The 56,080-nt window shown below is 74.0% G+C and carries 53 protein-coding genes (2 of these 53 only partly in view); 17 read left to right on the forward strand and 36 right to left on the reverse strand.

Features of this window, described 5'->3' with window-relative positions; genetic code table 11:
* Positions 1-743 carry the 3' portion of a septum formation family protein gene (locus ACYVKX_RS21915; protein WP_460835819.1) on the forward strand. Its footprint begins 37 nt before the window's first position, so only the last 743 of its 780 coding nucleotides appear in the window; its start codon lies beyond the left edge, outside the window; the stop codon is at positions 741-743.
* A complete protein-coding gene (locus ACYVKX_RS21920; RefSeq protein ID WP_460835820.1) occupies positions 740-1,558 on the forward strand; it encodes a septum formation family protein in 819 nt (272 codons plus the stop codon). The genes ACYVKX_RS21915 and ACYVKX_RS21920 overlap by 4 nt, the downstream gene beginning before the upstream one ends.
* 21 nt (positions 1,559-1,579) lie before the next feature.
* Here the strand turns inward: ACYVKX_RS21920 and ACYVKX_RS21925 are convergent, their stop codons facing one another.
* From ACYVKX_RS21925 to ACYVKX_RS21970, 10 genes are all read right to left on the reverse strand, one after another.
* A complete protein-coding gene (locus ACYVKX_RS21925) occupies positions 1,580-1,963 on the reverse strand; it encodes a nuclear transport factor 2 family protein (RefSeq protein WP_460835821.1) in 384 nt (127 codons plus the stop codon).
* A complete protein-coding gene (gene era, locus ACYVKX_RS21930) occupies positions 1,963-2,880 on the reverse strand; it encodes a GTPase Era (RefSeq protein ID WP_460835822.1) in 918 nt (305 codons plus the stop codon). Before era ends, ACYVKX_RS21925 begins: the two co-directional genes overlap by 1 nt.
* The gene (locus ACYVKX_RS21935) at positions 2,873-3,655 is read right to left on the reverse strand and encodes a siderophore-interacting protein (protein ID WP_460835823.1); all 783 of its coding nucleotides are present in this window, start codon (positions 3,653-3,655) and stop codon (positions 2,873-2,875) included. The genes era and ACYVKX_RS21935 overlap by 8 nt, the downstream gene beginning before the upstream one ends.
* A 19-nt stretch (positions 3,656-3,674) precedes the next feature.
* Positions 3,675-4,946, reverse strand: coding sequence for a class I SAM-dependent methyltransferase (locus ACYVKX_RS21940; protein ID WP_460835824.1), 1,272 nt, complete (start codon positions 4,944-4,946; stop codon positions 3,675-3,677).
* Complete coding sequence (locus ACYVKX_RS21945) at positions 4,943-6,325, reverse strand: FAD-binding oxidoreductase (protein WP_460835825.1); 1,383 nt, start codon at positions 6,323-6,325, stop codon at positions 4,943-4,945. The genes ACYVKX_RS21940 and ACYVKX_RS21945 overlap by 4 nt, the downstream gene beginning before the upstream one ends.
* 28 nt (positions 6,326-6,353) lie before the next feature.
* Positions 6,354-6,707: a cytidine deaminase gene (locus ACYVKX_RS21950; RefSeq protein WP_460835826.1), complete on the reverse strand. Its 354-nt coding sequence runs from the start codon at positions 6,705-6,707 to the stop codon at positions 6,354-6,356.
* A complete protein-coding gene (locus tag ACYVKX_RS21955) occupies positions 6,700-7,992 on the reverse strand; it encodes a hemolysin family protein (protein WP_460835827.1) in 1,293 nt (430 codons plus the stop codon). Before ACYVKX_RS21955 ends, ACYVKX_RS21950 begins: the two co-directional genes overlap by 8 nt.
* Positions 7,989-8,450 (reverse strand): rRNA maturation RNase YbeY, encoded by a 462-nt coding sequence (gene ybeY / locus ACYVKX_RS21960; RefSeq protein ID WP_460835828.1) that lies wholly within the window; start codon positions 8,448-8,450, stop codon positions 7,989-7,991. The genes ACYVKX_RS21955 and ybeY overlap by 4 nt, the downstream gene beginning before the upstream one ends.
* A complete protein-coding gene (locus ACYVKX_RS21965) occupies positions 8,447-9,460 on the reverse strand; it encodes a PhoH family protein (RefSeq protein WP_460835829.1) in 1,014 nt (337 codons plus the stop codon). The genes ybeY and ACYVKX_RS21965 overlap by 4 nt, the downstream gene beginning before the upstream one ends.
* Positions 9,461-9,682: 222 nt before the next feature.
* A complete protein-coding gene (locus tag ACYVKX_RS21970; RefSeq protein WP_460835830.1) occupies positions 9,683-10,021 on the reverse strand; it encodes an HIT domain-containing protein in 339 nt (112 codons plus the stop codon).
* 65 nt (positions 10,022-10,086) lie between these two features.
* Between ACYVKX_RS21970 and ACYVKX_RS21975 the strand changes: the two genes are divergently transcribed.
* The 3 genes from ACYVKX_RS21975 to ACYVKX_RS21985 are packed head-to-tail and all read left to right on the forward strand — an operon-like array spanning position 10,087 to position 12,400.
* Positions 10,087-10,590, forward strand: coding sequence for a SigE family RNA polymerase sigma factor (locus tag ACYVKX_RS21975; RefSeq protein ID WP_460835831.1), 504 nt, complete (start codon positions 10,087-10,089; stop codon positions 10,588-10,590).
* On the forward strand, positions 10,587-11,495 hold the full coding sequence (locus ACYVKX_RS21980) for a Gmad2 immunoglobulin-like domain-containing protein (protein WP_460835832.1): 909 nt from the start codon (positions 10,587-10,589) through the stop codon (positions 11,493-11,495). The genes ACYVKX_RS21975 and ACYVKX_RS21980 overlap by 4 nt, the downstream gene beginning before the upstream one ends.
* A 26-nt stretch (positions 11,496-11,521) precedes the next feature.
* Entirely contained in the window at positions 11,522-12,400 is an 879-nt protein-coding gene (locus ACYVKX_RS21985) for a Gmad2 immunoglobulin-like domain-containing protein (protein ID WP_460835833.1), read from the forward strand.
* Positions 12,401-12,402: 2 nt separating this feature from the next.
* On the opposite strand, the gene ACYVKX_RS21990 is transcribed toward ACYVKX_RS21985, so the two are convergent.
* The 3 genes from ACYVKX_RS21990 to hrcA are packed head-to-tail and all read right to left on the reverse strand — an operon-like array spanning position 12,403 to position 15,385.
* Positions 12,403-13,146, reverse strand: coding sequence for a 16S rRNA (uracil(1498)-N(3))-methyltransferase (locus tag ACYVKX_RS21990; RefSeq protein ID WP_460835834.1), 744 nt, complete (start codon positions 13,144-13,146; stop codon positions 12,403-12,405).
* Entirely contained in the window at positions 13,146-14,321 is a 1,176-nt protein-coding gene (gene dnaJ, locus ACYVKX_RS21995) for a molecular chaperone DnaJ (RefSeq protein ID WP_460835835.1), read from the reverse strand. The genes ACYVKX_RS21990 and dnaJ overlap by 1 nt, the downstream gene beginning before the upstream one ends.
* Before the next feature lie 47 nt (positions 14,322-14,368).
* Complete coding sequence (hrcA, locus tag ACYVKX_RS22000) at positions 14,369-15,385, reverse strand: heat-inducible transcriptional repressor HrcA (RefSeq protein WP_460835836.1); 1,017 nt, start codon at positions 15,383-15,385, stop codon at positions 14,369-14,371.
* Between the two features lie 167 nt (positions 15,386-15,552).
* Here hrcA and ACYVKX_RS22005 point away from each other — a divergent pair, with 167 nt between their 5' ends.
* From ACYVKX_RS22005 to ACYVKX_RS22020, 4 genes are read left to right on the forward strand one after another with little or no spacing between them, the layout of a single operon-like run.
* The gene (locus ACYVKX_RS22005; RefSeq protein ID WP_460835837.1) at positions 15,553-16,239 is read left to right on the forward strand and encodes a hypothetical protein; all 687 of its coding nucleotides are present in this window, start codon (positions 15,553-15,555) and stop codon (positions 16,237-16,239) included.
* 44 nt (positions 16,240-16,283) lie between these two features.
* Complete coding sequence (locus ACYVKX_RS22010; RefSeq protein WP_460835838.1) at positions 16,284-17,132, forward strand: MBL fold metallo-hydrolase; 849 nt, start codon at positions 16,284-16,286, stop codon at positions 17,130-17,132.
* Between the two features lie 17 nt (positions 17,133-17,149).
* Complete coding sequence (locus tag ACYVKX_RS22015; RefSeq protein ID WP_460835839.1) at positions 17,150-17,305, forward strand: hypothetical protein; 156 nt, start codon at positions 17,150-17,152, stop codon at positions 17,303-17,305.
* Between the two features lie 48 nt (positions 17,306-17,353).
* Positions 17,354-18,202: a DUF3097 domain-containing protein gene (locus ACYVKX_RS22020; protein WP_460835840.1), complete on the forward strand. Its 849-nt coding sequence runs from the start codon at positions 17,354-17,356 to the stop codon at positions 18,200-18,202.
* Between the two features lie 3 nt (positions 18,203-18,205).
* Here ACYVKX_RS22020 and ACYVKX_RS22025 read toward each other — a convergent pair whose 3' ends face one another.
* Entirely contained in the window at positions 18,206-18,568 is a 363-nt protein-coding gene (locus ACYVKX_RS22025; protein ID WP_460835841.1) for a TM2 domain-containing protein, read from the reverse strand.
* Between the two features lie 28 nt (positions 18,569-18,596).
* Complete coding sequence (gene hemW, locus ACYVKX_RS22030) at positions 18,597-19,808, reverse strand: radical SAM family heme chaperone HemW (RefSeq protein WP_460835842.1); 1,212 nt, start codon at positions 19,806-19,808, stop codon at positions 18,597-18,599.
* A 131-nt stretch (positions 19,809-19,939) separates the two neighbouring features.
* On the opposite strand from hemW, the gene ACYVKX_RS22035 reads away from it, so the two are divergent.
* Positions 19,940-20,860, forward strand: a complete 921-nt coding sequence (locus ACYVKX_RS22035; RefSeq protein WP_460835843.1) for a hypothetical protein — start codon at positions 19,940-19,942, stop codon at positions 20,858-20,860.
* Positions 20,861-20,898: 38 nt separating this feature from the next.
* Here ACYVKX_RS22035 and ACYVKX_RS22040 read toward each other — a convergent pair whose 3' ends face one another.
* The 4 genes from ACYVKX_RS22040 to ACYVKX_RS22055 all read right to left on the reverse strand — a co-directional run bounded on the left by ACYVKX_RS22040 (position 20,899) and on the right by ACYVKX_RS22055 (position 28,554).
* Positions 20,899-24,324: an error-prone DNA polymerase gene (locus ACYVKX_RS22040; RefSeq protein ID WP_460835874.1), complete on the reverse strand. Its 3,426-nt coding sequence runs from the start codon at positions 24,322-24,324 to the stop codon at positions 20,899-20,901.
* The gene (locus ACYVKX_RS22045; protein ID WP_460835844.1) at positions 24,324-25,883 is read right to left on the reverse strand and encodes a DNA polymerase Y family protein; all 1,560 of its coding nucleotides are present in this window, start codon (positions 25,881-25,883) and stop codon (positions 24,324-24,326) included. The genes ACYVKX_RS22040 and ACYVKX_RS22045 overlap by 1 nt, the downstream gene beginning before the upstream one ends.
* 10 nt (positions 25,884-25,893) lie before the next feature.
* Complete coding sequence (locus ACYVKX_RS22050) at positions 25,894-26,568, reverse strand: hypothetical protein (protein ID WP_460835845.1); 675 nt, start codon at positions 26,566-26,568, stop codon at positions 25,894-25,896.
* A gap of 168 nt (positions 26,569-26,736) precedes the next feature.
* A complete protein-coding gene (locus tag ACYVKX_RS22055; protein WP_460835846.1) occupies positions 26,737-28,554 on the reverse strand; it encodes an AMP-dependent synthetase/ligase in 1,818 nt (605 codons plus the stop codon).
* A gap of 37 nt (positions 28,555-28,591) precedes the next feature.
* Between ACYVKX_RS22055 and ACYVKX_RS22060 the strand changes: the two genes are divergently transcribed.
* On the forward strand, positions 28,592-30,193 hold the full coding sequence (locus ACYVKX_RS22060; RefSeq protein ID WP_460835847.1) for a sugar transferase: 1,602 nt from the start codon (positions 28,592-28,594) through the stop codon (positions 30,191-30,193).
* Here the strand turns inward: ACYVKX_RS22060 and ACYVKX_RS22065 are convergent.
* From ACYVKX_RS22065 to ACYVKX_RS22095, 7 genes are all read right to left on the reverse strand, one after another.
* Positions 30,126-31,178 (reverse strand): glycosyltransferase, encoded by a 1,053-nt coding sequence (locus tag ACYVKX_RS22065; protein WP_460835848.1) that lies wholly within the window; start codon positions 31,176-31,178, stop codon positions 30,126-30,128. The genes ACYVKX_RS22060 and ACYVKX_RS22065 overlap by 68 nt on opposite strands.
* Positions 31,179-31,219: 41 nt before the next feature.
* A complete protein-coding gene (locus tag ACYVKX_RS22070) occupies positions 31,220-32,470 on the reverse strand; it encodes a hypothetical protein (RefSeq protein WP_460835849.1) in 1,251 nt (416 codons plus the stop codon).
* 125 nt (positions 32,471-32,595) lie between these two features.
* Positions 32,596-33,660, reverse strand: coding sequence for a glycosyltransferase (locus ACYVKX_RS22075; RefSeq protein ID WP_460835850.1), 1,065 nt, complete (start codon positions 33,658-33,660; stop codon positions 32,596-32,598).
* The gene (locus ACYVKX_RS22080; protein ID WP_460835851.1) at positions 33,648-34,751 is read right to left on the reverse strand and encodes a glycosyltransferase family 4 protein; all 1,104 of its coding nucleotides are present in this window, start codon (positions 34,749-34,751) and stop codon (positions 33,648-33,650) included. Before ACYVKX_RS22080 ends, ACYVKX_RS22075 begins: the two co-directional genes overlap by 13 nt.
* The gene (locus ACYVKX_RS22085) at positions 34,748-36,067 is read right to left on the reverse strand and encodes an O-antigen ligase family protein (protein ID WP_460835852.1); all 1,320 of its coding nucleotides are present in this window, start codon (positions 36,065-36,067) and stop codon (positions 34,748-34,750) included. The genes ACYVKX_RS22080 and ACYVKX_RS22085 overlap by 4 nt, the downstream gene beginning before the upstream one ends.
* On the reverse strand, positions 36,064-36,882 hold the full coding sequence (locus ACYVKX_RS22090; RefSeq protein ID WP_460835853.1) for a polysaccharide deacetylase family protein: 819 nt from the start codon (positions 36,880-36,882) through the stop codon (positions 36,064-36,066). The genes ACYVKX_RS22085 and ACYVKX_RS22090 overlap by 4 nt, the downstream gene beginning before the upstream one ends.
* Positions 36,879-38,378 carry an oligosaccharide flippase family protein gene (locus ACYVKX_RS22095; RefSeq protein WP_460835854.1) on the reverse strand — a complete coding sequence of 500 codons (1,500 nt, stop codon included), beginning with the start codon at positions 38,376-38,378 and terminating at the stop codon, positions 36,879-36,881. The genes ACYVKX_RS22090 and ACYVKX_RS22095 overlap by 4 nt, the downstream gene beginning before the upstream one ends.
* Positions 38,379-38,608: 230 nt before the next feature.
* On the opposite strand from ACYVKX_RS22095, the gene ACYVKX_RS22100 reads away from it, so the two are divergent.
* On the forward strand, positions 38,609-39,376 hold the full coding sequence (locus ACYVKX_RS22100; protein ID WP_460835855.1) for a hypothetical protein: 768 nt from the start codon (positions 38,609-38,611) through the stop codon (positions 39,374-39,376).
* 6 nt (positions 39,377-39,382) lie between these two features.
* Here ACYVKX_RS22100 and ACYVKX_RS22105 read toward each other — a convergent pair whose 3' ends face one another.
* Positions 39,383-40,048 carry a hypothetical protein gene (locus tag ACYVKX_RS22105; protein WP_460835856.1) on the reverse strand — a complete coding sequence of 222 codons (666 nt, stop codon included), beginning with the start codon at positions 40,046-40,048 and terminating at the stop codon, positions 39,383-39,385.
* Between the two features lie 181 nt (positions 40,049-40,229).
* Between ACYVKX_RS22105 and ACYVKX_RS22110 the strand changes: the two genes are divergently transcribed.
* Positions 40,230-41,219: a GNAT family N-acetyltransferase gene (locus ACYVKX_RS22110; RefSeq protein WP_460835857.1), complete on the forward strand. Its 990-nt coding sequence runs from the start codon at positions 40,230-40,232 to the stop codon at positions 41,217-41,219.
* Here the strand turns inward: ACYVKX_RS22110 and ACYVKX_RS22115 are convergent.
* From ACYVKX_RS22115 to lepA, 4 genes are all read right to left on the reverse strand, one after another.
* Entirely contained in the window at positions 41,179-42,042 is an 864-nt protein-coding gene (locus ACYVKX_RS22115; protein ID WP_460835858.1) for a JmjC domain-containing protein, read from the reverse strand. The two genes, ACYVKX_RS22110 and ACYVKX_RS22115, sit on opposite strands and share 41 nt — an antisense overlap.
* A 104-nt stretch (positions 42,043-42,146) precedes the next feature.
* Positions 42,147-42,584 carry a TA system VapC family ribonuclease toxin gene (locus ACYVKX_RS22120; RefSeq protein ID WP_460835859.1) on the reverse strand — a complete coding sequence of 146 codons (438 nt, stop codon included), beginning with the start codon at positions 42,582-42,584 and terminating at the stop codon, positions 42,147-42,149.
* Positions 42,581-42,835 carry a ribbon-helix-helix protein, CopG family gene (locus tag ACYVKX_RS22125; protein WP_460835860.1) on the reverse strand — a complete coding sequence of 85 codons (255 nt, stop codon included), beginning with the start codon at positions 42,833-42,835 and terminating at the stop codon, positions 42,581-42,583. Before ACYVKX_RS22125 ends, ACYVKX_RS22120 begins: the two co-directional genes overlap by 4 nt.
* A 55-nt stretch (positions 42,836-42,890) precedes the next feature.
* On the reverse strand, positions 42,891-44,765 hold the full coding sequence (gene lepA, locus ACYVKX_RS22130) for a translation elongation factor 4 (protein ID WP_460835861.1): 1,875 nt from the start codon (positions 44,763-44,765) through the stop codon (positions 42,891-42,893).
* A gap of 82 nt (positions 44,766-44,847) precedes the next feature.
* Here lepA and ACYVKX_RS22135 point away from each other — a divergent pair, with 82 nt between their 5' ends.
* Both ACYVKX_RS22135 and rpsT read left to right on the forward strand, forming a co-directional pair.
* Positions 44,848-45,837 (forward strand): phosphotransferase family protein, encoded by a 990-nt coding sequence (locus ACYVKX_RS22135; protein WP_460835862.1) that lies wholly within the window; start codon positions 44,848-44,850, stop codon positions 45,835-45,837.
* Between the two features lie 102 nt (positions 45,838-45,939).
* Positions 45,940-46,200 (forward strand): 30S ribosomal protein S20, encoded by a 261-nt coding sequence (rpsT, locus tag ACYVKX_RS22140; RefSeq protein WP_460835863.1) that lies wholly within the window; start codon positions 45,940-45,942, stop codon positions 46,198-46,200.
* A 183-nt stretch (positions 46,201-46,383) separates the two neighbouring features.
* On the opposite strand, the gene holA is transcribed toward rpsT, so the two are convergent.
* The 4 genes from holA to ACYVKX_RS22160 all read right to left on the reverse strand — a co-directional run bounded on the left by holA (position 46,384) and on the right by ACYVKX_RS22160 (position 51,262).
* Positions 46,384-47,370 carry a DNA polymerase III subunit delta gene (gene holA / locus ACYVKX_RS22145; protein ID WP_460835864.1) on the reverse strand — a complete coding sequence of 329 codons (987 nt, stop codon included), beginning with the start codon at positions 47,368-47,370 and terminating at the stop codon, positions 46,384-46,386.
* Between the two features lie 12 nt (positions 47,371-47,382).
* Complete coding sequence (locus ACYVKX_RS22150) at positions 47,383-49,557, reverse strand: ComEC/Rec2 family competence protein (RefSeq protein ID WP_460835865.1); 2,175 nt, start codon at positions 49,555-49,557, stop codon at positions 47,383-47,385.
* 3 nt (positions 49,558-49,560) lie between these two features.
* Positions 49,561-50,310: a helix-hairpin-helix domain-containing protein gene (locus tag ACYVKX_RS22155; RefSeq protein WP_460835866.1), complete on the reverse strand. Its 750-nt coding sequence runs from the start codon at positions 50,308-50,310 to the stop codon at positions 49,561-49,563.
* 97 nt (positions 50,311-50,407) lie between these two features.
* A complete protein-coding gene (locus ACYVKX_RS22160; RefSeq protein ID WP_460835867.1) occupies positions 50,408-51,262 on the reverse strand; it encodes a DegV family protein in 855 nt (284 codons plus the stop codon).
* Positions 51,263-51,322: 60 nt separating this feature from the next.
* Here ACYVKX_RS22160 and ACYVKX_RS22165 point away from each other — a divergent pair, with 60 nt between their 5' ends.
* Positions 51,323-52,780 (forward strand): AAA family ATPase, encoded by a 1,458-nt coding sequence (locus tag ACYVKX_RS22165; protein ID WP_460835868.1) that lies wholly within the window; start codon positions 51,323-51,325, stop codon positions 52,778-52,780.
* A gap of 13 nt (positions 52,781-52,793) precedes the next feature.
* Here ACYVKX_RS22165 and leuS read toward each other — a convergent pair whose 3' ends face one another.
* The gene (leuS, locus tag ACYVKX_RS22170; protein ID WP_460835869.1) at positions 52,794-55,268 is read right to left on the reverse strand and encodes a leucine--tRNA ligase; all 2,475 of its coding nucleotides are present in this window, start codon (positions 55,266-55,268) and stop codon (positions 52,794-52,796) included.
* 183 nt (positions 55,269-55,451) lie between these two features.
* Here leuS and ACYVKX_RS22175 point away from each other — a divergent pair, with 183 nt between their 5' ends.
* Positions 55,452-56,080, forward strand: partial view of an SDR family NAD(P)-dependent oxidoreductase gene (locus ACYVKX_RS22175; protein ID WP_460835870.1) — the 5' portion only. The gene runs 145 nt beyond the window's last position; the window shows 629 of its 774 coding nt (coding positions 1-629); the start codon lies at positions 55,452-55,454; the stop codon falls past the right edge of the window.

Here is a 56,080-nt window from a genome sequence, read left to right on the forward strand (position 1 = left end):
TCTCGCTCCCGCTTCTGGCCGGCTGCGGCGCGGAGGGCGCGCCGGCCGACAGAGAGCCGCCGGCGCTGGGCGCCTGCCGCGCGCTGACCCCCGAGGACGTCGCCGAGCCCGCGAACACCAGCGCGACCGTCGACTGCTCCGAGCCGCACACCGCCGAGACCTACGCCGTCGGCGACCTACCGGGCACCTTCGCGGACGCGGAGTACGACGACGCGAGGCTCGGCGCCTGGGCGTACTCCACCTGCTCGGAGGCGTTCATGGCGTTCCTCGGCGCCGACGAGAGCCTGGTGATGCGCACGATCGTGAGCTGGGCGTGGTTCCGGCCGACCGAGGACGCGTGGGACGAGGGCGCCCGCTGGTACCGCTGCGACGTGGTCGGCGGCGGCGAGCAGAGCAAGGAGTACGTCGACCTCCCGACCACCGCCAAGGGACTGCTGCAGGGCCGGCCCAGCGACCGCTGGATGGTCTGCGCCGACGGCCCGACCGTCGCCGGATCGGTCAAGGTCGCCTGCACCGAGCCGCACCAGTGGCGCGCGGTCACGACGATCTCGCTCGGGGATCCGGAGGACCCCTACCCCGGCGACCGCGCCGTCGAGGTCAAGACGCGCGACTTCTGCAAGACGTCGGTGGGCTACTGGCTGAACTCCCCCATCGACTACGACTTCGGCTACACCTGGTTCCACGAGGCCGAGTGGGAGGCCGGCAACCGTCGGTCGGTGTGCTGGGCGAAGACCGACCGATGAGGCTCCTGCTGCTCGCCCTCGTGCTGCCGCTGCTGGCGGCGTGCACGGGCTCCGGCGGGTCCTCGTCGTCGCCCTCGCCGGCGTCGCCGCCACCGGCCGCCACCGCGCCGCCGACCGCGTCCGCGCCGCCGGTCCCCCGCAACCGGGCCTGCTACGCGCTCTCCTACGACGACGCAATTGCGCCGACGGTGCCGGCCCCGCCGGTTCCCTGCGCGCGGGAGCACACCGCCATGACGTTCGCCGTCGGCCCGCTCGACACGCTCGCCGACGGGCACCTGCTCGCGGTCGACTCCGCCCGCGTGCTCCGGCAGGTGTCCACCGAGTGCCCGGCCCGGTTCGAGGCGTTCGTCGGCGGGTCGGTGTCGGATCGGCGGCTCTCGATGCTCCGGCCGGTCTGGTTCACGCCGTCGGTCGAGGAGTCCGACGCCGGCGCCTCGTGGTTCCGCTGCGACGTGGTCGCCCTCGCCACCGAGGAGGAGCTGGCGCCCCTCACGGGCCGGCTGGCCGGCGTACTCGACACGGAGCGGGGGCGCACCCGCTACGGCATGTGCGGCACCGCCCGGCCGGGCACCGCGGACTTCTCTCGCGTGGTCTGCTCCCGGAGGCACTCGTGGCGCGCGGTCGCTGTCGTGCCCTTCGACGCCGGTCCCTACCCCGGCGTCTCGAAGGTGCGCGCCGCCGGCGAGACGCCGTGCCAGGACGCCGGCGCGACCGCCGCGGGTGGCGCGCTCGACTACGAGTGGGGCTACGAGTGGCCGACCCGGGTCCAGTGGCGGTCCGGCCAGACCTTCGGGCGGTGCTGGGCGCCCGACTGAGCCGGGGGCGGTGAGCTGCCGTCAGCGCGCGAGCTCGGCCGCCATCAGCTCCATCAGCTTGGTGAGCCCCTTGAACGGCCGCACCATCACGGTGAAGTCGACCAGGTGGCCCGACGGGTCCCACGTGAGCATGTCGACGCCGTGGACCGTCAGTCCGTCCAGCGACGCGGTGAACTCGAGGACGGCGGAGTCCTCGGCGTACCACTCGCGGACGTAGGCGAGGGTCGGGCCGAGGACGGCGATGGCGGCAGTGAGGTACGCCGTGGTGGCGATCTTCCCGGACTGCGGCGTGTGGACGGCCGGCGAGCGGAAGACGCAGTCGTCGGCGAGCAGGCCGTCGAGCAGAGCAGTGTCGCGCGAGGCGGCGATGGCGTGCCAGGCGGCGACGGGAGCGGGGCTGGTCATCAGAAGCCCAGCTTCCGCAACTGCCTGGGGTCGCGCTGCCAGTCCTTGGCGACCTTGACGTGCAGGTCGAGGTAGACCGGCGTGCCGAGGAGCGCCTCGATCTGCTTGCGGGAGTTCGTGCCGATGGTGCGGAGGCGGGAGCCCTGGGGGCCGATGATGATGCCCTTCTGGGAGTCGCGCTCGACGTACACGTTGGCGTGGATGTCGAGCAGCGGCCTGTCCTCGGGACGGTTCTCGCGCAGGCTCATCTCCTCGACGATGACCGCGACCGAGTGCGGGAGCTCGTCGCGCAGGCCGTCGAGGGCGGCCTCGCGGACCAGCTCGGCGACCAGGATCTCCTCGGGGGCGTCGGTGAGATCGCCGTCGGGGTAGAGCTGCGGCCCCTCGGGCAGCAGCCCGACGAGCAGGTCCTGGAGCAGTCCGATCTGGTCTCCCGCGACCGCGGACACCGGCACGACCTCGGCCCAGTCGACGCCGATCTCGGTGCCGAGAGCGGCGATGTCGAGCAGGTGCCGGCCGATCTGGTCGGGGGTCGCGAGGTCGGTCTTCGTGGCGATCGCGACCTTCGTCGTACGCCTGACCTTCGCCATCTCGGTCGCGATGAAGCGGTCGCCGGGCCCGATCCTCTCGTTGGCGGGGAAGCACACCGCGACCACGTCCACCTCGGCCAGCGTGGTCGTCACCAGGTCGTTGAGCCGCTCGCCGAGCAGCGTGCGCGGCCGGTGCAGGCCGGGGGTGTCGACGAGGATCAGCTGCGCGTCCTCGCGGTGCACGATGCCGCGGACGACGGTCCGCGTGGTCTGCGGCTTGTCGGAGGTGATCACGACCTTCTGCCCGACCAGCGCGTTGGTCAGCGTGGACTTGCCGGCGTTCGGCCGGCCCACGAACGACACGAATCCGCTTCGGTGCTCAGCCATCCCGGGCCTCGTCGTACTCCGCCCAGATCTGCTCGTCGCTCCTACCCGCCGCCTTGCCGGCCCGCCAGATCGGGCCGGGGTCGACCGCGCGCGGCTGGCGTTGCCGGACGCCGCGCCAATAGCCCATCACGTCGTACGCCGAGGACGGCAGCCTGCGCTCGCGCATCAGGTGCTTGCGGATCGCGCGCATCTGCGCGGACTCGCCGGCCATCCAGAAGTACCCCTCGCCCGCCGGCCAGTCGATCGTCTCGACCACGGCCGCGAGCGCGCTCTCGCCCGGAGCCGGCGGCGCCAGCCAGGTGACCTCCGCCGAGGAGGGGAGGTACGCCGCCAGGTCGTCCGGCACCTCGGCCCAGATCCGCGTGGGCAGGTCCACGGACTCGGCGATCCGCGCCATCGCCGGCAGCGCCGTCAGGTCGCCGACCAGCAGCAGCCAGGCGGCACCTGGCACCGGCAGGAACGAGCCCTTCGGCTCGGTGATCGCGACGGTGTCCCCCACGCACGAGTCGGCACCGTCGCGCGCGGCCCACTCGGTCACCAGCCCGACCTCGTGCACGACCACGTCGAGGGTCAGCTCACCGGCCGACCACGACCGCACGGTGTAGTAGCGGCTCTGGAACTGGCCGGGCACGACCAGCCCGACCCACTCGTCCGGGATCCCGGTCGACGCGAACGACGCCAGCCCCGGGCCGCCGAGCACCAGCCGCACCAGGTGCGGCGAGAGCCGCACGCGGCGCAGCACCGTCGCGTCGTACTGCCGGGCCCGCGTGCTCACCCACCAACCGTATCGGCGCTCAGAACGTGTGCCGGAGCGGGTAGCCGCTGAGGCCGTCGGCGTCGGTCTTGGTCGCGAGGACGTGGTGCAGCTGGATCTCGTTGCGCTCGAAGCCGAGGCGCGACCCGGCCATGTAGAGCCCCCAGACGCGCGCGGTGCCCTCGCCGACCTCGGCGACGCAGGCGTCCCAGTTGTCGACCAGGTTGCGGCACCAGCCGGCGAGGGTCTTGGCGTAGTGGACCCGGAAGTTCTCCTCGTGCTGCACCTCGAGCCCGGCGTCCTGGACGTCGCGGATGATCGTGCCGGAGCCGATCAGCTCCCCGTCGGGGAAGACGTACCGGTCGATGAACGCACCGGTGTGCTGCGGCCGGTTGTGCTGGCGGGTGATGCAGTGGTTGAGCAGCCGGCCCTGCGGCCTGAGGTGGTCGCGGATCCAGGAGAAGTACGCCGGGTAGTTCCTCACGCCGATGTGCTCGGTGAGCCCGATCGAGCTGATCGCGTCGAACCCGGACTCCTCGACGTGCCGGTAGTCCATGAACCGAACCTCGGCGAGGTGGTCGAGCCTCTCCTCCTTGATCCGCCGCTGCGCCCACGACGCCTGCTCGCGCGACAGCGTCACGCCGATCGCGTGCACGCCGTACTCCCGCGCCGCGTGCCGGACCATCCCGCCCCAGCCGCAGCCGAGGTCGAGCAGCCGCTGGCCGGGCCGCAGGTCGAGCTTGCGGGCGACCAGGTCGTACTTGTGGGCCTGGGCCTCCTCGAGCGTCGCGTCCGCAGTCGGATAGACCGCGCAGGTGTAGGTCATCGAGGGCCCGAGGACGTGCTCGTAGAAGGCGTTCGAGACGTCGTAGTGGTGGTGGATCGCCTCGGCGTCGCGGCCCTCGGAGTGCCGCAGGCCCTCGACCATCCGCCGCCAGCGCGGGATCGTCTCCTGCGGGGGCGGCGGCGGGGGCTTGAGGTGCGAGAGGCCCAGGCTGCGCACGATCGCGAGCGCCTCGGACGGCGCCGGCCGGCGGAACTTGGTGTGGTTCATCAGCAGGCTGAACGCCTCGTAGGGGTCGCCCGGATGGACGCCGACCAGGTCCATGTCCCCGGCGACGTACGCCCGCGCGAGGCCGAGGTCCCCGGGCGCGGTCATCAGGTAGGACAGCCCCCGCTCGTTGCGCAGGTGCAGGCCGTACTCGGCGTCCTCGGGACCCGCGGAGCTGCCGTCGTACGCCGTGAAGCGCAGCGGCAGCCCGTCGCGCAACAGCGTCTCGACAGCCTCGCCGATGGTGTAGCTCTTGCTCACTGTCTCTTCACCGCCTTGTCGTAGAGGCTGGTCAGCCGGTCGTCGGGGTCGTAGCGCCCCTTCACGGCGGCGAGGTGCGCGCCGTCGTAGAGATCGTCGAAGGTCTCGCGGTCGTAGAACGCCTCGCTGTAGAGCGACTTGTGGCCGCCCAGCTCGTGCACCTTCGCCTCGATCGCGCGGTTGAGCGGGCCCTCCAGCGCGTCGGGTCCGCGGTGGACCGTGCCCCAGAAGCCGACGTTCACGTAGAGCCGGTCCGGCTCGAGCGGGTACGTCGGCCAGTCCCGGATCGCCCGGCACGGGCACAGCCACACCGGGCGCATGCCGACGGCCTCGTCGAACCACTCCAGGAACTCCGGCAGCCGCTCGACCGGCACCTCGATGTCCTGGATCACCCGCTCCCGCAGCGGCCGTCCCCTGCGCCGGTCGAGCCGGTCGACGAGGCCGAGCCGCCGGTCCAGCGCGACCAGCCGGTGGTAGACGTCCGAGCGCCGCCAGCGCTTGGGCCACAGCCGCCGCACCGTGGGGTTCTGCACGCCGAACGCGCCCGAGCACCAGAACCAGTCGGTGTCCCAGCGCCACAGATAGTCGTACGTCGTGAGCAGATCGGTCTGGCGCTGCTGGATGGACCGGTAGTAGATGTCCTGCCCGGTGTAGTCGCTGGGCCGCTGCCCGGTGGTCGGGCCCGTCGAGACCCAGCGCGCGAGCGTCAGGTAGTACTCACCCGGCCCGAACGCGACGCCGTCCAGGGCGTCGACCTGCGCGCCGTCGTACGACGCGGACTCGGCGATCTCCTGGATCGTCTTGGCCAGCAGCCCGGGGTCGTCGAAGCGCAGGTGGCGCAGGGCGACGTGCCCGGGCACCTCGATCAGCGAGATCCGCAGCCGGGTGGCGTAGCCGAGCGAGCCGTAGGAGTTGGGGAACGCGTCGAACAGGTCGCCGTTCTCCCCGTCCGGGCCGGGGCGGCAGGTGACGACCTCGCCGGCGCCGGTGAAGACGTCCATCTCCAGCACCGACTCGTGCGGGAAGCCGAGCCGGAAGCTGGTCGACTCGATGCCGAGCCCGGTGACCGCGCCGCCGAGCGTGATCGTGCGCAGCTGCGGCACGACGTGCGGGATCAGGCCGTAGGGCAGCGTCGCGTCGACGAGATCCTCGTAGGTGCACATGCCCTGCACGTCGGCGGTCCTCGCTGCGGGGTCGACCGCGATCACGCCGTTCAGCCCGGAGACGTCGAGGCCGGGTGCGCTCGTGGCCGCCCGGGGACGGAACAGGTTCGACGTCCTCTTCGCGAGCCGCACGGGTGCGCCGGACGGGACCGCGGCGTACGACGCCCGCAGCCGCCCCACGGCCTCCTCGTGTGCCTCCCAACCACGCAGACTCACGAGACGCCAACTTACTCCTGCCGGTCGGTCAGGTGGAGAGGGTCTCCGCGATCGCGCCGCTGACGTCGCCGCGGTGCACCACGACGCCGGCGCCCCCGAGGTCCCGCAGGGCTGCGAGGTCGGCGGCGGCGACGGCGTCCGCCGGGGTCAGGACGACCGCGGCCTCCAGGCCCCTCGATCCCGAGGCGACGGCCATCGCCACGCACACGCCCGCGGCGGAGACCCGCAGCGACGGCAGGTCGACGGTGGCGGCGGCGTAGGTGCGGCCGTCGGCGTCGCGGACGGCCGCGCCCTCGGCCGCGCCGGTGCGGGCCCGGGCCGCGCGCGCCAGCGTCACCAGCTTCCGGTCCTCCGCCGACAGCTGGGCGGCAAGGTCACTCATCGTCGTCCTCGATCTCCTCGTCGGGTACGGCGGCGCGCGCGATCCGCACGGTGCCGATCTTGTTGCGGCGCCCCTGCGCGGCCTCGGCCTCGAAGCGCAGCCCATGCGCCACCACGACCGAGCCGGGGATCGGGACCAGCCCGAGGTGCTTGGCCATCAGGCCGCCGACGGAGTCGACGTCCTCCTCCTCGACCTCCTCGCCGAAGAGCTCGTCGAGGTCGTCGATCGGGTAGCGCGAGGACACCCGCACCGTGCCGTCGTCGAGCCGCTCGACGTCGACGGTCTCCTCGTCGTACTCGTCGGTGATCTCGCCGACGATCTCCTCCAGCACGTCCTCGATCGTGACCAGGCCGGCGGTGCCGCCGTACTCGTCGACGACGACGGCGAGGTGCAGGCGCTTGGCCTGCATCTCCGCGAGGAGCGCGTCGACCGGCTTGGACTCGGGGACGAAGTACGCCGGGCGGCAGATCCCGTCGATGCGCTGGGTGAACTCGACGTCGGGTGCCTCGAAGTCGCGGCGCACGATGTCCTTGAGGTAGGCGATGCCGACGACGTCGTCGAGGTTCTCGCCGATCACCGGGATGCGGGAGTAGCCGCTGCGCAGGAACAGCGAGAGCGTCTGGCGCAGGTTCTTGTACTGCTCGATGTAGACGACGTCGGTGCGCGGCACCATCACCTCGCGGGTGGTGGTGTCGCCGAGCTCGAGGACGTCGTGGATCATCTTGCGCTCGCCGGACTCGATCACCGCGGACGCCTCGGCGAAGTCGACCAGCTCGCGCAGCTCGGTCTCCGTCGCGAACGGCCCCTCGCGGAAGCCCCTGCCCGGCGTCAGCGCGTTGCCGACCAGGATCAGCAGTCTCGGCAGCGGCCCGAGGACGGCGGTGATCATCGCGAGCGGCGCGGCGGAGAACAGCGCGACCGTCTCGGGGTGCTGCCGGCCGAGCGTGCGCGGGGCCACGCCGATGGCGACGAACGAGACGACCAGCATCACGCCGATCACGGTCAGCACCGTGGGCCACCACGACTCGCCGTACGCCTGGTAGACCTCCAGCGCGACCAGCACGATCGCCGCGATCTCGGACAGCAGCCGCAGGAACAGCGCGGTGTTGAGGTAGCGCGGCAGGTCGTCGAGCAGCGCCAGCAGCCGCCCGGCGCCGGCGCGTCCCTCGTCCTGCAGCTCCTCCGCGCGGGCGCGGGAGAACGACGCGAGCGCGGCGTCGGCCGCGGAGAAGAGCCCGGCGAGGACGACGAGGACGGCTGCCGCCACGAGCAGCCAGAGGCTCACTGCGCCGGCCCCGGAGCCCGCCAGGCCGCCAGCAGCTCGTCCTGGAGCCCGAACATCGCCCGGTGCTCCTCCGGCTCGGCGTGGTCGTAGCCGAGCAGGTGCAAGATGCCGTGCACGGTGAGCAGCTCGATCTCGGCCGCGGCACCGTGGCCGGCCGTCTCGCCCTGGCGGGCCGCGACGTCGGGGCAGAGCACCAGGTCGCCGAGCACGCCCTCCTCGGGCTCCTCGTTGACCAGCCCGGGCCGCAGCTCGTCCATCGGGAAGGCGAGCACGTCGGTCGGGCCCTCCTTCTCCATCCACTGCTGGTTGAGCCGGGCGATGGTCGCCTCGTCGACGGCCTTGATGCACAGCTCGGACATCGGGTGCACGCGCATCCGGTCCAGGACGAAGCGGCTCAACTGCGCCAGCCGCCTCTCGTCGAGCTCGCGCCCGGACTCGTTGAGGATCTCGACGCTCACTTCTTCGCTGCCTGCTTCAGGCCGCCGCGGGCGTCGAACTCGTCGTAGGCCGCCACGATCTTGCCGACCAGGCGGTGCCGGACGACGTCGTGGCTGGTGAGCCGGTTGAAGGAGAGGTCCTCGACGCCGTCCAGGATGCTCTCGACCACGCGCAGCCCGGACTTGGTGCCGCCGGGCAGGTCGACCTGGGTGACGTCGCCGGTGACCACGATCTTGGAGCCGAAGCCCAGGCGGGTCAGGAACATCTTCATCTGCTCCGGCGTGGTGTTCTGCGCCTCGTCGAGGATGATGAAGGAGTCGTTGAGCGTCCTCCCTCTCATGTACGCCAGCGGGGCGACCTCGATGGTGCCGGCGGCCAGCAGCTTGGGGATCGTGTCGGGGTCGATCATGTCGTGCAGCGCGTCGTAGAGCGGCCGCAGGTAGGGGTCGATCTTCTCGCTGAGCGTGCCGGGCAGGAACCCGAGCCGCTCCCCCGCCTCGACCGCCGGCCGGGTCAGGATGATCCGGTTGACGTTCTTGGACTGCAGCGCCTGCACGGCCTTGGCCATCGCCAGGTAGGTCTTGCCGGTGCCGGCCGGGCCGATGCCGAACGTGATCGTGTGCTTGTCGATCGAGTCGACGTACCGCTTCTGGTTGAGCGTCTTCGGGCGGATCGAGCGGCCGCGGTTGCTCAGGATGTTGAGGCTCAGCACGTCGGCCGGGCGCTCGGTGGTCTCGGCGCGCAGCATGGTGTGCACCCGCTCGACCGTCTCGGACGTGATGCCCTGGCCGGTGCGGATGATCGCGACCAGCTCGTCGAGGAGCCGCTCGGCCAGCGCGACCTCGCCGGGCTCGCCGCGCAGCGTGATCCGGTTGCCGCGGACGTGGATCTCGGCGTCGAAGGCGCCCTCGACGATCCCGAGGTACTCGTCGCCCGGGCCGAGGAGGCTGACCATGTTGATGCTGTTCGGGACCACCACGGTGTGGCGGGTGGCGTTCGCGGGAGTCCCCTGATGGTTGCTGTCAGTCATGGATGCCCGTGCGGGCTGCCCCTTCGGATCGGCGGATCGAGCCCCTCCATGCTACGGGAGCGTGGAGGGGCGGCCCAGCGAGTAACGCGGGCGGGATCCCCGGTCAGCCGGGGATCCCCGACGTTGTCGGCCGTTGCAACCCCTGACAACGTCAGGCAACGCCTGACAACCAGTGCCCGGAGGTTCCCACGGCGGGCCCGAAGCCTCCCGGCTCTGATCCGCTCAGCCCGGCGGCCAGGTCAGCGCGCGGCCGGCCAGCAGGTGCAGGTGGGCGTGGAACACGGTCTGCCCGGCGTCGGCACCGGTGTTGAAGACCAGCCGGTAGTCGTCGTACCCCTCGGCGGTGGCGACCGCGGCGGCGGTGGTCACCAGCTCGGTGGACGCGGCCGGGTCGCCCGCGGCCAGCGCGGCGGCGTTCGGGAAGTGCCGTCTCGGCACCACCAGGACGTGCAGCGGCGCCTGCGGGTTGAGATCGCGGAAGGCGACGGTCCGCTCGGTGGTGTGCACGATCTCGCCCGGGATCTCGCCCGCGACGATCTTGCAGAAGATGCAGTCGGCCACGGGCTCCAGTAAACACGGCCAGTAAACCCGAGGGCGCTCCCGCGCGTGCGACTAGCGTGACCCTGATGACCGAGCGGGCCGCGTGGACGGCGGACGAGGCGCTGGAGCAGCTGTACGCCGCGCACTGGCGCCGGCTGGTCCGGCTGTCCGTGCTGCTGGTGCGCGACCAGGGCACCGCCGAGGAGGTCGTCCAGGACGCGTTCGTCGCCGTGCACGGCCGCTGGTCGCGGCTGCGCGACCCCGACCGGGCGCTGGCCTACCTGCGCCAGGCGGTCGTGAACCGGTCCCGCTCCGCGCTGCGCCACCGGGCGGTCGTCGCCCGGCACGCCGCCACGCTCCGCCCGCTCGACGCCGCCGACCCGACCCCCGACGCGGACCGGCGCGCCGCCGTCCTCGACGCGATGCGCACGCTCCCCGACCGGCAGCGCGAGGTGCTCGCGCTGCGCTACTACCTCGATCTCTCCGAGGCCGACATCGCCGACACGCTCGGGATCAGCCGCGGCGCGGTGAAGAGCCACGCCTCGCGCGGCGCCGCCGCCCTCCGCTCTCTGCTCCAGGAGGACCAGTGAACACTCCCCATCCCGATCCGGGCCATCCCGACCTGGGCGACCTGCTCCACGACGCCGTCGACGACATCGAGCCGGCCGACCGGCTCGGCGCGATCCGCGCCCGGACCGCGGACGCCCCCGAGCAGGCCGGCCGCCGCTGGTGGTACGCCGCCGGCGGGGTTGTCCTCGCGACCGCGGCCGCCGTGGCGGCGTTCGCGGTGGTCGGCAACGACGGCGGAGAGGAGCAGGGCAACGTCGCCACGGAGCCCGGGACGCTCCTCGTGGCGGCGTACTTCGTCGGCGACACCGAGCGCGGCCCGAGGCTGTTCCGCGAGTTCGACCAGATGGCGGGGACGGACCCGCTGCAGGCCGCGCTGGACCGGATCGAGCGGCCCGCGACCGACCCGGACTACCGCACCCCGTGGACCGCCACGTCCTTCGGCAGCGTCACGCTGGAGGACGGCGCGATCCGGGTCGAGCTCGGCGACGCCGTGCTCGACGACGCGCTCGCCGTGCAGCAGGTCGTCTACACGCTCCAGGGCGCGGCGCAGCAGCGGCTGCCGGTCTGGCTCGGGGACTCCGTCTACGAGGCGAGGCCGATGAACGCCGTGCTCAACATGGTCAACATCAACGATCCGGTCGACGGCACGGCCTACGAGGGCGCGTTCATCGCCCGCGGCCGCGCGAACGCCTGGGAGGGCACAGTGCTCTGGGAGCTGCGTGACGATGAGTCCGGCCGGGTCGTCCGCAACGGCTCCACGAACGCCGGCTACGCCCTGAACGAGTGGAACCCGTGGGAGGTGGAGGTCGACCTCTCCGGCCTGCCGGCGGGCTACTACACCTTCTCCGTGCAGGGGGACGACGCCTCGGCCGGGGGCGAGAAGTACGCCCCGGACTCCGACACGCGCCGGATCATCGTGAGATAGCGCCGACTCGCCGGAAGGATGGACCCATGACCACCCGGACCCGGATCGTCGTCCTGCTCGCCACCGCCGCGCTCGCGCTCGCGGGCTGCGGAGACGACCCGTCCGCCGAGGACCAGCGCCCCGCGAGCGGGGGCACCGAGCCGAGCGGTACGCCGACCGGCGAGCCGTCGTCGGACGGCAGCGCCCCCGCGGACACGGTGACCGTGCCGGTCTACTTCACCGGGGAGACCCCGGGCGGCACCGCCCTCTACCGCGAGTTCCGCAAGGTGGACGCCGCCGACCCGCTCGGGGCCGCGCTGACCCTGGCCGCGTCGGGCGACGCGCTCGACCCGGACTACGGCACCGCCCTGCCGGCCGGGACGTTCAACACGTCGGGCGGCGCCGAGATCCCGCTGCCGGACGACTCCTGGACCGCGATCCCCGACGGCATGTCCGAGAGCGACTCGATCCAGGCGATCCAGCAGCTCGTCTACACCGCGCAGGGCGTGCTCCAGTCGCGCGACCCGATCACGTTCACCGACTCCTCCGGCGCCGCCACCCAGATCTTCAACGTCGCCTCGGAGGACGGCTTCCGCGCGGCCGACCCGATCGAGACCCTGGCGCTGGTGAGCGTGACGAGCCCCGAGCAGGGCGCGACCGTCGGCGAGACCTTCACCGCGAAGGGCGTGTCCAGCTCGTTCGAGGCCACCACGCCCTGGGAGATCCGCGCCGCCGACGGCTCGGTGGCGTTGAAGGGCTTCGCGACCGCCGAGGGCTGGATCGACAGGCTCTACCCCTGGGAGACGAAGGTCGACGTCTCCTCACTCGACCCGGGCGAGTACACCTTCGTCGCCCTCACCGACGACCCCTCCGGCGGCGAGGGCGGCGGCCCGACCGAGGACTCCAAGGCCATCACCGTCGAGTGAGCTCAGCCGCCCCACCGCGGCGTGCGCGCGAGCAGGGCCGACACCGCGGCGACGCCGGCGGTCGAGGTGCGCAGCACCTCGGCGCCCAGCCGCACCGAGACCGCGCCGGCGGCCACGAACGTCGCCACCTCGTCGTCGGTGAGGCCGCCCTCGGGGCCGACCACCACGACGATCCGGCCAGTGAGAGGTACGTCGACGGCGGCCAGGGCTGACGAGGCCCCCTCGTGCAGCACGACCGCCAGGTCCGCGGCCGCGACCAGCGCGGCGACGTCGGCGGTCGACGCCATCTCGTCCACCGCGGGGAGCCACGACCGGCGCGCCTGCTTGGCCGCCTCGCGGGCGGTGGATCGCCAGCGGTCGAGCGACTTCGCGGCCCGCTCCCCCTTCCAGACCGCGACGCTGCGGGCGGCCGCCCACGGCACCACCCGGGCGACGCCGACCTCGGTCAGCACCTCGACCGCGAGCTCGCCACGGTCGCCCTTGGGGATCGCCTGCACGACCACCACCTCGGGCGAGGGAGCCTCGACCACGACGACCTCCTCGACGACGACCGCGAACACCCGCTTGCCGGTCGAGGCGACCGCGCCGCGCACCGAGACACTGGCGCCGTCGGTGAGCACGACCTGCTCGCCGACCCGCAGCCGGCGTACCGCCACCGCGTGGTGGGCCTCGTCTCCCTCGACGCTCACCTCGGCACCGACGACGACCCCGCCGAGGGCCGGCACCAGGTGGACGGGGAGCGACATCAGTGCGTGTTGAACGCGTCGCGGAGCCGGCCGAACACGGACTTGGGGTCCGGGCGCACCTGCCCCGACGGCGCCTCCTCTCCGCGGATCGCGGCGAGCTCGCGGAGCAGCTCCTCCTGGCGAGGGTCGAGCCGCGTCGGCGTCTCGACCACGACGGTCACGACCAGGTCGCCGCGACCGCCGCGCAGGCCCGGGACGCCGCGGCCCCTGAGCACCTGCTCCGTCCCCGACTGCATGCCGGGGCGTACGTCGAGCTCGAAGCTCTGCTCCGGCGCCGACTCGCTCGGGTCCGCGCCGACGACGTCGGCCTCGAGGGTCGGCAGGGTCAGCGTGGTGCCGAGCGCGGCCGCGGTCATCGGCAGCGTGACCGTGCAGTGCAGGTCGTTGCCGTGGCGGGTGAAGGTGGGGTGCGGGGCGACATGCATCTCGACGTACAGGTCGCCGGCCGGCCCGCCGCCGGGGCCGACCTCGCCCTCGCCGCTGAGCTGGACACGGGTGCCGTCGTCGACCCCGGCCGGGATCTTCACGGTCAGCGTGCGGCGCGAGCGGACCCGGCCGTCGCCGGAGCACTCGCGGCAGGGGTCCGGGATGACCGTGCCGAAGCCGCGGCATGCCGCGCAGGGGCGCAGCGTCCGGATCTCGCCGAGGAACGACCGCTGCACGTGCGCGACCTCGCCGGCCCCCCGGCAGGTCTCGCACGGGATCGGACGGGTGCCGGGCGCCGTACCCTCGCCGTGGCAGGTGCCGCACAGCACCGCGGTGTCGACCTTGATCTCGCGGGTGACGCCGAACGCCGCCTCGGCGAGCGTCACCTCGAGGCGGATCAGCGCGTCCTGGCCGCGCCGCTCGCGAGGCCGCGGACCGCGGCCCCCGCCGGACCCACCGCCGCCGAAGAACGCGTCCATGATGTCGGTGAACGAGAAGCCGGCGCCCTGGCCGCCGAAGCCCCCGCCCATGCCGCCGAACGGGTCGCCGCCGCGGTCGTACGCCGCGCGCTTGCTCGGGTCGGAGAGCACCTCGTAGGCGAGCGAGACCTCCTTGAACCGCTCCTGCGCCGCGGGGTCCGGGTTCACGTCGGGGTGGTACTGCCGTGCGAGCCGCCGGTAGGCCTTCTTGATGGCGTCGCCGTCCGCGTCGCGGTCGACACCGAGCAGCTCGTACAGGTCCTGACTCAACTGCGTTCCTTCGGGGTTCGTGGGTTGCTGGGGTGGGCGGTGGGGGCTCAGGCCTCGTCGAGGATCCGCGAGACGTAGCGCGCCACGGCACGCACGGCGGCCATCGAGCCGGGGTAGTCCATCCGGGTCGGCCCGACGACGCCGAGCCGGGCGAACGCCTCGTCGCCGGGCCCGTAGCCGGTGGCGACGACGCTGGTCGAGGCGAGCTCCTGGTAGGGGCCCTCGTGCCCGATCCGCACCGTCAGCACCTCGCCGGTGGTCGCCTCGCCGAGCAGCTTGAGCAGCACGACGTGCTCCTCGAGCGCCTCGAGCAGGGGGCGTACGGCGGAGTCGAAGTGGTCGCCGAACCGGGCCAGGTTCGCGGCCCCTCCCACGGCGACCCGCTCGTCGGAGCGGTGGTCGGACATCGCGTCGACCAGCGCGTCGACGACCGCGGCGAGCGTGGCGTCGGCGCCGTCCGCGGGCAGGAGGTCGCGGAGTCCGGCGACCGCCTCGGCGATGACCTCGCCGACGGACGCGCGCAGCACCACGGACCGCAGGTCGGCGAGCTCCTCCTCCGACAGCTCTCCGGAGACCTCGACCAGGCGCTGCTCGACCCGGCCGGTGCTGAGGATCAGCACCACCAGCAGCCGGTACGGCGCCAGCGCGATCACCTCGACGTGCCGGACCGTGGAGCGCGAGAGCGTGGGGTACTGCACGACCGCGACCTGCCGGGTCAGCTGCGAGAGCAGCCGCACCGAGCGGGTGACGACGTCGTCGAGGTCGACTGCGCCGTCCAGGATCGTGGCGATGGCGCGCCGCTCCGCCGCGCTCATCGGCTTGACCGTGGTGAGCCGGTCGACGAAGAGCCGGTAGCCCTTGTCGGTCGGCACCCGGCCGGCGCTGGTGTGCGGCTGGGTGATGTAGCCCTCGTCCTCGAGCGCGGCCATGTCGTTGCGGACGGTGGCCGGCGAGACGCCGAGCCCGTGCCGCTCGACCAGCGCCTTGGAGCCGACCGGCTCCTCGGTGGCGACATAGTCCTCGACGATCGCCCGGAGGACGGCGAGTCTGCGCTCCTCCTGCATGCCGGCCTCCTCTCCCTGCTGGCACCGCTGCTGGCACGCCTACTGGCACTCGAATGACGGGAGTGCCAAGGGTACTAGCCGGACCCGGGGGCCACCCGACGGCACGACGCTGTTGCCCGGCGCCGATTTGGAATAGGTTAGGCTTACCTAACTCATCAGGAGGTGCCATGCTCGCCACCGATCCCCGTCAGCTCGCCGCGGACGCCCGGAGCATCCTGGCCTGCCCGTCCGAGGTCAGCCTCGTGATCGAGGGCGAGCCGATGGTCGAGGACGACACCGGCCTCACCGACCGATTCGGTACGCCGACGTTCCTCTGCCGTCCGGACGCCCTCGTCGCGCGGGCCGCGGCCGCGCACCGCAGCGCCCTGCTCACCGTGGCCAGCGGGCTCGGCCCGCGCGGCGGTCCCGAGCGCGCCGACACCCTCACGCTCGCCGGCCGGCTCGAGCGCGTCGGCGTCGAGGGCTGCGACTGCTGCCAGGAGGTGCGCCACGTGGTCGCGCTCCGCCTCAACTTCGTGCTGCTCGAGCGGGCGGGGCGCCAGCACCGGGTGCCGCTGGAGCGGTTCCGCGGCCAGGAGCACGAGCTCAGCCGCGGCCACCTCCAGCGCTCCATCGAGCACGCCAACGACTGCCACCAAGACGAGCTGCGCCAGGCCGTCTCGACCGGCACGCAGACCCGGCCGGCCGAGCTGCTCGGGGTCCGGCTGGCCGAGCTGACCCCGGCCGGCGTCGAGGTGCAGTGGATCGACGTCGACGGCGCGCACCGGCACGTGATCGAGTTCCCGCGGGTCGCCGGCGACCTCACCGAGCTCGGCGACATGCTGCGGCACAGCCTGCACGCGGGCATCTGCTGACGTCTCTGGGCTGGCGCTCTCTACTCTGGGCCTACTCTGGGGCGGTGGCATTCACCGAGGTCGCCGACCGGGTCTGGGTCGCCCGCTACGAGTGGTTCGACGTCAACGTCTCGCTCGTCGGCGGCGCCGACGGGCTGCTCGTCGTCGACACCCACGGCTCCGGGGCCGCGGCCCGCGAGGTGGTCGAGGACGTGCGCCGGCTCGGCGCCGGGCCGGTGACCGGGATCGTCAACACCCACTGGCACTTCGACCACACCTTCGGCAACGGCACGTTCCGCGCGGCGTACGGCGGGGTGCCGATCGTCGCCCACGAGACCGCCGTGGAGGAGCTGGAGCGCGGGGCCGCCGAGATCAAGCGGCGGTACGCCGACGAGCCCTCCGACCCGCACACGGCCGACGTCGTCGCGACCGAGGTCGCGCTGCCGGACCGGACGTTCTCCAGCGCGCTCGTGCTCGACGCCGGCGACCGGATGGTCGAGCTGGTGCACCCGGGGCGCGGGCACACCGGCGGCGACCTGGTGGTCCGCGTGCCGGACGCCGGCGTGCTGCTCGCCGGCGACCTGGTCGAGGAGTCCGCTCCCCCGTCGTTCGGCGCCGACTCGTGGCCGATGGACTGGCCGCTCACGCTCGACGTGGTGCTCGGGCTGACGACGTCCGGCTCCGTGGTCGTGCCGGGTCACGGTGCGCCGGTCGACCGCGCGTTCGTCGAGCGGCAGCGCAACGAGATCGGGATCGTCGCCGAGACGATCCGCGACCTCGCCGGACGCGGCGTGCCGCTCGACCGGGCGCTCGACGCCGGCGAGTGGCCCTGGCCCGCCGACCGGCTCGGCGACGCCGTTCGCCGGGGCTACGAGCAACTGCCGCGCAGCCAGAGACGGTTGCCGCTCATCTGACCGGGTACCTCCTCGCCATGAGTGAGAGCACCGGCATCGAGGACGAGGACCTGCCCGAGGACCTCCGGCCCACCGACGACAACCCGCTCGCCCAGCCGCTCGAGGAGGACGAGGCGAAGTCGGCCGAGGAGCTGGACATGCAGGGCGGCAAGACACCCGACTCCGACGACTGACGGCGTGCCCTCCCGGCGACTGTCGGCGCTCGCGCCTACGGTCGTCGGGTGACCTCCCACGACCGCTACGGCACCGACGTCCTCGCCACCGACTGGCGCGCTCCCAAGCGCGGCCGCGCCGTCGCGGCACCGGCCGAGCTGGGCGCGGTCGTCGAGGAGGTCACCACGGACTGGTGCGGCGAGATCGTCGCGGTCGACCGCGACCTGCACACGGTCACGCTCGAGGACCGGCGCAACCGGCGCCGTACCTTCCCGCTCGGCCCGGGCTTCCTGGTCGACGGCCGGCCGGTCATCCTGACCGCACCCGTGCGCGCCGCGGCGCCCGCCCGGCCGACGCGTACGGCGTCCGGCTCGGTCGCCGTCCCCGGCGCGAGGGCGCGGGTGGCCCGGGCCAGCCGGATCTTCGTCGAGGGCCGACACGACGCCGAGCTGGTCGAGAGGGTGTGGGGCGACGACCTGCGGATCGAGGGCGTCGTGGTCGAGTACCTCGGCGGCGTCGACGACCTGGCCGACCACCTGCGCGACTTCGAGCCCGGCCCGGAGCGCAGGGTCGGCGTCCTCGTCGACCACCTGGTGGCCGGCTCCAAGGAGAGCCGGATCGCGCAGGGCATCGCGAGGTCGCCGGTCGGCCGGCACGTGCTGATCGTCGGCCACCCGTTCGTCGACATCTGGGCCGCGGTGCGGCCCGAGCGGCTCGGGCTCCCGCGCTGGCCCGACGTGCCGCGCTCGGTCGAGTGGAAGAAGGGGGTGTGCCAGCAGCTCGGCTGGCCGCACCGCGACCAGGCCGACGTCGCCCGCGCGTGGCAGCACATCCTCGGCAGGGTGTCGTCCTACCACGATCTGGACCCGGCCCTGCTGGGCCGGGTCGAGGAGCTGATCGACTTCGTGACGTCGTAGCGACTAGGACGACCGCAGCGGTCGGCCGTGGACGTCCTTGCTGTCGGTCGCCAGGATGATGATGCCGTCGATGAACGGCCACAGCCCGCCGATGCCGCAGGTGATCAGCGTGACGACGAGCTGCCACACGCCGGTCTTGGTGTCGCCGATGTAGAAGCGGCCGATGCCCAGCGGGATCAGGATCTGCAGCAGGCCGGCGACCAGCTTGCTCTTGTCGGAGTAAGGAACGCCGGTGATCGGGTGCACGCCGTACGGCGCGGCCGGGTTGTAGCCGTAGCCGGGCTGCGGCTGCTGTGGCGGAGCGGGCTGGCCGTAGGGGGGCGGAGCCGGCTGGCTCGGGTCGGGCGTCTCGGGACCTTGGGTCATGGCCGACACAATAGGCCCGTTCGAGCCGTCACGGCAGGAGGTCGCGGACGACCGCGTCGGCGAGCAGCCGGCCGGTCCGGGTCGGGATCAGCCGGCCGTCGATCACGGTGAGCAGGCCGCGGTCGACCAGGCCGGGCAGAGCGGCCCGGCCGACATCGTCGAGGACGTCGACGGGCAGCCCCGCGCGCAGCCGCAGCTCCAGCAGGACCCGCTCCACGCGGCGGCTCTCCTCGTCGAGGACCTCCTGCGCCTGGGCCGGGCTCCGGCCGGCGGCCAGCCGCTCGGCGTACGCCGCCGGGTGCTTGACGTTCCACCACCGCACGCCGCCGACGTGGCTGTGCGCGCCCGGGCCGACGCCCCACCAGTCGCCGCCGGTCCAGTAGAGGAGGTTGTGGCGGCAGCGGCTCGCGTCGTCGCGGGCCCAGTTGGAGACCTCGTACCACCCCAGGCCGGCCGCGGCGAGCCGCTCGTCGGCCAGGACGTACTTGTCGGCGAGGTCGTCCTCGTCGGGCATCGGCAGCTCGCCGCGCTTCACCCGGCGAGCGAGGGCGGTGCCGTCCTCGACGACGAGGGAGTACGCCGACACGTGGTCGGGCGCGCACGCGAGCGCCGCCTCGACGCTGGCCGCCCAGTCGTCGATGCTCTCCCCCGGCGTGCCGTAGATGAGGTCGAGGCTGATCTGGTCGAACCCCGCGGCGCGCGCCCACTCGACCACGGACGGCACCCGGCGCGGGTCGTGGGTGCGGTCGAGCACCGCGAGCACCTGCGGTACCGCGGACTGCATGCCGAAGCTGATCCGGTCGAACCCCTGCGCTCGCAGCGATTCCAGCGCATTTGCGTCGACGCTGTCGGGGTTCGACTCGGTCGTCACCTCCGCGTCGGGGGCGAGCCCGAACTCGCCGTCGATCGCCCGCAGGATGCTGCCCAGGTCGGACGGGTCGAGCAGGGTCGGCGTGCCGCCGCCGAGGAACACCGTGCTCACCGGGACGTCGGCGTCGCCCAGGACGGCCCGTGCCCGCCGTACCTCCTCGATCGCGGTCTCGGCGTACGTCGCCCGGCCCGCGCCCGGCCCGAGCTCGGCGGCGGTGTAGGTGTTGAAGTCGCAGTAGCCGCACCGCACCGTGCAGAACGGCACGTGCACGTAGAACCCGAACGGCCGGCTGCCCACCCCCGCCAGCGCCGACTCCGGCAGCATCCCGTCCTCGGGCGCGACGTCGCCGGACGGGAGGGCAGCAGGCACTGACTCATCCTCCCACCCCTGCCCTGCGGGTCGTCCGCCTCTCCCGGCTCTATGCGCCGCCCTCAGGCGGACGACCCGAGCCCTGTGGATGACGAGCACCCGCGGTACGCCGATCGGGGCATCGTCACACCATGACGAACCGACCCCCGGCCTGGCTGCCGGCAGCCACCGCACAGTCGGGCCTGGTGACGCGTCGCCAGCTGAACCGGCTCGGGCTGACCCACGACTACGTCGACACCCAGCTCGACGCCGGGCGCTGGCGAGAGGTCAGCAGCACCGTGCTGGCGACGACGACCGGACCGCTGAGCCGCACGCAGCTGATGTGGGCGGGCGTGCTGCACGCCGGTCCGCGCAGCGCGCTCGGCGGCCTGACCGCGCTCGAGCGGCACGGGCTCGAGCGATGGCATCGTGACGAGATCACCGTGCTGGTCGCGAAGTCGCACAACCTGGAGCCGATCGAGGGGGTCCGATTCGTCGAGACCCGCCGGCCGATCCAGCTGCTGACCTCGTCGAAGCCGCTCGCCACGTGGCGGATCGAGCCGGCCGCACTCCTCTGGGCGGGGTACGAGCCCGTCACCCGCTCGGCGTACGGACTGCTCGCCGCCTGCGTCCAGCAGAGGCTGACCACGCCGTACCGTCTCGACGCCTGGATCACCCGCATGCGGCCGCTGCGGCGCGCGAAGCCGTTCCGACGACTGCTCGGGGAGCTCGCCGAGGGTACGCAGTCCGTCGCCGAGCGCGACGTCATCACCATGTGCGACACCTTCGGCCTACCGCGACCGCACCGGCAGACGCGGCGTACGGACTCCGCCGGACGAATCCGCTTCACCGACGCGGAGTGGCGGCTGCCGGACGGGCGCACGATCGTGCTCGAAGTCGACGGGGCGTTCCACATGACGGTGGAGCACTGGGGCGCCGACATCGAGCGTCATCGCCAGCTGGTCGCGACCGGCGTCATCGTGGTCCGCTGCACGGCGATCGAGCTGCGCGAGCGGTCGGAGCGTGTTGCGCGCGACCTCCGGGCCCTCGGCGTCCTCGGGTCGTCCGCCTGAGGGCGGCGTATTCACCCGCCAGAGGCGGACGACCCGAGTCAGTGGAAGTCACGGGACCGATGCCGCGCGCGGAGCGCCTGGCCGGCCTCGGGGTGCACGGTCTCGATCGCGGAGAGCCGGTCGGCGACCAGGTTGGTGACGCCGTCCTGGCGCTCCAGGAGGCCGCGGACCACCATGCCGGCAGCGCTGTTGGCGACGGTGCGGTAGCGCCGCCACACCCCGACCGTGCAGACCACGTTGAGCATCCCGGTCTCGTCCTCGAGGTTGAGGAACGTGACGCCGCCCGCGGTCCCCGGCCGCTGCCGGTGGGTGACCAGCCCGGCGACGTGCACCCGCCGGTTCGGCTCGCCGGCGAACGCGTCGGCCACCGACCTGATCCCGGCCGCCGTCAGCCGCTCGCGCAGGTGCTCGAACAGGTGGCCGCCCGGCGTGATGCCGGTGGCCCACAGGTCCGCCATGGTGATCTCGACGCCGTCCATGTCCGGCAGCGCCGGCGCCGGCCCGGCGACCCGGATGCCCTCGAGGTGCTCGTCGGTCTCGGTCCAGCCGGCGTTCCACAGCGCCTGCCGCCGAGACAGCCCGCCGGAGGGAAACGCGGCGTCGAAGGCGCCCGCGGTCGCCAGCGCCTCCAGCTGGCGCGTGTCGAGCCCGGCCCGCCGGGACAGGTCGGCCTGGTCGGCGAACGGCCGCTCCCTGCGCGCGGCCACGATCCGCGACGCCACCTCGGCGCCGATGCCGCGTACCGAGTCCAGGCCCAGCCGGACGGCGTACGCCGTGTCGCGCCGGTGCTCCGGGGTCGGGTCGGGCGTGCCGGGGGCCCACTCCGTCGGCGATCCGTCGTGGAGGCACGAGGCCAGCCCGGCCGGTCCGCCGGCGCCCTCCAGGTCGGCGGTCGCGCGGGAGAGCAGCAGGTCCGGGCGGCGTACCTCCACGCCGTGGCGGCGGGCGTCGTGGACCAGCGACTGCGGCGAGTAGAAGCCCATCGGCTGCGCGCGCAGCAGCGCGGCGAGGAACGCCGCGGGGTAGTGCAGCTTGAACCACGAGCTCGTGTAGACCAGCAGGGCGAAGGACAGCGCGTGGCTCTCGGCGAAGCCGAAGTTCGCGAACGACAGGATCTGCAGGTAGATCGCGTCCGCCTGCGCGCCGGTGATGCCCTTGTCGGCCATGCCGCGCATCAGCTTCTCCTTGACCGACTCGATCCGCTCGATGCCGCGCTTGGAGCCCATCGCCCGGCGCAGCAGGTCGGCCTCGGCGCGGTCGCAGTCGCCGAGGACGCGCGCCATGTCCATCAGCTGCTCCTGGAACAGCGGTACGCCGAGCGTCCGTTTCAGCACCGGCTTCAACAGGTCGTGGGCGTACCCGACGGGGTCACGGCCGGTCGCGCGGCGTACGTAGGGATGGACCGCGCCGCCCTGGATCGGGCCGGGGCGGATCAGCGCGATCTCGATCGCGAGGTCGTAGAACTTGCGCGGCCGGAGCCGCGGCAGGGTGCCGATCTGGGCGCGGCTCTCGACCTGGAAGACACCGACCGAGTCGGCCCGGCAGAGCATGTCGTAGACCGCCGGCTCCTCCTTGGGGACGGTCGCGAGCTCCCACTCCTCGCCGAGGTGCGTGGCGACGATCGCCATCATGTGGTCCAGCGCGCTGAGCATCCCGAGCCCGAGCAGGTCGAACTTCACCAGCCCCATGAACTCGCACGCGTCCTTGTCCCACTGGAGCACGGTCCGGTTGTCCATCCGGGCCCGCTCGATCGGCACCACCTCGCCGATCGGCCGCTCGGTGAGCACCATCCCGCCGGAGTGGATGCCGAGGTGGCGCGGGGCGCCGAGGAGGCCGTTGGCGAGCTCCACCACGGACGCGGGTACGTCGTGCTCGCCGCCGTCGCGGGGCTCCACCACTGTCCACGAGGTGATCTGCTTGGACCAGGCGTCCTGCTGGCCGGGCGAGTGGCCGAGCGCCTTCGCGGCGTCGCGCACCGCCATCTTGGGGCGGTAGCCGACCACGTTCGCGACCTGCGCGGCGTTGTGGCGTCCGTACTGGTCGTAGACCCACTGGATCACCTCCTCGCGCCTGTCGGAGTCGAAGTCGACGTCGATGTCGGGCTCCTCCTCGCGGGTGGAGGAGATGAACCGCTCGAACGGGAGGTCGTACTTCACCGCGTCCACCGCGGTGATGCCGAGCGCGTAGCAGACCGCCGAGCTGGCCGCGGATCCCCTGCCCTGGCAGAGGATCCCCCTGCTCCGCGCGTACTCCACGATGTCGTGGACGATCACGAAGTAGCCGTCGAAGCCCTTGCCGGAGATCACCTCCAGCTCGCTCTCGATGCGCTCGCGGGCCTCCTTCTCGAGCTTGGTGCCGGCGTACCTCTCCGCGAAGCCGTCCTCGGTCAGCTTCCGCAGCCAGCCGGCCGGCGTCCAGCCGTCGGGTGCGAACTTCGGCAGCCGGGGCGACGCCCTCTGCAGATCGAACGCGACCGCGTCGGCGATCTCCACGCTGCGCTCGACCGCGCCGGGGTAGCGCGCGAACCGGCGCGCCATCTCCGCCCCCGACCGCAGGCTCGCCATCCCGGACGCCGGCAGCCAGCCATCCATCTCGGCCAGGCTGCGCCGGGCGCGTACGGCGGCCATCGCGTCGGCGATCCGATGCTGCTCGGGCCGGGCGTAGTGGACGTTGTTGGTCGCGACGTAGGGCAGCCGGTGGTCGACGGCGAGCCGGGCTAACTGGTCGTTGCGGCTGGAGTCGGCCGGGAAGCCGTGGTCGGTCAGCTCGACCACGACGTGGTCGTGCCCGAACAGCGCGGTCAGCCGGTCGAGCTCCTCCGCCGTCTGCCGGGGACTCCGCTCCAGCGCCTGCCGGACCGCCCCCTTGCGGCAGCCGGTGAGCACCAGCCAGTGGCCGCGGCCGCGCTCGGCGAGCTCGTCGAGGTCGTAGGCCGGCTTGCCCTTCTCGTCGCCGCGCAGCTGGGCGTCGGTGATCGCGCCCGCGAGCCGGTGGTAGCCCTCCACGCCCCGCGCGAGCACCAGCAGGTGGCTGCCCTCGGGGTCGGCGACGCCGTTCTGCGGCTTGGTCAGGCCGAGGGACAGCTCGGCGCCGTACACCGTCTTGATGCCGCCGTGCTCGATCTCACCGTGCATGTCCCCCCCACGCAATTGCGCTGTTTCGGCGAACAGCGAGGCCCCGTAGAACCCGTCGTGATCGGTGATCGCCAGCGCGTGCAGCCCGAGCCGCAGCGCCTCGAGGACCAGGTCGTCGGGGCCGCTGGCGCCGTCGAGGAAGCTGAAGCTGGAGTGGCAGTGCAGCTCGGCGTACGGCGTGACCGGACCGGTCGGGCGCTCGACGTCGACCGTGCGCTGCTTGCGCTTGCGCCGCGAGATCGGCGCCTCGGCGTCCTGGGGCGTGACCGTCCGGCCGGAGAGCCGCTTCTCCAGCTCGCCCCAGGAGATGTTCGGGTTGCTCCAGCCCATCAGTCGTACGCCGCCTCCGTCCACCACATCCCGGACTCCCAGGTCATCAGCCAGGCGCTGCCGTCGACGCCAACCACTTGGAAGCGGGCAACTCTCCGGCCGCGTGCTGGCAACTCCCACCACAGTTCGTCGACGGGCCACGGGCCGGCCCAGGCGGCGACCGGCCGCCACCGGTCGGCCGGCCCGGGGCGGAACCGCTCCGGCGAGCAGGTGACTCCCCCGCGCTCGTCGACGCCGACGGTGCGGCCGCCGGCGCCGACCACCTCGGCGGCCCACGGGCTCGCCAGCACCCGGGCGGGCGCGGGCGGCGGGATGCTGCCGGGCCACGGACCGGTCGGCCGCAGCCCGGTCGGCCGCTCGCCCCACGGCACCAGCGCCTGCCGGTCGGCAGGGCTCCGGCCGCCCTGGAGCACCGGACGCACCACGGCCTCGTGACCGAGCATCCCCTGCACCCGGGCGATGCCGCGCTCGACGCGCTCGTCGGTGCCGCCCCACAGCCCGTCGGCGTGCACGGCGTCGGGTACGACGGTGATCGGGGTGAGGCTCACCCGGTCGACCGGCGCGCGCACGTCGCGCCATCCGGTGGTCGAGCCTCCCTGGAGCTGCCAGTGCAGCCGGTCGACCAGGTCGACGGCGGTGAACCAGCGCGGGTGCAGCCAGACCCGGGACGACGCCGCCCCGGACAAACCCTCGCAGCGCGCCTCGACCAGCACCTCGGTGCAGACCAGCCGGTGCCGGGCCAGCCCCGCGACGAACCGGTCCGCGGTCTGCCGGGCGCTGAACGCGATCGTCTCCGCGGAGTCCAGCGGCGGCTCGAAGTCGACCTGGCAGGCGAGCTCGGGCGGCGGGGTGCGGGCGGCGAGGGGCACGGCGCCCTCGCCCCCGACCACCCGGTGCACCCAGGCGACCTGCGGCCCGAACCGGTCGCGCACGTCGACCGCGGACAGGTCGCCGAGGTCGCCGAGCGTGCGCAGCCCGAGCCGCCGCATCAGGCTCACGGCATCTCTGTCTTCCGGGGAGTCGTCGATCGCCTCGACCGGCAGCGCGCGCAGGAACGGCACCGACTCCCCCGGCTCGACCACGAGGCAGTCCTGCGGGTCGGCCCGGCGGGCGGCCTGCTCGGCGGTGAACAGCTCGTCGGCGACGCCGAACCGGCAGTCCCACACGCCCATCCCGACCAGCCGCTCGGCGAGCAGCGCCGCCCCGGCCGGCTCGCCGCCGTGGAACCGGCCCGGCGCGCGCAACGCCACGAGGCCGGGGCGCAGCGGGGTGACGCCCGGGCGCAGCTCCTCGACGGCGGCCAGCACGGGCTCGAACGCGCGGGCGTCGCGATCCGGGCTGGCGGCGTACACCTGCAGCTCGGGGCAGCGGGACTGGGCGTCGCGGCGGCGCATCCCGCGGCGTACGCCGGCGGTCCTGGCCGCATCGTTGCACGCCTGTACGAGGTTGGCGCCGAACACCGCTGCGGGCAGGTGGGCGGGCAGGCCCGCGGCGGCCAGCGCCGCGACCACCGGCCAGTCCGGACACCAGATCGCCATGACTCTCACGGGGACTCTCATGGGCAGACCCTCAACTGGCGGCCTCCACGATCGGGGCGAGCACCTCCGCGCGGCGGTGGGTCTGGTCCTCGGCGGGGAGCCACAGCGCTCCGCGCCGCGGGGGCATCGAGCCCCGGTGCGCCTCGACCACGATCCGGCGCGCGCGCAGGTGGCCGTGCCCGTCGCCGACGCCCGACCACGCGGGCTCGCGAGTGGTCAGCCGCACCTCGGCGCGGGGCCAGTCGCCCCCTGGCCCACACAGGGAGACGAGGACGGCGGACCGCTTGCGCAGCCGGGCGGCGAGCCTCTCGGCGACCTGCCCGGGCACCCGCCCCCGCGGCCGGACCAGGACGGCGGTGACGACGTCGACCAGCGCCGCGGTCACCTCCAGCCAGCGGTCGCCGGGGTCGGGCACCAGCACGGTGCGGTCGAGGTCGACACCGAGGGCGGCAGCCGCCTCGGCGCCGAAGTCGTCGACGCCGACGACCCCGCACCAGCCGCCGGCCTTCGAAGGGCCGGCGAGCAGCGCCAGCGCCAGCGTCGTAGCGCCGGGGCTCGCGCTGTCGACGGCATAGCTGCCTCCCGCGCGGAGCCGGACCAGCCCGGCGAGCGCCGGGTGAGTCTCCAGCGGGAGGCGCGGCATGCCGTCCTGCATGCCCGCCATCCGACTGCGCAACAGCGCAATTGCGTCGAGATTGCCGGCCACACCCCATATTCGAACACCTGTTCGAACAAGTCAACCGCGAGTCGGCGCGTCTTGCCCACTCAGGAGCCGCGAGTCGGCGCAAGTTGCCCACCCTCCTGTGGAGAAGGCGGGCAAGACGCGCCGAGTCGACCCCTCTCAGCGGGCAAGACGCGCCGACTCGGCGTGGGATCAGCGGTAGAAGGAGTCGATCAGCGACTGGTTGCGCTCCTCGACGACGGTGCGCTTGACCTTCATCGAGGGGGTGAGCTCGCCGGACTCGATGGTCAGGTCGTGGTCGAGGATCTCCCACTTCTTGACCGTCTCCCAGCGGTTCAGGCTGGCGTTCATCTCCTCGATGTACCCGGCCACCATCGCGCGGACCGGCTCGGAGCCCACGATCTCGGCGTAGGGCCTGCCGGCCATGCCGTTCTCCTCGGCCCAGCCCGCCATCGCGTCGGGGTCGAGGGTGATCAGCGCGGAGACGAAGTTGCGCTCGCTGCCGAACACCAGGAACTGGCTGGCGTAGGGGCAGACCGCCTTGAACCTCGACTCGATCGCCGGCGGGGCGACGTACTTGCCGCCGGAGGTCTTGAACAGCTCCTTGATCCGGCCGGTGATGGTGAGGAAGCCGTCGGCGTCGAGGCTGCCCTTGTCGCCGGTGTGCAGCCAGCCGTCCTCGGTGAGCGTGGCCGCGGTCTCCTCGGGGAGGTTGTGGTAGCCGGCCATGACGTGCGGGCCGCGCAGCATGACCTCGTCGTTCTCGCCGATCCTGACCTCGGCGCCGGGCAGGGCCGGTCCGACGGTGCCCATCTTGTAGTCGTCGGGGTGGTTGACCGTGGCGCCGGCGGCGTTCTCGGTCATGCCGTAGCCCTCGAGGATGAGGATGCCGGCGGCGTGGAACCACGCGCCGATCTCGGGGTTGAGCGCGGCCGAGCCGGAGATGAAGAAGCGCACCCGGCCGCCGAAGCGCTCGCGCACCTTGCTGAAGACCAGCTTGTCGAACAGGCCGTGCTGGAGCTTGAGCAGGAACGGCACCGACCTGCCCTGGAGCTTGAGCTCGTCGACCTTCAGGCCGACCGCGAAGGCCCTCTTGAAGATCTTCTCCTTGGCGCCGCCCTCGGCGGCCTGCATGGTGATGATGCGGGCGTAGGCCTTCTCGAAGATCCGCGGCGCGGCGCCCATGAACGTCGGCTTCACGACGCCCAGGTTGTCCACGATCTTGTCGACGCGGCCGTCGATCGCGGTGGCGAAGCCGCAGGCGAGCTGTGCGGAGAGCAGCACCTTGCCGAACGAGTGCGCCATCGGCAGCCACAGGAACTGCAGGTCGTCCTCGTGGAGGATGTCCTGCACCTGGATCGCGGTGCCCTCGTAGACCCAGGACCGGTGCAGCAGCCGCACGCCCTTGGGGCGCCCGGTGGTGCCGGAGGTGTAGATCAGCGTCGCGAGCTGGTCGGGCGCGATCGACCTCGCGGTCTCCTCGATGACGCCCGAGTGCTCGGCGAGGTGGGCCGCGCCGAGCTCGGCGAGGTCGTCGAGGCCGATGACCCAGTCGCCGTCCGTCGTACCGTCGAAGGTGACGACCTTGGCCAGGTGCGGCAGCTCGGACCGGTGCTCCCTGAGCTTCGCGATCTGCTCGTCGTCCTCCGCGAACACGATCCGGGACTCCGAGTCGCCGAGGATGTACGCCGTGTCCTCGGCGTTCGTCGTCGGGTAGACCGTCGTCGTGGCGCCCGCCGCGCACATCACCGCGAGGTCCGCGAGGATCCACTCGTAGCGGGTGCCGGAGGCGATCCCGACGCGCTGCTCGGACGCGATGCCGAGGGAGAGCAGGCCCGCGGCGAGCTTCTCCACCAGGTCGCCGGCCTGCCGCCAGGTGACCGACTCCCAGGCCTCCCCCCGCGGGTAGCGGAACGCCTCGTGGTCCGCCGAGGCCTCGACCCGGTCGAGGAACTGGACGGCGAAGTTCTGGGCGAGGTGGTCGACGAAGGTGGTGTCCAGGCTCTTCATGGCGGGCACTCCTGCAGGGCGGCCGAGAGGATGGGGGTTGCCGAGTAACCTAGATCACCTGCGCAACTCGCGGGTAGCGATCCCGTCGTACTTCTCCGGCGCCGCCCCGACCGGCGGAGTTCCCTCACCGTTCTCCGGCCGGTGGTTTCGCCGGGCCGAGGCCGGGAACGGGTTCCTCGTGCGCACCAGCCGATCCCGAGCCATCGACCTCCTCCCCTGGATGACCAGCATCCGTCCGGTGCTGACCCTGGTGGACCCGATCGCGGTCGTGCTCGCCGGCCTGGTCGTGCACCCCGACGCGGGCGTGCTCGCCATCGCCGGCGCGGCGGTCACGGCGCTGCTGGTGTGCCGCGGCGCCGAGCTGCACCGCTCGCGCCTGGTGCTCTCGGTCATCGAGGACCTCCCGCGCCTGGTCCTGGCCGCCGCCGTGGCCTCGCTGACGCTGGCCGCGCTGACCCCGGCCAGCGAGATCCGCACCCAGCCGTGGCTGGCGCTGGCGGCGTTCGGCGCCGCCACGGTCATCTCACTCGTGCTGCTGCGCGCGAGCGTGTACGCCGTCGCCCACGCCCTGCGGCGCAGCGGTCGCAGCGCGCACCCGGTGATCATCGTCGGCGCCGGCGTGGTGGGCCGCCGGCTGGCCCGGGTCTTCGCGCAGCGCCGGGAGTACGGCCTGACCCCCGTCGGCATCATCGACACCGCACCCGGCCTCGCCTCCCGGAGCCTCCCGGTCCCGCTGCTCGGCGACGTCGAGGACCTCGAGAACGCGATGACCGACCTCGGGGTCGACGACGTCATCTTCGCCTTCCCCGACCCGCCCGACGAGACGACGATCGACGTGGTCCGCCGCTGCGTGCAGGCCGACCGGCAGGTGTTCGTGGTGCCGCGGTTCTTCGAGATGATGGGGCTCGACCACCACCGGCGCACCGAGGTCATCGGCGACGTCGCGATCATGCGGCTGCGGCGCTGGGGCCTGCGCCCGCACACGCTGCTCCTCAAGCGGCTGCTCGACGTGAGCCTGTCCGCCGTGGCCCTGGTCGCCCTCTCCCCGGTCCTGCTCGCCTGCGCCGTCGCCGTGCGGCTCGAGACCGGCCCGGGCGTGATCTTCAAGCAGGTGCGCATCGGCCGGGCCGGCCGGCCGTTCACGCTCTACAAGTTCCGCTCGCTCAAGCCGGCGAGCAGCGCCGAGAGCGCGACCCAGTGGAACATCGACCTCGACGACCGGCTCGGCCCGGTCGGCCGGTTCCTGCGGCGGACCAGCCTGGACGAGCTGCCCCAGCTGGTCAACGTGCTGCGCGGCGACATGAGCCTGGTCGGGCCGCGACCGGAGCGCCCCTTCTTCGTGCGGGAGTTCTCGCGGGCCCAGGTGCACTACGACGACCGGCACCGCGTCCACACCGGGCTGACCGGCTACGCCCAGATCCACGACCTCCGCGGCGACACCCCGATCGACGCCCGGGTGCGCTACGACAACCACTACATCGAGAACTGGTCGCTGTGGACCGACCTCAAGATCATGGCCCACACGGTGCGCACGCTGCGCCGGCCGGCGCCGAGGAGGACGACGCTGCAGCTCAGTGCCCCGCGGGAGCCCGCCGTGCCGACCGGAGTACGAGTTCCGACACCGCGGCAGCCGACCTGACGGCGTCGTGATCGGCCTCGACCAGGGCCCGTCCCGCCGCGCCCTCGGCGTCCGCGCGTGCCGGTGACGCGAGCCGGTCGACCACCGCGTCGGTGAGCGCGGCGGGGTCCTCAGCCGGCACCGTGCCCGCGACCGTGCCCGACACCATGCCCGCGACATCGGTGGCGACCACGCTGCGCCCGCAGGCCATCGCCTCCAGCGGCACCAGCGCCATGCCCTCCCAGCGCGACGGCGCGACGACGACGTCGGCGGCCGCCAGCCAGCGCGGTACGTCGTCGCGGACGCCCGCGAGCACCACCCCCTCGACGCGACGGGCCTCGAGCCCGGCACGGTCGGGGCCGTCCCCCACCAGCACCAGCGTCGCCCCGGCGACTGCCGAGCGGACCGCCGGCCACACGTCGAGCAGGTCGTGCTGCCCCTTCTGTTCGACCAGGCGGCCGACGCAGACGGCCGTCGGCGCGTCAGGCAGCCCCAGCTCGGCGCGGGCCGCGGCGCGGTCGGCCGGGCGCAGCCGCTCCAGGTCGACGCCGTTGGGTACGACGGACGCCGGCCCGCGCACGCCGGCGGCCCGGCCGAGCGCCAGCTCGGCGTCGCTGACGCAGACCAGGTGGGTGGTCCAGCGGGCGGCGTACCGCTCCCAGGCCCGGGCGGCCGCTCGCACCGGGCCGCCGGCTGCGAGGAACGACCAGGCGTGCGGCTGCACGATCGTGGGCACCCGGCCGTGCACCGCCAGCCGGCCGGCCAGGCCGGCCTTGGCGCTGTGCAGGTGCACGACGTCGGGCCGGGCCGCGGCGACGACCCGCGCGAGGCGGCGTACCTCGCCGGCCACCGAGGGACCGGGGTCACGGCCCGCCCGCCACGTCGCGACCACGGCACCGGCGTCGGCAGCGGCGGCCGGCAGCCAGCCGGAGGCCGGGCACGCGACGGTGACCGGCCAGCCGCGGGCGACCTGGTCGCGCACGTAGCCGAGCAGCACGACCGCCACGCCCTCGGTCGTCGGGACCGAGACGTGCAGGACGCGCGGCGTCAGGACGCCATCCGCTCGGCGTGCTTGCCGACCAGCACCACGCCGAGCAGGCGTACGCCGACCGAGCGGACACGCCCGAGGTGCCGGCGCAGCTCGCGCTGGCTGACGCCGGTGTCGGGCACGGCCAGCAGCAGCGAGCCGCCGGCGGCCATCACCCGGGCGTCGTCGCCGGCGTCGAGCGGCGGCGCGAGCACCACCACGACGTCGAACCGCGTCGCCGCCTCGGCCATCACCGCAGCGAAGCGGGTCTCCAGCAGCGTCTCGGCCGGCTCGCCGCCCCACTCGCCCGCGGGGAGCACGGTCAGGCGGTCGACCGGCCCGGGGCTGAGCGCATCGACCAGCGGGGCGCCGTCGAGCACGTCGTAGAGGCCGATCGTGTCCGGGCCGCCTTCGATGGCCGAGCCGGCGTCGCCGATCCGGCCGTCGACGAGCAGCGCACGGCGCTGCACGGTCGCCAGCGAGATCGCCAGGTTGGCGCCGAGCCAGACGTCGACGTCGCCGGGCCGCAGGCCGCTGACGACCACCAGGCTGACCGGGTCGCTGCTGGCGGCGGCCTCGAGCGCGACCCGCAGCTGCCGGAACACGTCGGCGGCCGCGGTGCCCGGGTAGAGCGCCGGGAGCGAGGTCGGGTCCTTGGGCGGGCTCAGGTGCAGCAGCACCGGAGCGTCGGCGAGCTGCTCCACCTCGCAGGCGTCGCCGATGCCGGCGGTGCGCCGCTCGCGCAGCAGCGCCGCGCAGACCGCCAGCACCACGGCGAGCGCGGCACCGACGCCGATGCCGAGCAGCAGATTGGGGCTGGAGAACGTCGCCGGCGGCTGGGCCGGGTCGCCGGTGGTGAACAGGAACGCCCCGGAGCTCGGGTCGTAGAGCGGCAGCACGGCGGCCACGGTGTTCGCGATCTCCGCGGCCACCCGGGGATCGGCGTCCGTCGCCTCGATCGCGACGAGAACCGTCCCCGACACCCATCGGCCCGAGATCTGCTCCCGCAGCTCGTCGGCCGACCGCGGCTCGCTCAGCCGGTCGGCGACGTCGGTGACGACCGCCTCGGAGTTGGCCAGCTCGCCGAGGCTCCCGCGCAGCGAGTCCAGGTCCTCGCCGGTCGCGACGGCATCGGGCGATGCCGCCGCCGACAGCGTCGCCGTGGCGGAGTAGGTCTTCGGGGCCACGACGAGCCCGGCGGCGACCGCGCCTCCCGTCACGACCAGCACCGCCAAGGCCAGCACCTTGTGCCGCCAGACGCTGCGTGTCACGTCTCGCGCTTCCACTGTTCCCCCCTCGTCAGAGCCGCTTGCGGAAGGTCCTCCCGCTCTTCCCCACTCACCCGAGACGCGGCGGCAGCGGTGGCTGTCGGGCCGCACCCGGGTCAACTGCCCGGTCACGTTTTGGTTACGGATGCCGTCTGTCCGAGTACCTCCTCGTACAGGCATCCGTAGGCCGACCGCATCCGGGACGACGAGAACCGTCGCAGGACCGCCGCTCGCCCACGGTCCCGCAGCGCCGCCGCCCGGTCCGGGTCCGCGAGCACCCGGCGGACGCCGGCGGCGAGGGCACGGGCGTCGCCCGGGGCCACCAGCTCGACCACGTCAGGACCGAGCGCCCGCAGTCCGCCGACGGCGCTGGCCACGACCGGCACGCCGGCCGCCATCGCCTCGAGCACCGACATCGGCAGGCCCTCCCGGTCACTGGGCAGGACCAGGACGTCGGCGGCGCCGAGCAGCCGCCGCACGTCGCGGCGCTCCCCCACGAACCGCACCCGCTCGGCGGCCAGCCGCTCGAGCCGGGTGCGCTGCTCGCCGTCCCCGACCACGACGAGCAGCGCACCGGGCACGTCCGGCCACGCGCGGAGCAGCAGGTCGACCCGCTTGGGCTCGGTCAGCCGCGCCACGCACAGCGCGAGCGGCAGGTCCGCGGCGACCCCGAGCAGCCGCCGCGCCCGCGCCCGCCCGGTCGGCTCGGGCGGCGGTACGGCGTTCTCCACCACCCGCAGCCGGCCCCGGTCCAGTCCGCCGCCGACGAGCCGCTCGGCGACGTCGTGGGAGACCGCCGCCACGACGTCGCTGGTCGCCAGCAGCCGCGCCGCGCGCGGGTAGTCGGCGTCCGACAGACCGTGCACCGTGGTGACCAGCGGCGGCCGGCGCCGGCGCAGCGTCCGGGTGCCGAGGTGCGCCGCGAGCGCGGCCCGCACGTTGTGGGCGTGCACGAGGTCGGGCGCGGTGCCGCGCAGCGCGGCCGCGCTGCGCGCGAGGGCCGCCGGCCCGCGCGAGCGCAGGGGTACGCCGAGGGTGCCGATCCCCCGGGCGGCGAGCTCCTCGGCCCGCCAGCCGCCGCTGCTGGCGACGGTGACCCGGTGCCCCTGGTCGGCCAGTCCGGTGGCGAGGTCGGCGACGACGGTCTCGGCGCCGCCCGAGCCCATCTCGGCGATCACGGTCAGGATGCGCACCGGGCCTCCTGGTAGGTCGCCGTCAGCCCGTCCAGGCAGTGGTCGAGGGTGTAGCCGTCCTCGATCCGGGACCGGGCCGAGCGCCCCGTGCGCGCGCGCAGCGCCGGGTCGGCGGCCAGCGTGGCGAGGGCCCCGGCGAGCGCGGCCCGGTCGCCGCTCGGGCGGAGCAGGCCGTCGACGCCGTCGCGGACCACCTCCGGCACCCCGCCGACCGCGGTGGCGACCACCGGCAGCCCGGTGGCCATCGCCTCCAGCAGCGCGAGCGGGCAGTTCTCGGCCGCCGAGGTGAGCGCGAACACGTCCGCCCGGGCCAGGTGCGGCCGCGGGTCCGCGACCCGGCCGGCCAGCTCGACCCGGCCCGGCAGCCGGGCGGCCGCGGCTGCCACGTCGCGGCGCAGCGGCCCGTCGCCGACCAGCAGCACCCGCACGTCGGGGACCTCGGCGGCCGCGGCCAGCAGCAGGTCCACCCGCTTCACCGGGTCGAAGCCGCCGACCCAGACGACGGTCGGCGGCTCGCCGGTCGGGTCGGCGAGGTCGAAGCGGGCGGGGTCGACGCCGTTGGGCACCACGTCGACGACCTCCGGGGCGAGCCCGACGTGCTCGACGGCGTACCGCGCCACGGCCGCGCTCGGCGCCACCACCCGGGCCCGGCCCCAGCGGGTGACCGCGCGCTCGCCGTGCAGGTAGTAGAGGCGGTCGCGGCGCCGGCGCCGGCCGGCGAGCGCGTTGCCGGCCACCAGATCGGAGAGGCCGTCGGCGACGCCGTGCAGGGTGTAGACGACGCCCGCGGGCCGCAGCGCGGGCGCGAGCAGCCGGCCGAGCCAGCCCGCGCGCCGGTCCTGGAGGTGCACGACATCGGGGCGCAGCGACCGCAGCAGGTGGGCGGCCGCGAGCGCCCCGGCGGCGTCGCGCTTGGAGGCGACCGAGACCGGGTGCCAGGTCGCGCCGGCGGCCTCGGCCAGGGGCGTGCGCGCCGTCGGCGGCCCGACGACGTGGCTGTCGTGGCCGCGGCGCGCCAGCCCGGCGGCGACGTCGACCGCGTGGTCGACCGGCCCCCCGACGGCCTGGGTGGTGACCTGCACGATCCTCATCGACGTGCCTTCGCGACCCGCGCGCCGACGCCCACGGCCAGGGCGACGAGCAGCCAGAGCGGGAGGTAGTACTGCTCGGTGAGGAAGGTCGCGGCGACGGCGCAGCCGACGAGGGCCGCGCAGACGCCGGCCCCCAGCGGGTCGCCGGCGCGGTGCGCGCGCCGGGCCTGGAGGTAGGCGGCGACGAGGATCGCCGCGAACGCCGCCAGCCCGAGCAGGCCGAGCTCGCTGGAGATCTCGAGCCAGGTGTTGTGGGCGACGTCGAGCGGCCGGGTGACGTCCATGGGCGGCGCGGTGAGGTAGCGGGCCTGCTCCTGCGCGAACGCGCCGGGGCCCTGCCCGAGCAGCGGCCGCTCCAGGGTCATCTGTGCCGCGGCCTGCCACAGGCCGAGGCGCTCGTCGACGTTCTGGTCGGCGACGTAGCCCTTCTGCGACAGGCTCAGCGTCACCAGGCCGGGTACGGCGACCACGACCGCCGCGGTCGCCGCGGCCGCGAGCACCCCGATGCCCGCCACGGCGCGGAGCCGGACCATGCCGGCCACCAGCGCGACCGCTCCCGCCGCCACGACGCCGAGCAGCGCGCCGCGCGACAGCGTCCCGAGGATCGCCACGATCAGCAGCGCCACGGCGAGGTCGTAGAGCCAGCGCCGGCGCGCGGTCGGGCGCAGCCCGACCGCGAGGGGCACGGCGGCGAGCAGGAAGAACCCGAAGTCGTTCGGGTCCCCGATCGGCCCGCCCACGCGCCGGTCGGCGGCGAGCGCGAAGCCGACCAGGCCGAATGCCGCGGCCACCGTGCACGAGGCGACGTACACGCGGGCGAGTCTCTCCGGCGCCAGGCCGCCGCGCAGGACGTCGGCGAGCACCAGCAGCACGACGAGGAAGCCGGCGTACCGCAGCACCACCGACTGGCCCGCCGTACCGTTGTTGTGCACGGCGGTCGCGGCCAGCAGCACGACCACGAACGCGAGCACCGGCACCAGCACCGGGCTGCGCGGGCCGTGGTGCAGCCGGCCGCGGCAGCGCCGGATCGCCCACGCGACCACGAGCAGGACCGCGGCGGCCTTGGCCGCGCGCGGGTCGACCTCCGCGACGACGTCCTCGAACGGCGCGAGCGCGACGACCAGCAGCGCGGCGAGCTCGACGCGCAGCAGCAGGACGGCGAGCCCGACCCCGGCGGCGAGCGCCGCCCCGGACACGCCGGGCGCGAGCCCGATGGCGAGGCCGAGCACGGCGGCGGCGAGGAGCGGCAGCCACACCGTCCAGGCCGTGCGCGGCCGGGCGAGGGCGGGCGCCCGGGCCGGTGCGGGGGCCGTCACCACGACGGGCCCTTCCGGCGGCGCCAGGTGTCCAGCGGCCGCAGCAGGGTGTAGGCGCCGTCGAGCACCAGCCGCAGGTCGCGGACGTCGGTGGGCGCGAAGGAGCGGCGCAGCGACAGCGCCGGGGTGCGCGCGGTGTTGAGCCCCCGGTCGACGGTGACCGCGGTCTCGTAGCCCGCCTCCGCGGCGGCCTCCCGCACCCGCGGGGACCAGCCGCCGGTCGGGTAGGCCAGCGTGCGCACCGGCCGTCCGAGCAGCTCCTCGAGCGCGGCTCGCGACTCGGCCATCTCGCGCTTCAGCTCGATCTGGTCGAGCGCGGGCAGCCACGGGTGGGTGGCGGTGTGGGAGCCGACGTGCAGCCCGTCCTCCGCCGCGGCGAGCAGCTCGTCGGGGCGCACCAGCCGATGCCGGTCGTGCCGCGGCTCGCACCGGTCCCAGGCGAACCGGTGATCGCCGGTGAGGAAGCCGGAGACCGCGAACAGCGTCGCCGGCAGGCCCCGCTCGCGCAGGATCGGCCATGCCGTCTCGACCACGCTCGCGTAGCCGTCGTCGAAGGTGAGCGCGAGCGCCCGCTCCGGCAGCGTCCCCGCCGTCAGCCGGGCCGCCGCCTCCTCGAGTGGCAGCACCGTCGCGCCCCACTCCCCGATCGCGTCGAGGTGGCGCCGGAAGTCGTCGACGCCGGTCGAGAGCCCCCGGCTGTCGCCGTCGACCCGGTGCCAGCCGAGGACGGTCAGCCCACGCGCGCCGGACAGCCGGCGGCCCAGCGTCGCCGCCGGCCGGACCAGCGTGCCGAGACCGCGCACCCCGCTCCTCATGCCGGCCTCCGCAGCAGCTGCGCGGCCTCGGCCAGATGCGCGCGGTCGAGGATCCGGACCGTCGCCACGTAGGCCAGCAGCCCGGCCGCGCCGACCAGGACGAGCACCGCGGCGGCCGGCAGCACGGGGTCGAGCAGCGCGCGGAGCGAGACGACGACCGCGGCCATCGCCGCGCCGCCCAGCAGGGCCGGGCGCAGCGAGCCGACCAGGCGCCGCAGCGACAGTCCGGCGACGTGGAGCCGGGCCAGCGCGAGCGCGAGCACCGCCACGACCGCGGCGACCGCGACCTGCGCGACCGCGACCGCGACGATGCCGCGCCGGGCGACCACGAGGATCACCAGCGTCAGCAGCACCAGGTGGCACAGCCGCAGCACCAGCGAGAGCGCGGGACGCCCGGCGGCGTTGAGCGCGGTCTGCACGAGCTGCCCGACGCTGAGCAGGACGGCGTACGCCGCCAGCCAGGCCACCACCGGCACGCCCGGCGACCACCTGTCGCCGAGCAGCACCAGGCCGTCGGCGAACAGCACGATGCCCAGGCAGATCGGCGCCACCAGCGTCAGCGTCGCCATCGACACGGTGGCGGTCGCCCGGCCGAGCCCGGCACCGCGCTGCCGGCACAGGTAGGGGAACGCCGCGCCGGTCGTGACGACCACGATCATCAGGTAGGGCATGAACGCGATCCGGAACGCGAGGGAGTACTGGCCGAGCGCCTCGCCGCCGAGCACCCGCGACACGATCAGGTAGTCGACGTTGAGCTGCACGAGCTCGAGCAGGTTCGCGGCGGCGTACGGCCCGCCGTAGGACAGCAGCCCGCGCACGTCCTCGGCGTTCCAGCCCGGTACGACGGGCGGGTGGACGACCCAGGCCAGCAGCATCGTCAGCACGCCCTGCACGATCTGGCCCACGACGAGGGCCATCACGCCCACCCCCTGGCTGGCCAGCACGATCGCGACCACGGCCCCGACGAGCGAGGAGACGGTGTCGGGGACGATCCGGCGCGCGAAGGCGAGCCGGCGGCGCAGCAGCTCGGTGGTCACCGCCGCGACCGCCAGGCAGGGCAGGGTGACGGTGAGCCCGCGGATCACGCCGGCCCCGTCGGCGCCGACGTTGAAGCTGCTGGCCAGCCAGGGGGCCGCCAGCCACAGTAGCCCGGCGACCACCAGGCCGAGGGCCGCGCCGAGGGTGACCGCGCTGCGCGCCGCCCGGTGCACGTCGCCGCGCCAGTAGACCAGCGCGCTCGCCGTACCCAGGCTGGTGAGGACCGCGGAGACGTTGGCGACGAGGGTGCCGAGCGCGACCAGGCCGAGGGCCGACGGCGCCAGCATCGCGGCCAGGGTCAGCAGCACGATCGTCTGCGACCCCTTGACCACGATGCCGTTGGTCGCCAGCCACAGGGCGCCGCGGGCGGTGCGGGCCGCCTCGCCGTCGGCGGCCACCCCGGCCGGGAGGAACGACCGCGCCTCGGGCACGTCGGCAGCACGGTCCCGGCCGGTCATCGAGATCCGCACCGTGAGGTCGCCGCCGGCGATCCGGACGGCGTGCCCCCGGCGCGGTCCCGGCGGGCCGCTCGGGCCAGGTGGTCGGACACCACGAGCACGACCGTCCGGTGCGGTGTCTGCACCAGCTCGCTCACTGGCGTAACCCCAGCCGGGCAAGGGTGGTTGGAGCACCGGACCGGCGGGTACGAAGCGGTCCGACGGCACTCACGCATCGACCAGGGGGAACCATGCGGCGACGTCTCGTGGTGGTGGCCTTGAGCATCGCCGGCGCGCTGCTGGCGAGCGGCTGCTCGACGATCTCCGACCAGCTCTCCGGCTCGGCCGCGGCCGGCCCCGCGCCCGGCACTGCTCCTGGCACTGCCCCGGGGACCGGCGACCCGGTGCTCGTCACGCAGGACACCGGCACGGTCGAGGGGCTGCTCTCGGTGGTGGTGCGCAACACCAGCGACCGCACGCTGCTGTACGCCGACGCCGTGATCTCGGCGCGCGACGCCGACGGCGAGCTGATCGCCACGTCGGTCGAGCGCCGCAGCCGCAGCAGCTGCTGCTCGGTGGTGAACCTGCGACCCGGCCGCGAGTACGGCCTCTACCTCGACGTCGGCCCGGACGCCGAGGTCGGCAGCGTGGACGTGAGCTACCGCGACGTCTCCTGGGCGCCGGCCGGCGATCCGCCGCCCCCGGCGCCGGACGTGACCGCGGAGCCGGTCCGGCTGCGGTCCACCGCGGAGGGCGCCGTCGCGATCGCCGACCTCACCAACCCGGGCCGGGTCACCGAGGTGATCGCCCAGGGCGTCGTCCTCGGTGCCGACGGCGAGCTGCTGGCGGTCGTCTCGGGGCGCTGGAGCTGCGTGCCGACCGGACGGACGCGGATCTGGATGCAGCTGTTCCGGCCCCTGCCCGCGGGCGCCCGTCTCGACCGGGTGCTGGTGCACCCGGTCACCGACGACCCGACCGAGCGCAGCCCGGTCTGCGCCGCGCCGGACGGCGGAGCCTGACAAGGATCAGCCCTGCGCGGAGCGGAACAGCCAGCCCAGCGGGCGCGGGTCGTCCCCGGAGGCCGCCGCCGGAACGCCGTTCGCCCGGCCGTCCCGGTCCTCGCCGTCGCTGCCGTCCTCGGCCACGACGCCGACGTCCTGCGGGCCCTGCGGCAGGTGCTCGAGCACCGCGATCGTGGCCTGCGTCGACCCCGCCCCGCGCGTGGCGACGACGGCGTCGCGCACCTCCGCGACGGCCGCCGCGGCCTGGCTGAGCATCGGCACGAGATCGCCCAGCCGCCGCTCGGCCTCGTTGAGCGCCCCGGTCGAGCCGCCGCGGATCCGGTCGGCCTCCGCCTGCGCCTGCCCGACGATGCCGTCGGCTCGCTCCTGGGCCTGCCGCACGAGCTGCTCGGCCTCGGCCCGCGCCTCGGCGACCAGGTCCTCGGAGACCGCCTCGGCCTGCGCGATCAGCGCGTCGGCCTCGGCCGCGGCGCGCTGGCGCGCCTGGCTCGCCTCGGCGAGCAGCTCGTCCGCCTCCCGCCGCACCCCCAGCTCGGTGCGCAGCTCCTGCGCCCGCCGGGACGAGGTCGACGTGGCGGACCTGGTGGCCGTGCCGGTGGACCTGGTGGCCTTGCCGGTGGCCCGATCGATCATCGACCTGGTCTCGATCGACGGCTCATCCTGCGACATGCGAAACCTTCCCCCAGTGATCGGCTCGCAGCGTCAGCCCACATGAGTGGCCCCGAGAGAGACCAGCGAGTGCTGTCAACCCCTGCGTGCCCGCGGTGGGGCAATTCGAAACACCGCGGGTCCGGAACTGGGGATCGTCGCGGTCGCCGACGGGCGCTGGTCGCAGGTAGCGTCTCTCTCCATGTCCGGCGCCCTGGTCGTCCACGAGTGCGCCGGGCTCGGCGCGCACCGGCGTGCCTGGGACGCGCTCGTGCTCGCCCAGCCCCTGCCCTCGCCGTTCGCCCGGTCCTGGTGGCTCGACGCGCATCCCGCCCGCTACCTGCTGGTCCTCGACGAGGACCGCCTCGTGGGTGGGCTGGCGCTGAGCAGGACCCGGCGGCTGGGGATGGTCCGGTACGCCGCGCCCGGCCCGGCGGTGCTCTGCCCCGACCACCTCGACCTCCTCGCCGAGCCGGGCCGCGAGGACGCCGTCGCGGCCGCGGTCGGGCGCTGGTTCGCGACCCGGCGCTCCTGGCTGCTCGACGTCCGCGGGCTGGTCGCCGAGCCGCTGCTCGCCCGGGCCGTCGGCGCGACCGCGCGACCCGACGACGTGGCGCCCTGGCGGCCGCTGCCCGCCGGCGGCGAGAGCAGGAGCGTGCGCCGCTCCCGCAGGCGCCTGGCCGAGCGCGGCCTGGCGCATCGGGTGGAGGCCGACGTCGGCGCCGGCCTCGGGGCGCTGCGCCGGCTGCACGAGGAGCGCGGCGACCGCGGTCCGCTGCTTGCGGAGCTCGACGTCGTGACCCGTGCCGTCGCCGCCGGCGCGGCCCGCGGCGAGGCTCGGGTCGACGTGCTCGCTGATGGACCGCGGGTCGCGGCGGTCGTGGTCTCGTTCCTGGTGGGCGGCCGGCTCAGCCTCTACCAGGTCGCGCGCTCGCTGCGCCCCGAGCACGACGGCGCGGGCACCGTGCTGCTGGCGGACGTGGTGGCCTCCTCCGACGCCGCCGAGGTCGATCTCCTGCGCGGCGACGAGGCGTACAAGCGCTCCTTCGCCGACCACACCCGCACGCTGACCCGGCTGCGGGTCGCGCGCGGCCCCTGGCCCCGGCTGGTGCTGGCGCTCGAGGACGCCGCCCGGGCCGCGCGGCGCGGGCTCAGTGCGAGGCGGAGGTCTCAGGCCGGAAGCGGCGCTTGACCCCGCCGTAGATCCGCATGAAGCCCGCCTTCGCCGCGTCGCGCACCGGCGCCTCGCCGTAGGTCCGCGGCGACAGGCCGGCGCGGCGCAGCCGCTGGTTGAACGCCTGCACCATCGACTCGTCGGCGTTCGACCGGTCGAAGAACGTCACCGTCAGCGACAGCGACGTCGCGTCGCCGTTGACCAGCCAGTGCGGGGTGTACGGCGGGATGTAGGCGCCGGCGCCCGGGCCCAGCTCGACCTCGTCCACCTGCGCCGGCATCGTGTCGAGCCGGCCGAGGGACCCGCTCCAGTAGCGCTGGACCTCCCGCTCCCGGTCGGCCGCGTCGCGGAACCTCCCGAAGCCGAGCGTGCGCCGGCCCTCGAGCTGGAGCAGGAAGCTGTGCTCGATGTCGAAGTGGGCCGAGGTGACCGAGCCGGGCGAGCTCGCGAACACGAAGCCCATCCGGCGCCTCATCGTGCGCGGGTCGATCCCGCCGCGGGCGGCCAGGCCGTCGAGGATCTCGTCGACGAGGGCGGCGTACGCCGGCGACTGCTCGATGTTGAGCAGCGTGAACCAGGAGTCGTTCGCGGCGAGCGACCGGACCTGGTCGGCGATGGACTCGACGGCGATGACCGCCCGCGCGCCGGCGTCGTCGGAGACCATCGGCTTGGCGGCCCGCTCGGCCGAGATCGAGTCCGCCCCGAGCTCCTCGGCGAGCCGGGCGATCGCGTCGAGGCCGAGCCGCGGATCCCCGGCGAGCCCGTGCTCGTAGGCGGTCGGCCTGCGCGTCCTCAGCCGGTCGACGAACGACGCGTCGACCCGTGGTGCGGTGCTGGACATCGGTCCCCCTTGGTCAGTCCCCGTCGGGACCGTTCCCCGGAGGGCCACGGCCGAAAACCTCGCCAGTCCTGGACGGCCTGGGCGAGGGTGGCGGATCGCGTCGGTCACCCGGGGCGCCGCCGAGCGGGGTGGGTCCAGGGCAGGCCCTCGAAGCGGGCGAAGTCGCTGTCGAAGGAGCACACGCCGACACCGTGCTCGAGGGCGAGGGCGGCCAGGTGCGCGTCGGGGACGAGGTTGCCACGGAGGTCGCCGCCGACGAGCAGCGGCCCCAGGATCTCGGCATGCCGTGGACCAGGAGTGGGAACCCACGCCTGCTCCGCGGACAGCCAGTCCGTGACGTGGCTCCACGCCGCGTCCGGTGAGAGCGGAGCGGCGAAGGCGCGCGGGTGGGTGGTGATCCGCTGGAACGCGGTCAGCGAGACCCAGGGGAGGCCGATCCGAGTGGCGCCGTTGAGCGCATCCGCGAGCCACTCCCTGGCCTCGCGGTGAAACGCCGAGGACTCGTGGACGGCGTAGATCAGGACGTTCGCGTCGACGATCACGACGCGGGGGGCCTGCGTTCTCGCGCGTCCCACTCGTCGAGGAGCTCCAATGCCTCGGCCACGTTGGTGACGTCGATGCCGGCTCCGAGGTCCGCCGTGCGCTGCAGGAACGGCGTGCGCCGCCCACCGTTGCGAGCCAGGCCCGCGCGGGCCAGCTCGTTCACGGCCTCGCCCAGACCGATGCCGCGCTCTCGGCGCAGGCGCTCGGCGGCGGCGACGACGTCGTCGTCGAGCCGGATCGTGGTGCGCATGCCGCCACGCTAGCACCACTGATGCGTCAGTAGAAGCATCAGTGGTGCGGCGCTACTACTTCTTCGTCTTCTCCGCCGGCTGGGTGGTGGCGAGCGCGGCGACGAAGGCCTCCTGCGGGACCTCGACCCGGCCGACCATCTTCATCCGCTTCTTGCCCTCCTTCTGCTTCTCCAGCAGCTTGCGCTTGCGGGTGATGTCGCCGCCGTAGCACTTGGCGAGCACGTCCTTGCGGATCGCGCGGATGTTCTCGCGGGCGATCACCCGGGCGCCGATCGCGGCCTGGATCGGGACCTCGAACTGCTGGCGCGGGATGAGTTCCTTGAGCTTGCCGGCCATCATCACGCCGTACGCGTAGGCGGCGTCGCGGTGCACGATCGCGGAGAACGCGTCGACCGGCTCTCCCTGGAGCAGGATGTCGACCTTGACCAGGTCGGCGGCCTGCTCGCCGGAGCGCTCGTAGTCGAGCGAGGCGTAGCCCTTGGTGCGCGACTTCAGCTGGTCGAAGAAGTCGAAGACGATCTCGCCCATCGGCAGCGTGTAGCGCATCTCGACCCGGTCCTCGGAGAGGTAGTCCATGCCGAGCAGGCTGCCGCGCTTGGTCTGGCAGAGCTCCATGATCGTGCCGATGTAGTCCGACGGGCTCAGGATCGTGGCGCGCACGACCGGCTCGTGGACCTCGGCGATCTTGCCCTCGGGGAACTCGCTCGGGTTGGTGACCTCGTGCTCGGAGCCGTCCTCCATCTGCACCTCGTAGACCACATTGGGCGCGGTCGAGATCAGGTCGAGGCCGAACTCGCGCTCGAGCCGGTCGCGGGTGATCTCCATGTGGAGCAGGCCGAGGAAGCCGCAGCGGAAGCCGAAGCCCAGCGCCCCGGAGGTCTCCGGCTCGTAGGTCAGCGCGGCGTCGTTGAGCTGGAGCTTCTCCAGCGCCTCGCGCAGGTCGCCGAACTGGTCGCCGTCGATCGGGTAGAGGCCGGCGTACACCATCGGGTTCGGGTGTTTGTAGCCGCCGAGGGCCTCGGTGGCGCCGCCGTGCTGGATGGTGACGGTGTCGCCGACGCGAGACTGGCGGACGTCCTTCACGCCGGTGATCAGGTAGCCCACCTCGCCGACGCCGATCTCGTTGGCCTTGACCTGCTCGGGGCTGATCACGCCGAGCTCGAGGAGCTCGTGGGTGACGCCGGTCGACATCATCTTGATCCGGTCGCGGTGGGTGAGCTTGCCGTCGATGACCCGGACGTAGGTGACCACGCCGCGATAGGTGTCGTAGACGGAGTCGAAGATCAGCGCCCGGGCCGGCCGGTCGGCCGCGCCGACCGGCGGCGGGGTCTGCTTCACGATCTCGTTGAGCAGCGCCCCGACGCCCAGGCCGGTCTTGGCGCTCACCTGCAGCACCTCGCCCGGGTCGCAGCCCACGAGGCCGGCGAGCTCGGCGGCGTACTTCTCCGGGTTGGCGCTCGGCAGGTCGATCTTGTTGAGCACCGGGATGATGTGCAGGTCGGCGCCCATCGCGAGGTAGAGGTTCGCCAGCGTCTGCGCCTCGATGCCCTGGGCGGCGTCGACGAGCAGGATCGCGGCCTCGCACGCCTCGAGCGAGCGGGACACCTCGTAGGTGAAGTCGACGTGGCCCGGGGTGTCGATCATGTTGAGCACGTAGGTGCCGGGCTCGGCGCCCTCGTCGTTGCCCGCCGGGACCGTCCACGGCATCCGGACGGCCTGGCTCTTGATCGTGATGCCGCGCTCGCGCTCGATGTCCATCCGGTCGAGGTACTGCGCTCGGGCGCTGCGCTCGTCGACGACGCCGGTCAGCTGCAGCATCCGGTCGGCCAGCGTCGACTTGCCGTGGTCGATGTGCGCGATGATGCAGAAGTTGCGGATGATCGCCGGGGGCGTGTGGCCGGGCAGCGGCGCGGTCGGGTTCGTGGGCACAGACGTCTCTCGTACGAGCTTCGGGGGACGCACCAGTCTCCCACAGGAGGGGTCGGGAGCCCGCGTCCGCGAGGATGGGCCCGTGCCCGACGTACGCCGCCCGACGACCATCCCCCACGGCCGCACCGCCCGCCGCCTGGAGTGGCCGCACCTTCCGCCGCGCGTGCGCACGCTGGTCGAGCAGCGGTGCGGGTCGCCGGTCGTGACGGCCGAGTCGCAGGGCGCGGGCTTCACCCCCGGCTTCGCCTCCGTGCTGACCTGTGCGGACGGGTCGCGGCACTTCGTGAAGGCGGCCTCGCACCGGGCGCAGCGGATGTTCGCGGCGGCGTACCGCGAGGAGGCGCGCAAGCTGGCCGCGCTCCCGCCCGGCACCCCCGCGCCGCGGCTGCTGTGGACCCACGACGACGCGGACTGGATGGTGCTGGCGACGCAGTACGTCGACGCGCGGGCGCCCCGGCGGCCGTGGCGCGCCGACGACCTGGCCCGCTGCGTGGCGCTGGCCGAGCGGCTCGCGGCGACGCTCACGCCTCCCCCGGCCGGGCTGGCCGCGGAGGCGTTCGTGACGGAGTTCGCCGGGTTCCCGGCGTACTGGGACGCGCTCCGCGCCGCCCCGCCCGACCTGCCCGGCCTCGCCGAGCACCTCGATGAGGCGGCCGCGCTGGCCGCCCGCTATGCCGAGGTGATGGGCGGGACGACGCTCGTGCACACCGACGTCCGCGACGACAACCTGCTGCTCACCGCCGACGGGCGCGCGCTGCTCTGCGACTGGAACTGGCCGGTCGTCGGCGCGGCCTGGATCGACACCGTCCTGCTGCTGATCGGCCCGCGCGGCGACGGCCTGGACGTGGACGCCGTGCTCGCCTCCGCGGCGACCACCCGAGACGTGCCCGCCGAGGCCGTCGACATCGCGATCGCGCTGGTCGCCGGGTACTTCCTGGCCTCGGCGGCCCAGCCGGTGCCGCCGACCTCGCCGCACATGCGCGATGGCCAGCGGTGGCAGGGCGAGGTGTGCTGGGACTGGCTGGCCGAGCGGCGGGGTTGGAATTGGGGCGGCTGGAATTTGGGCGGCTGAGCGCCCCGCTGCTAGCCTTGCCCGTCGCGTGTCAGGGCTCCGTCTTGCCCGCGCGCGCCTCGACGTCAACGACCGATCCACCACGAACCGAAGGCAGCAGCAGTGGCGAACATCAAGTCCCAGATCAAGCGGAACAAGCAGAACGAGCGCCGTCGCGAGCGCAACAAGGCCGTCAAGTCGAGCCTGAAGTCGGCCGTCCGCAAGTTCCGCGAGGCCGCGGAGGCCGGCGACAAGGAGACCGCGGTCGCCCTCGGTCGCGACGCCGCGAAGAAGCTCGACAAGGCCGCCTCCAAGGGCGTCATCCACAAGAACCAGGCCGCGAACCGCAAGTCCGCGATCGCCAAGAGGGCTGCCTCCCTCTGATCTCTCCGCCCGTCAGCGATGGCGGGCCGATCGGTCGTCGCGCTGACCCGTCAGGACTCATCCTGGCGGGTCAGCGGCATTTGAGGGCCCTTCGCCGGAGGTTGCTCCGGCGAAGGGCCGGCGCCAGGTCGAGTAGCCCCGCGACCGACGCAGGAGGTCGCGACGGGCGTATCGAGGCCAGCCCTACCGCTCCTCGCGCAGCCCCGCAACGGTGAGGACCAGCCGCTCCAGGGTGTACGACGCGTCGCTGGCCGCCCCCTTGATGTCGGCGTCGGCCTGGGCGATCGCGCGGATCGCCCGCCCGATCCCGGCCTCGGACCAGCCCCGCGACTGGTTCCTGATCGTGCGCAGCTTCCACGGCGGCACGCCGACCTCGCGGGCCAGGTCGGTCTCGGACATCCGGCCCGGCGCCGCCAGGTAGCGGGCCACGCCGCGGGCGCCCGAGGCGAAGGCGGACGTGACCAGCACCGGCGCCGTACCTCCGTCGAGCGCCCAGCGCAGCTCCTCCAGCGCGGCGGTGCGCTCGCCCCAGAAGGCGGCGTCGGCGACCGCGAAGGACTTCGCCTCCGCGCGGCCGCCGAAGTACTGCTTGACCTGCCCGGTGCCGATCGGCTGGCCGGCGAAGTCGTTCGCGAGCTGGTGGGCCGCGGCCGCGAGCGCGCGCAGGTCCTGGCCGACGGCCTGGACGAGCGCGTCGGCCGCGTCCCGCTCGATCGTGGCGCCGTGGCTGCGGATCTCGGCCGCCACGAAGCCGGGGTACTCCGACGCCCGCAGCTCACCGGACTTCGCCTCGGTCACCGTGTCGAGCTTGCGCAGCTTGGTCAGCACGCCGGAGCCCTTGGGCCCGCCGCCGTGGACCAGGACCAGCGCGACCTCCTCGGCCGGCGTGTCGGCGTAGTCGAGCAGCCCGGCGACCGACTCCTCGGGCAGGTTCTCCAGCGACCGGACGACCACGCACCGGATACTGGAGAACAGCGACGGCGCGGACATCTCTCCCAGCGTCGCCAAGGTCAGGTCCGCGGCGACCGTCTCGGACAGCTCGGCCTCCGGGTCGTGCCTGCGGACCGCGTCGCGGACGGCGCCCACGGTCCGCTCGTTGAGGAACTCCTCCTTGCCGGTCACCAGCGTGACCCGGCCCAGGACGTCGGACGCGCGCGGGGATGCTGCCATGGTGGGCACACCCTATCGAGTGACCACCGACAGCCGGCCCTCCTCCGCCACGACCGCGACGTCGCCGTCCTGGTCGGTGCGGAACACCGCCGTCCCGGCGTTCGTCAGCGGGTCCAGCGCCTCCGGCGTGGGGTGGCCGTAGTCGTTGTTCGCCCCCACGGACACCAGCGCCACGCGCGCTCCCAGGGACAGCTGCCAGGCCGAGTCCTGGAACCTGCTGCCGTGGTGCGGCACCTTCAGCACGTCGACCCGCAGGCCGGCCAGCAGCCTGGCCAGTCCCGTCTGGGCGGGCGGCTCGACGTCACCGGTCAGCAGCAGGCGTACGCCGCCCACCTCGGCCACCAGCACGACGCTGGCATCGTTGGGGTTGTCCGCCACGTACCCCGGCGCCGGCCACACGGCCTGCATCGTCACCGCACCGACCTGACGGGGCTCGCCGTACGCCTCCGGCGTCGTCTCGACGGCACCGACCGTCCTGCCGTCGCGCACCCCGGGCAGCCCGTCGACGTGGTCGGCGTGCGGATGGGTGAGCACGACCAGCGGCACCGACCCCACCCCGAGGTCGCCCAGGCAGCGGTCGACGGCGGCGGGGTCGGGCCCGGCGTCGACGACGACCGCGCTCCCCGGGCCGGCGTTGAGCACGAGGGCGTCGCCCTGCCCGACGTCGCACGCGACCAGCACCCAGCCGTCCGGCGGCCAGCCGGGCGTCGGCGGTCGGACCAGCACCGCGACGACCAGCAGCACGCAGCCGGCGATCCCGGTCACCGGCCGGCGCACCAGCCGCGGCCCGACGAGCGCGATCGCGGTCACCAGGGCGGTGAGCAGCACGAGTGCGAGGACACCGGTCCCCCAGCCCACGGCGGCGGTCGGCAGGTCCGCGCCCCGGGTCGCCACCATGACGATCCAGGCCACGCACCAGCCCGCGCCGGTGCCGAGCAGCCGCCCGGCCGGGTCCCAGACCAGTCCGGCGAGCCCGGCGCCCAGCCCGAGCACGGTGGCCGGGCCGACGACCGGGGCGACGACCAGGTTCGCGACGACCGCGACCAGGCTGACCTGGCCCGAGATCGCGGCGACGACCGGCGTGACCGCGAGCTGTGCGGCGACCGGGATCGCGGTCGCCTCGGCCGCCCAGCGCGGCAGCCAGCGGACCAGCGCGTCGCGCCAGGCGGGCGCCAGCAGGAGGATCCCGGCCGTGGCGAGCACGGACAGCGCGAACCCGGCCGACACCGCCAGCCCCGGCTGGACCAGGAGCAGCACGAGCACCGCCACCCCGAGCGCCCGGGCGCCGCGGCGGCGTCCGTCGGTGCCCATCGCGAACAGCGCGACCGACCCCATGACGGCCGCGCGGAGCACGCTCGGCTCCGTGCGCGCGAGCAGCACGAACCCGACGATCCCGGCGGCGCCGACCAGGTACAGCCACCGCCCGCGCACCCGGCACCACCGGGCGAGCACGAGCAGAAAGCCGACGACGAGGGTCAGATTGGTGCCGGATACGGCCAAGAGGTGGCTCAGGCCGGTGGTCCGGAAGTCGGCGGCCAGGGCCTCGTCGACCAGGGCGTCGTCGCCGTCCACTAGGGCCGGCACGAGCGCGCGCTGGGCGTCGGGCCGGTGTGCGACGGCGTCGCGGATCGACGCCCGCACCGCGGCCGCGGCGTCCCACCACGGGTCCGGGTCGGCCAGGACCTCGGGGGGACCGCGGGCGCCGAGCACCCCGGCGAGGTCGTCGGAGTCGGCCGCGCCGAGCGTACCGGACGCACGCACCGTGCTGCCGAGCGCGACCTCGGACCAGTCGACGTCGCCGATCACCAGGACGGGGACGGCGACGGCGTAGGTCGCGCCCCGGCCGGTGATCTCGCGGACGTCGAGCCGGGTGACGACGAAGTCGCCGTACCGGCCCGGGCGGCGCCGGGGGTCGGACGTGACGGTCCCGGTGAGGTCGACCGCAGCGCCGTCGGCGGCCAGGCCGGCCACCGGGCTCTCGCCCACGAGCTCCGCGCGCAGCGTCGTCACCGCGGCGACGCCCGCGAAGACGAGGACGACACCCGCAACGGTCCGGCCGCGGCCGAGCGACAGCCAGGCGACCAGGCCGGCCGCTGCCACCGCCAGCGACCACCAGCCGAGCCAGCGCGCGCTCAGGGCGGCGGCCCAGGCGGCCCCGCCGAGCAGCAGCATGCGCAGGTCCAGCATGAGTCAGACCGTCACGTAGGGAGCGATCTGCTCCAGGGTCGCGTCGCCGATGCCGTCGACCTCGAGCAGTTCGTCGACGGAGGTGAACCCGCCCTGCTCGTCGCGCCAGGCCAGGATCGCCTGCGCGGTGACCGGCCCGACCTCGGGCAGCGTCTCGAGCTCGGCCTGGGTCGCGGTGTTGAGGTTGACCAGCGGCCCACCGGGAGCGCCGGACGACGGCAGCGCGCCGGCGGCCACCCCGGCCGGAGCCGGGACCCCCACGACGACCTGCTCGCCGTCGACGAGCACGCGCGCGAGGTTGAGCCCCGACAGGTCCACCCCCGGCCGCGCTCCCCCGGCCGCCTTCAGCGCGTCCACGACCCGGGAGCCGGCGTCGAGGACGGCGATGCCGGGGCGGCGTACCTTGCCGGTGACGTCGACGGTGACGGTCTCCGCGGGCGAGGCGGCGGCCGCGACCGGCGACATCTCGGCCAGCGGCGTGGCGGCGCCGACCGGGTCGACGGAGGGCGCCTCGACCCGCTCCGGCGCGCCGCGCACCACCCACCAGGCGGTCACCGCGAGCCCGACGGCGACGAGCACGGCGACGACGGCGAGCTGGGGAGGCCCGAGCGCGAGCCGGGGCCGCCGTGATGCATGCCGTCCGGGGATCGGGACGGCCGGTGGGTCCCCCGACGGAGGGCGGGTGGCGCTCAGCAGCGCGAGCCGGCGGGAGACGGCTTCCTGGTGCTCGGCGGTCGGTCGGCGAGTGGGCATGCGGCGACGCTAGGCAGCACGACCGACGGTCCGGGCCCGACGACGGTCGGCCTGGGGACGACGCCGCGAGAAGGCGCCCCTGTGGACGGAGAGCGGGTCAGACCCGCGGCGCGACGCAGACCGCGATCATGCCGGGACCGACGTGCGCGCCGAGTACGGCGCCAAGCTCGCCGCACCACACCGGCCGGTCCTCGAGGTGGTCGGCCAGGCGCTCCTGGAGCCGCTCCGCGAGCTGGCCGGCGCGCTCCTCGCTCGCCAGGTGGGAGACGCACACGTCGACCGGCCCGTCGCCGGCCGCCTGCACGGCGAGCTCCTCGAGCCGGGCCAACGCCCGGCCGGAGGTGCGCACCTTCTCCAGCGGCGCGACTTGGCCGTCGGCGATGGTCAGCAGCGGCTTCACCGCCAGCGCACCGCCGAACAGGGCGTCCACCGCGCCGATCCGGCCGCCGCGCCGCAGGTAGGCGAGAGTGTCGACGTAGAACAGCGACACCGACGCGTCCGCGCGAGCCCGCGCGGCGGCGGCGGCCTCCTCCGCCGTACCGCCCGCGGCGAGCGCGGCCGCGGCCGCCAGCGCCGCGAACCCGGTCGCGACGCCGACCTGCCGGGTGTCGACCGGCAGCACCGGGACCGGCGCGTCCCGAGCGGCGAGCTGGACGGACTCGAAGGTGCCGCTCATCTCGCCGGACAGGTGGATCGAGACGATCTCGGTGGCGCCGTCGGCCGCGGCCTTGGCGTAGACCTCCAGCAGCGCGGCCGGCCCCGGCCGGGAGGTGCTGACCGGCTTCCACTCCTTGAGCGCGGCCGCGACCAGCTCCGGCGTCGCGCCGTCGGCGCCCTCGTCGTACACGGTCGCGCCGATCACCACCTGGAGGGGCACGACCACGATCCCCCGCTCGGCCGCCAGCTCCGGCGGGAGGCTGGCGGTCGAGTCGGTGACGATCGCGACCGGCATGCGGGAAGGGTAGACGACCCTCGTGGGCGTCGAGCGCCGGCAGCGGGCACACTCGTGCGGGTGAGCCACTTCACCCACCTCGACGAGCCCCCGGCGCCGGACGACGCTCCGTTGCGCCTGTCCGACGTCCGCGGCTACGGGCGGATGCTGGTGCGCCGCTTCGTCAGCCAGGCGCGGGCGGCCGACCATCCGACGTTCCGGTCCCTCGTGGCCGAGCATCTGGGCCGTCCGCTCGAGGAGCTCGCGGTCACCGAGGAGGCATGGCCCGGCTACGAGCACGTCAACGTCCAGGGCGCCCTGGACGCGTGGCTGGCCCGGCCGGGTCGCCGCCACCAGCTGGTCGGGGTCATGGACTACCGCCACCGCGGGGCATTCGGCCTGGCGGACCTGCTCGGCCAGGACCCTCGGACGGCCTTCCACGGCCCCCGGCCGGGCAACGTCACCCGGGTCTCGCTCGCGAGCGGGCCGGACGGCGAGACGCGCGAGTGCCTGCGCGCCGCGGTGGTGCTCGCGGCCGACGGCGCCGACCGCGTGGCCCTGCTGGTGCGGGGGCCGGACCCCGAGAGCGACCTGCGCGGCACCAGCGTCGAGATCGTCGCCAACCGGGACGGCCTGGGCCCGGCGATCGCGGCCGAGCTGCGCGAGCTCGCCCTCGAGCTCAACGTCTATCGCGCGCAGGTGGTCTCCTTCGGCGGGAGCATGTTCGGCGAGCGCGCGTCGCTGCTGCGCTTCCACCGGCGCCCGCAGATGTCGCAGGACGACCTGATCCTGCCGGTCGAGACGTTCGCCGACGTACGCCGCCAGGTCGTCGGCGTCGCGCGCAGCCGCGACCGGTTGCGCGCCGCCGGGCAGCACCTCAAGCGCGGGGTCCTGCTCTACGGGCCGCCGGGGGTGGGCAAGACCCACACGGTCCGCTACCTGCTCAGCCAGCTCACCGACACCACGATCGTCGAGCTCACCGGCGAGACCCTGGGCGCGATCCGCGACGCATGCTCGATCGCGCGCAGCCTCCAGCCCGCCATGATCGTGGTCGAGGACGTCGACCTGATCGCCCAGGAGCGCGATCGGTACGGCGGGGAGACCCCGCTGCTCTTCACGCTGCTCAACGAGATGGACGGGCTCGCCGAGGACGCCGACGTCGTCTTCCTGCTCACCACCAACCGCGCCGACCTCCTGGAGCCGGCGCTGGCCGCGCGGCCCGGCCGGGTGGACCAGGCGGTGCACGTCGGGCTGCCCGATCGCGAGTCCCGCCGGCGGCTGGTCGACCTCTACCGCGGCTCGCTCGACGTCGACCTGAGCCGGGTCGAGGAGATCCTCGACCGCACCGACGGCGTGACGGCCTCCTTCATCAAGGAGCTGTTGCGGCGCGCGGCGGTGATCGCCTCCGAGCGCTCCCCCGGCACCGGCACCAACACCGGCATCGCCGTCACCGCCGACGACGTCGACGCGTCGCTGGACGAGCTGCTCGACGCCCGCAACGCGCTGACCCGATCGGTCCTCGGCTACCAGCGGGAGTGAACCCCGGGCCTGCTCAGACGACGACGTTGACCAGCTTGGGCGCGCGCACGATCACCTTGCGCACCGGCCGCCCGTCGATCGCCGTGACGACGCCCGCGTCGGCCAGCGCCAGCCGCTCCAGGTCGGCCTCGGCGATGTCGGGCGCGACCTCCAGGCGGGCCCTGACCTTGCCCTGGACCTGCACGATCGCGGTCACGGACTCCTCGACCAGCAGCGCCGGGTCGACGGCCGGCCAGCCGGCGCGGGCGACGGTGGGCCGGTGGCCCAGCCGCTCCCACATCTCCTCGGCGGTGTACGGCGCCACCAGCGACAGCAGGATCGCGACCGCCTCGGCGGCCTCGCGCACGGCGGGGTCGGCCGGCCCGCAGCCTCCCCGAGACTCTGGCAGGTCGATGGCCTTGCGGGTCGCGTTCACCAGCTCCATGACCCGGGCGACCATCACGTTGAACCGGTAGGACTCGATCAGCTCGGCCGCGTCGTGCACGGTGCGCGCGGTGACCCGCCGCAGCGCCAGGTCGCCGGCCTCCGGCGGCGTACCGGCCGGCGCGGCGACGTCGCCCGACAGCCGCCAGGCGCGCTGGAGGAAGCGCAGCGACCCGGCCGGGGACATCTCGGCCCAGTCGATGTCGTCCTCCGGCGGGCCGGCGAAGACCAGGGTCAGGCGGACGGCGTCCACTCCGAAGTCCGCGAGTTGCTCCCCCAGACTGACGCCGTTGCCCAGCGACTTGCTCATCTTCTTGCCGCGGTTGATGACGAAGCCCTGGTTCAGCTGCGCCGCGAATGGCTCACGGACCTCCAGCATCCCCATGTCGGCCAGCACCTTGGTGAAGAAGCGCGCGTACAGCAGGTGCAGCACGGCGTGCTCGACGCCGCCGACGTAGATGTCGGCCGGCATCCACGCCTTCGCCCGCTCGACGTCGAAGGGGCCGTCGGTGTAGTCCGGCGAGCAGTAGCGCAGGAAGTACCACGACGAGTCGACGAAGGTGTCCATGGTGTCGCTGTCGCGCTTCGCGGGGCCGCCGCACGTGGGGCACTCGACGTTCACCCAGTCGTCGGCCGCCGCCAGCGGCGAGACGCCCTTCGGCTTCAGGTCCGCGCCGCGCAGCTCGGGCAGCTCCAGCGGCAGCTGGTCATACGGTACGGCGACCTCGCCGCACGCAGGACAGTGGATGATCGGGATCGGCACGCCCCAGTAGCGCTGGCGGCTCAGCAGCCAGTCGCGCAGCCGGAAGTTGACCGTGCCCGCACCGGTGCCCTCGGCCTGCAGCCGCTCGATGATCGCGTGGATGCCGGTCGCCTTGTCGGCGATGCCGTCCAGCGGCCCGGAGTTCACGTAGCCACCGTCGCGGGTGGTGGCGACGTCGGTCTCCTCCGGGTTGTCCTCGCCGGTGTCGACGACCCGGCGCACCGGCAGGTCGAACCTCCTCGCGAAGTCCAGGTCGCGCTGGTCGTGCGCGGGCACGGCCATGATCGCGCCGGTGCCGTAGTCGGCCAGCACGTAGTCCGCCGCCCACACCGGGATCCGCTCGCCGTTGACCGGGTTCACCGCGTGCACGCCCAGGAACACGCCGGTCTTCGGGCGCTCGGTCGACAGCCGGTCGATCTCGGAGGCCTTGCGCACCTCGTCCCGGTAGGCCTGGTACGCCGCGCGGTGCTCGTCGGTCACCAGCTCGGCCGCCAGCGCGGCGTCCGCCGCCACGACCATGAACGTCGCGCCGTACAGGGTGTCCGGACGCGTGGTGTAGACCGTGATCGGCGCCTCGCGGCCCTCCACCGCGAAGTCGACGTGCGCGCCCTCGGAGCGGCCGATCCAGTTGCGCTGCGCGGTGACCACGCGCGCGGGCCAGGTCGGCTCCAGGTCGTCCAGGCAGTCCAGCAGCTCTTGGGCGTACTCGGTGATCTTGAAGTACCACTGGGTCAGCTCGCGCTTGGTGACCTCGGCGCCGCAGCGCTCGCAGCGGCCGTCGACGACCTGCTCGTTGGCCAGCACGGTCTGGTCGTTCGGGCACCAGTTCACCGGCGAGGACTTGCGGTAGGCCAGCCCGCGCTCGCGGAACCTCAGGAACAGCCACTGGGTCCAGCGGTAGTACTCCGGGTCGGAGGTGTGCAGCCGGCGGGACCAGTCGAAGGAGATGCCGTAGCGCCGGAACGACTCGTACTGCGTCTCGATGTTCGCATAGGTGTACGTCGCCGGGTGCTCGTCGTTGCGGATGGCGGCGTTCTCCGCCGGCAGGCCGAAGGAGTCCCAGCCCATCGGGTTCAGGACCTCGAAGCCGCGCTGCCACCAGTACCGCGCGATCACGTCGTGCAGCGCGGTCACCTCCGCGTGGCCCATGTGCAGGTCGCCGCTCGGGTAGGGGAACATCGTCAGCGCGTACCTCTTCTCGCGCGGCGAGTCGTCGTCGGCGCGGAAGGGCCGCAGCTCGTCCCAGACGGGCAGCCACTTCTCCTGGACCGCCGCGACGTCGTACGTCTCCTGCTCGCTCATCTCGTCTCTCTCGTGCGTCTGGTGGGGAGTCTGCTCGTTCTCCGGGCTCCGGGCACAAAAAAGCCCCTCGGGCACGAGGGGCGGCCGCGTCGAAGGGTGCGCGTCGACGCGGCTAGGTAAGGAGCAGGATCCTCCGCATGGACTCAGCCTACCCCGGCCGCTCGGGCTGGCTACAGTCGCGCCATGCCCGAACATCGCAGCGTCACCGACCTGTTCCGACTCGACGACAGGGTCGCCGTGGTCACCGGCGCCTCCAGCGGCCTCGGCGTCGCGTTCGCCCGGGGCCTCGCGGAGGCCGGGGCCGACGTGGTGCTCGGCGCCCGCCGCGCCGACCGGCTCGCCGACACCGCCGCGCTCGTCGAGGCCACCGGCCGCCGCGCCCTGACCGTCGAGACCGACGTGGCCGACCCGGACGCGTGCACCCGCCTGGTCGTGCTCGCGATGGAGGAGTACGGCCGCGTCGACGTCCTGGTCAACAACGCCGGGATCGGCACCGCCGTGCCGGCGACCCACGAGACCCCCGAGCAGTTCCGGCAGGTCATCGACGTCAACCTCAACGGCTGCTACTGGATGGCGCAGGCCTGCGGCCGGGTGATGCAGTCGGGGTCGAGCATCGTCAACATCAGCTCGGTGCTGGGCATCACCACCGCCGGGCTCCCCCAGGCGGCGTACGCCGCGTCGAAGGCCGGCCTGCTCGGGCTGACCCGCGACCTGGCCCAGCAGTGGACCGGCCGCAAGGGCATCCGCGTGAACGCGATCGCGCCGGGGTTCTTCGTCTCGGAGATGACCGACCAGTACCCGCCCGGCTACCT

This window comes from Nocardioides hungaricus, from assembly GCF_054782915.1.

Excerpts from the sequence above, each read along its gene's own strand:
- ACYVKX_RS21920 (WP_460835820.1), top strand. The coding sequence starts at position 740 with ATGAGGCTCCTGCTGCTCGCCCTCGTGCTGCCGCTGCTGGCGGCGTGC.
- ACYVKX_RS21925 (WP_460835821.1), bottom strand. The coding sequence starts at position 1,963 with ATGACCAGCCCCGCTCCCGTCGCCGCCTGGCACGCCATCGCCGCCTCG.
- era (WP_460835822.1), bottom strand. The coding sequence starts at position 2,880 with ATGGCTGAGCACCGAAGCGGATTCGTGTCGTTCGTGGGCCGGCCGAAC.
- ACYVKX_RS21950 (WP_460835826.1), bottom strand. The coding sequence starts at position 6,707 with ATGAGTGACCTTGCCGCCCAGCTGTCGGCGGAGGACCGGAAGCTGGTG.
- ACYVKX_RS21965 (WP_460835829.1), bottom strand. The coding sequence starts at position 9,460 with ATGACTGACAGCAACCATCAGGGGACTCCCGCGAACGCCACCCGCCAC.
- ACYVKX_RS21975 (WP_460835831.1), top strand. The coding sequence starts at position 10,087 with ATGACCGAGCGGGCCGCGTGGACGGCGGACGAGGCGCTGGAGCAGCTG.
- ACYVKX_RS21985 (WP_460835833.1), top strand. The coding sequence starts at position 11,522 with ATGACCACCCGGACCCGGATCGTCGTCCTGCTCGCCACCGCCGCGCTC.
- ACYVKX_RS21990 (WP_460835834.1), bottom strand. The coding sequence starts at position 13,146 with ATGTCGCTCCCCGTCCACCTGGTGCCGGCCCTCGGCGGGGTCGTCGTC.
- hrcA (WP_460835836.1), bottom strand. The coding sequence starts at position 15,385 with ATGCAGGAGGAGCGCAGACTCGCCGTCCTCCGGGCGATCGTCGAGGAC.
- ACYVKX_RS22005 (WP_460835837.1), top strand. The coding sequence starts at position 15,553 with ATGCTCGCCACCGATCCCCGTCAGCTCGCCGCGGACGCCCGGAGCATC.
- ACYVKX_RS22015 (WP_460835839.1), top strand. The coding sequence starts at position 17,150 with ATGAGTGAGAGCACCGGCATCGAGGACGAGGACCTGCCCGAGGACCTC.
- ACYVKX_RS22025 (WP_460835841.1), bottom strand. The coding sequence starts at position 18,568 with ATGACCCAAGGTCCCGAGACGCCCGACCCGAGCCAGCCGGCTCCGCCC.
- ACYVKX_RS22035 (WP_460835843.1), top strand. The coding sequence starts at position 19,940 with ATGACGAACCGACCCCCGGCCTGGCTGCCGGCAGCCACCGCACAGTCG.
- ACYVKX_RS22040 (WP_460835874.1), bottom strand. The coding sequence starts at position 24,324 with ATGGGCTGGAGCAACCCGAACATCTCCTGGGGCGAGCTGGAGAAGCGG.
- ACYVKX_RS22045 (WP_460835844.1), bottom strand. The coding sequence starts at position 25,883 with ATGAGAGTCCCCGTGAGAGTCATGGCGATCTGGTGTCCGGACTGGCCG.
- ACYVKX_RS22055 (WP_460835846.1), bottom strand. The coding sequence starts at position 28,554 with ATGAAGAGCCTGGACACCACCTTCGTCGACCACCTCGCCCAGAACTTC.
- ACYVKX_RS22080 (WP_460835851.1), bottom strand. The coding sequence starts at position 34,751 with ATGAGGATCGTGCAGGTCACCACCCAGGCCGTCGGGGGGCCGGTCGAC.
- ACYVKX_RS22090 (WP_460835853.1), bottom strand. The coding sequence starts at position 36,882 with ATGAGGAGCGGGGTGCGCGGTCTCGGCACGCTGGTCCGGCCGGCGGCG.
- ACYVKX_RS22095 (WP_460835854.1), bottom strand. The coding sequence starts at position 38,378 with ATGACCGGCCGGGACCGTGCTGCCGACGTGCCCGAGGCGCGGTCGTTC.
- ACYVKX_RS22100 (WP_460835855.1), top strand. The coding sequence starts at position 38,609 with ATGCGGCGACGTCTCGTGGTGGTGGCCTTGAGCATCGCCGGCGCGCTG.
- ACYVKX_RS22105 (WP_460835856.1), bottom strand. The coding sequence starts at position 40,048 with ATGTCGCAGGATGAGCCGTCGATCGAGACCAGGTCGATGATCGATCGG.
- ACYVKX_RS22110 (WP_460835857.1), top strand. The coding sequence starts at position 40,230 with ATGTCCGGCGCCCTGGTCGTCCACGAGTGCGCCGGGCTCGGCGCGCAC.
- ACYVKX_RS22115 (WP_460835858.1), bottom strand. The coding sequence starts at position 42,042 with ATGTCCAGCACCGCACCACGGGTCGACGCGTCGTTCGTCGACCGGCTG.
- ACYVKX_RS22125 (WP_460835860.1), bottom strand. The coding sequence starts at position 42,835 with ATGCGCACCACGATCCGGCTCGACGACGACGTCGTCGCCGCCGCCGAG.
- holA (WP_460835864.1), bottom strand. The coding sequence starts at position 47,370 with ATGGCAGCATCCCCGCGCGCGTCCGACGTCCTGGGCCGGGTCACGCTG.
- ACYVKX_RS22150 (WP_460835865.1), bottom strand. The coding sequence starts at position 49,557 with ATGCTGGACCTGCGCATGCTGCTGCTCGGCGGGGCCGCCTGGGCCGCC.
- ACYVKX_RS22155 (WP_460835866.1), bottom strand. The coding sequence starts at position 50,310 with ATGCCCACTCGCCGACCGACCGCCGAGCACCAGGAAGCCGTCTCCCGC.
- ACYVKX_RS22160 (WP_460835867.1), bottom strand. The coding sequence starts at position 51,262 with ATGCCGGTCGCGATCGTCACCGACTCGACCGCCAGCCTCCCGCCGGAG.
- leuS (WP_460835869.1), bottom strand. The coding sequence starts at position 55,268 with ATGAGCGAGCAGGAGACGTACGACGTCGCGGCGGTCCAGGAGAAGTGG.